This is a genomic window from Roseovarius salis (assembly GCF_044472985.1).
GTDB classification, from domain to species: domain Bacteria; phylum Pseudomonadota; class Alphaproteobacteria; order Rhodobacterales; family Rhodobacteraceae; genus Roseovarius; species Roseovarius salis.
Window position 1 is genome coordinate 1 of record NZ_JBISDG010000032.1, and the last position, 44034, is coordinate 44034.

Here is a 44034-nt window from a genome sequence, read left to right on the forward strand (position 1 = left end):
GGACCCAGCCGCCCCACCGGGCGCCCCGCCAGCCGGATCGCGTCGGGGGCGCTGCCCAGCTCGCCCGACAGCGCGGCGAGCAGCTCGTCCTGCCCGTTGCCGGCAACCCCGCCGATGCCGAGGATCTCGCCACGGTGAACCGTCAGGTGGATGTTGCGCAGGCTGGTGCCGAAGGCGGCCGGGGAGGTGACCGACAGCCCGGTGATGTCCAGCACCACCTCGCCGCGGGCGCGTTGACTGCGTGCCGGCGCGGCGAAGCTGTTGCCCACCATCTTCTCGGCCATGGTCCGCGCCGACGTCTCGGCCGGGACACAGGTCCCCACGTTGCGGCCCTGCCGCAGGATCGTGGCGGCATCGCAGAGCGCGCGGATCTCCTCGAGCTTGTGGGATATGTAGAGGATCGCCACGCCGCTCGCGGTGAGCTTGCGCAGCGTCCGGAAAAGGATCTCGACCTCCTGCGGGGTCAGCACCGAGGTGGGTTCGTCCATGATCAGCAGGCGCGGGTCCTGCAGCAGGCAGCGCACGATCTCGACCCTCTGGCGTTCCCCCGCCGACAGGTCGCCCACGGTGCGCCCCGGGTCGAGCGGCAGGCCGTAGGTTTCCGACACGTCGCGGATGCGCGCGGCCAGGTCGCGCAGGCGCGGCGGTGTCTCCATCCCCAGCGCCACGTTCTCGGCCACGTTCATGGCATCAAACAGCGAGAAGTGCTGGAACACCATCGCCACGCCGGCGGCGCGCGCCGCCCGCGGCTCTGCCGGGGCGAAAGGCGCGCCGCGCAGGGTCATGCTGCCGGCGTCGGGCCGGACCAGCCCGTAGATCATCTTGACGAGCGTCGACTTGCCGGCCCCGTTCTCGCCCAGCAGCGCGTGAACCTCGCCCTGTCGGACCTCGAACGACACGTCGTCGCAGGCCGTGACGCCGGGGTAGCGCTTGGTCAGCCCGGAAACGGAGAGCAATGTCTGGGTCACGCGTTCCTTCCCTCTTGGTCGCGCCCGGGGCGCGCGCCCCTCAGTAGCCCAGCCCCGCCGCCGACGGCAATGCCCTGCGGCCACGGGCCGGGGATGATGACCGCGGTCGCGGCGCCGCTGCCCGGGAATTCATCCGCCGGGCCGCGTATTCGCGCCTTTCCAGCATCGCGGCCCATGGCATAGACTGCCCCCATGAGCAGTGCCCCCCGATTCATCCATCTGCGCGTTCACACCGAGTACTCCCTGCTGGAAGGCGCCGTGCGGCTCAAGAAGCTGCCGGGGCTGTGCGAGGCTGCGGAGATGCCCGCCGTGGCGGTGACCGACACGAACAACATGTTCGCCGCGCTCGAATTCTCGGTGACGGCCGGCGATGCGGGCATCCAGCCGATCATGGGGTGCCAGCTGGACCTGCAATACGTCACCCCTGCACCGGGCGAACGTCCACGCCCACCCGCGCCCGTGGTGCTGCTGGCACAGGACGAGGCAGGGTACGAAAACCTCATGAAGCTCAATTCATGCCTCTACCTGCGCGGGGACGGGCAGGTGCCGCATGTCACGATTGACGAACTCGCGCGGCATTCGGCGTCGGTCATCTGCCTGACCGGCGGACCGGACGGGCCGGCGGGGCGGCTGTTGCAGGCGGGCCAGCGGCCGGCGGCGGAAACGCTGATGCGCGCGCTGCACGACGCGTTCGGCGACCGTCTTTACGTCGAGCTGCAGCGCCACCCGGGCGAGGCGGGCCAGCCCGAGGCCGAGCGCCTGACGGAGCGGGGGTTCGTCGAGATGGCTTATGCCATGCGCCTGCCGCTCGTGGCGACCAATGACGTCTATTTTCCCGATGCCGGGATGTACGAGGCCCACGACGCCATGCTCTGCGTGGCAGAGGGGGCGTATGTGGACCAGTCCGCACCGCGCCGCCGCCTGACCAGCCAGCACTATTTCAAGTCGCAGAGCGAGATGGCGACGCTTTTCGCCGACCTGCCCGAGGCGGTGGAGAATACCGTCGAGATCGCGCGGCGCTGCGCCTTCGGGGCCTACCGGCGCGACCCGATCCTGCCGCGCTTCGCCGACGACGAGGTTGACGAGCTGCGCCGGCAGGCGCGGGAGGGGCTGGCCGCGCGGTTGGCCGTCATTCCCCATGCCGCGCCGGTGGAGGATTACGAGGCCCGGCTGGAATACGAGCTGGGCATCATCGAGGGGATGGGGTTCCCGGGCTATTTCCTGATCGTGGCGGACTTCATCAAGTGGGCCAAGAGCCGCGATATCCCCGTCGGGCCGGGGCGCGGCTCGGGCGCGGGCAGCCTCGTGGCCTACGCGCTGACCATCACGGACCTCGACCCGCTGCGCTACTCGCTGCTGTTCGAGCGGTTCCTCAACCCAGAGCGCGTCTCGATGCCGGATTTCGACATCGATTTCTGCATGGACCGGCGCGAGGAGGTGATCGAGTACGTGCAGAACGCCTATGGCCGCGACAAGGTGGCGCAGATCATCACCTTCGGCGCGCTTCTGTCCAAGGCTGCCGTGCGCGACATCGGCCGGGTGCTGCAGATGCCCTATGGCCAGGTGGACCGGCTGAGCAAGATGATTCCCGTGGAGGGGGTGAAGCCGGTGTCGATCGAGAAGGCGCTGGAGCAGGAGGACCGCCTGCGCGAGGAGGCGCGCAGCGAGGAGGTTGTCGACAGGCTGCTGAATTACGGCATGAAAGTCGAGGGGCTGTTGCGCAATGCCTCGACCCATGCCGCCGGCGTGGTGATCGGCGACCGCCCGCTCGACGCGCTGGTGCCGCTCTACCAGGACCCGCGGTCGGAAATGCCGGCCACCCAGTTCAACATGAAATGGGTGGAACAGGCGGGGCTGGTGAAATTCGATTTCCTCGGCCTCAAGACGCTGACCGTGATCCAGAACGCCATCGAACAGATCCACGCCTCGGGCCGCGATCTGCATGTCGCCGCCGATGGCAGCACCATCTATCGACCCTTCGAGGGGGCCGAGAACGATATCGGTCAGATCCCGCTCGACGACGCGAAGACCTACGAGCTTTACGCCAAGGCCCGCACGGTGGCGGTATTCCAGGTGGAAAGCTCGGGCATGATGGACGCGCTCAAGCGGATGAAACCCACCTGCATCGAGGACATCGTGGCGCTGGTGGCGCTCTACCGCCCCGGCCCGATGGAGAACATCCCGAAATACTGCGAGGTGAAGAACGGGCTGTCGGAGCGCGAATCGATCCATCCGCTGATCGACCACATCCTCGACGAGACGCAGGGCATCATCGTCTACCAGGAACAGGTGATGCAGATCGCCCAGGAAATGGCGGGATACTCGCTGGGCGGTGCCGACCTGTTGCGGCGGGCGATGGGCAAGAAGATCCAGGAAGCGATGGATGCCGAAAGGCCCAAGTTCATCGAGGGCGCCAAGGCCAACGGGGTGGACGACGCCAAGGCGCTGGAAGTTTGGAACCTGCTCGACAAGTTCGCCAATTACGGCTTCAACAAGTCCCACGCCGCAGCCTACGCGGTGGTCAGTTACCAGACCGCGTGGCTCAAGGCCAACCATCCGGTGGAGTTCATGGCCGGCGTCATGAACTGCGACATCCACCTCACGGACAAGCTGGCCATCTATTTCGAAGAGGTCAAGCACGCCCTCGGCCTGCCCTACGTGCCGCCCTGTGTGAACCGGTCGGACGCCACTTTCGCGGTGCGCGACGGGGCGCTGGTCTACGCGCTTGGGGCGCTGAAGAACGTGGGCGTCGAGGCGATGCGGCTCATCGTGGAGGGGCGCGCGGAAAAGCCCTTCGTCAACCTGTTCGATTTCGCCCGCCGGGTGGACCTGAAGCGGATCGGCAAGCGGCCGCTGGAGATGTTGGCGCGGGCCGGCGCCTTCGACGAGCTGGACCGCAACCGGCGGCGGGTCTTTGACAACATCGAGCGGCTCATGACCTATTCCGCGGCGATCCATGACCAGAAGAATTCCAGCCAGGTCTCTCTTTTCGGCGAGGCCGGCGAGGACCTGCCCGAGCCTCGGCTGTCGCCTGTGGAGGACTGGCTGCCCGCCGAGCGGCTGACCGAGGAGTTCCAGGCCGTGGGGTTCTATCTCTCCGGCCATCCGCTCGACGATTACGCGGCCCCGCTTGCGCGCAAGGAGGTGCGCACCCTGCACGAGGTCGCGGATCTCGCCCGGCGCAAGGGCGCGGCGGTGGTCAAGATCGCCGGTGTCGTCGCGGCGCGGCAGGAGCGGCGTTCGGCCCGCGGCAACCGTTTTGCATTCGTCCAGTTATCGGACACGACCGGCAGCTACGAGGTCACGGTGTTCTCGGACACGCTGGAGGTCCACCGTGACCAGCTGGACCCCGGCGCCATGGTCGTGCTCACCGTCGAGGCCTCGATGGAGGAGGATCAGCTAAAGCTGCTGGCGCGCGGCGCGCAGCCGGCAGACACGGTGGTTGCCGATGCCGGGGCGACGGGGCTGCGGGTCTTCGTCGAGGCGCCGGAGGCGGTATCGTCGGTCGCGTCGGTGTTGCAGGGCGTGGAGGACGCGCGCGGCGGGCGCGGGCCGGTCCGGTTCTGCCTGATGGACCCGGCACTGCCCGGCGAGGTCGAGATCGCCGCCGGGCGCGACTACCCGGTGTCGCCCCAGATCAAGGGCGCGCTCAAGAGCCTGCCGGGCGTGGCCATGGTCGAGGAGATCTGAGCGCCTACCAGTGCGGCGGACGCGCGTCGCCGAAGGCCGCGGTGCCGCCCTCGGCGGTTTCGCGCTCGGCCTCGCGCTGCAACAGCAGGTCGATCCGGCGTTTCAGAACGCCGATCTCCGTTTCCTGCCGTGCCACGATCTCTGACAGCTCGTCCACGGCGCGGCAGAGATGGGCGAGTTTTTCCTCGAGCGCGTTCGTCACCTGCCTGTCTCCTCCAGTCGCGGGGCGGGGCCGACTACGCAGTTAGGCTGTGCCGGGCGGGGCGGTCAAGCGCCCCGTGCTTGCCCCTGACTGCCCCTTGGGCTAGACCGCGCCGCGAACGGCAGCGGCAGGGACCCGTCACATGGCCAAACAGAAAAAGCAGCCCCGCCCAAGGGCGGAAACGCCCAAGGGATTCCGCGACTATTTCGGCGCCGAGGTGACCGAGCGCGCCGAGATGCTGCGCAAGATTGCCGCCGTCTATCACCGCTATGGCTTCGACGCGCTGGAAAGCAGCGCGGTGGAGACGGTCGAGGCGCTGGGCAAGTTCCTGCCCGACGTCGACAGGCCCAATGACGGCGTCTTCGCGTGGCAGGAGACGGGCGAGGACGACAAGGGCGACTGGCTGGCGCTGCGTTACGACCTGACGGCGCCGCTGGCCCGCGTCTACGCACAGCACCGCAACGAGTTGCCCACCCCCTACAGGCGCTATGCCATGGGCCCCGTCTGGCGCAACGAGAAGCCGGGGCCGGGCCGCTACCGCCAGTTCTATCAATGCGACGCGGATACGGTGGGCAGCGCGTCGATGGCCGCCGACGCCGAGATCTGCGCGATGCTGGCCGACACGCTGGAAGAGGTCGGCATCCCGCGCGGCGATTACATCATCCGGGTGAACAACCGGAAGGTGCTGAACGGCGTGCTGGAGGCGATGGGGCTGTCCGACGACGAAGAGCGAAGCGCCGCCGTGATGCGCACCATCGACAAGTTCGACAAGGTCGGCGAGGAGGGTGTGCGCCAGCTGCTGACCACCGGGCGCAGGGACGTCTCCGGCGCGTTCATCGAGGGGGTGGGGCTGAGTGATGATCAGGCCGGTCCGGTTATCGCGTTTCTCACTTCCAAGGCGGAAGAGGCCGGCGACACCCTGACCAACCTGCGGGCCGCCGTGGGCGCATCGGTGTCCGGGCAAGAGGGGGTGGACGAGCTTGAACGGATTGCGACGCTTCTCGCCGCGCAAGGCTACGGCCCCGACCGTATCGTCATCGACCCGTCGGTCGTGCGCGGGCTGGGGTATTACACCGGCCCCGTCTACGAGGCAGAGCTGACCTTTGACATCCTCGACGACAAGGGCCGCAAGCGGCAGTTCGGCTCGGTCGCCGGCGGCGGGCGATACGATGACCTCGTCAAGCGTTTCACCGGGCAGGCCGTGCCGGCCACCGGCATCTCCATCGGCGTCGACCGGCTGCTGGCCGCGCTGCGCGAAAAGGGCCGGATCAGCGGCGCGGCGCAGGGGCCGGTCGTCGTCACCGTGATGGATCGCGACCGCATGGCCGACTACCAGGCGATGGTGGGAGAGCTGCGGCAGGCGGGCATCCGCGCCGAGGTCTATCTCGGCAATCCGAAGAATTTCGGCAACCAGATGAAATACGCCGACAAGCGTGGCGCGCCGCTGGCCGTGATCGAGGGCGCGGACGAGAAGGCGCGCGGCGTCGTCCAGATCAAGGACCTCGTCCTTGGCGCGCAGATTGCCGAGAGCGCCACGCTGGAGGAATGGAAGGAACGCCCCAGCCAGGTCGAGGTGCCGCGCGGGGAACTCGTGGCCCGGGTCCGGGACATGCTGGATGGGCAGGGCTGATGCCGGAGCGGGCGGCGATCCGGGCCGAGGCGATGCGCCTGCGCGCCCGTTTCGAACAGGCGGGCGCGACGCCGGTCGAAACGGCCATCCTGCAGCCGGCCGAGGTGCTGCTGGACCTTTACGGCGAGGATATCCGTGCGCGCGCCTATGTCACCTCGGACGCGCTGCGGGGCGAGCAGATGCTGCGCCCCGACTTTACCGTGCCGGTGGTGCAGATGCACATGGAACACGGGGCCGAGCCGGCGTGCTACACCTATGCCGGAGAGGTGTTCCGGCGCCAGGAGGACGACCCCGACCGCGCCAACGAGTACTACCAGTCCGGTTTCGAGGTGTTCGACCGCACCGACCCTGTGGCGGCGGATGCGCGCGTCTTCGCGCTGTTTCACGAGGTTCTGGCGCCGCTGGGCCTGCGCGCGGCAACCGGCGATATCGGCATCCTCATGGCCGCGGTCGACGGGTTGCGCACCACCGCGCGGCGCAAGGCGGCGCTGCGGCGGCACGTATGGCGGCCAAGACGCTTTCGCGCCCTGATCGACCGGTTCGCGGGCCGCGCGCCGGTGCCCGAAACCCGCGCGGCGCTGCTGGCCGCGGCAGACCCGATGGCCGGGGCGGGGCCCATGATCGGCCTGCGCAGCGAGAACGAGATCCGCGCCCGCATCGAGGTGCTGCGCGAGGATGCCGCCGCGCCCCCGATCGCGGCGCACGAGGTCGAGCTGCTGGAGGCCATCCTCAAGGTGCGCGAGACCTCGCGCAACGCGCTGGAGCATCTGCGCAACATCGCCGTGGACATGCCGGCGATATCCGCCGCCGTGGAGCGGCTGGAGCATCGGCTGGACGCGCTGGAGGCGCGGGGCATCGCCATCGACCAACTGGATTTCGAGGCCAGCTACGGGCGCACCCAGATGGAATATTACGACGGGTTCGTGTTCGGGTTCTACGCCGAACAGCGCCCGGACCTGCCGCCCGTCGCGACGGGCGGACGTTACGACGCGCTGACCCGGCAACTGGGGCGCGGCGCGGAAATCCCGGCCGTGGGCGGTGTGATCCGGCCCGGTCTGGTGCTGGGCCTGCGAGGTGAGCCATGAGCGTCAAGCTGGGCGTGCCGTCCAAGGGGCGGTTGATGGAAAAGACCTTCGAGTGGTTCGGCGCCCGCGGGATCGGGCTTGGCCGCGCCGGTTCCGAGAGAGAGTATGCCGGGTTCGTGGACGGGATCGACAATGTCGAGCTGGTGCTGCTGTCGGCAGGGGAAATCCCGCGCGAACTGGCTGCCGGGCGCATCCACCTGGGCGTGACGGGCACCGATCTCGTGCGCGAGAAGCTGGGGCAGTGGGAACAGCGGGTGGAGGAAATGGCCCGGCTGGGATTCGGCCACGCCGACCTCGTGCTCGCGGTGCCAACGGCATGGGTGGACGTCAACACCCTTGACGATCTCGACGCCGCGGCGGCCGCGTTTCGCGCCGCGCACGGGTTCCGCCTGCGCATTGCGACCAAGTATCACCGCCTCGTCCGCGATTTCCTGCGGGAAAACGGTGTTGCCGACTATCAACTCGTCGACAGTCAGGGTGCGACGGAAGGCACCGTCAAGAACGAGACGGCCGAGGCCATCGCCGATATCACGTCGACCGGCGACACGCTCAGGGCCAACCATCTCAAGACGCTGGCCGACGGCCTGATGCTGCGCAGCGAGGCCACGCTCTACCGCGCGCGCCGCGCCGACCTGGGCGATGCCGACCGCGCGACGCTGAAAACGCTGATCGCCCGGCTCGGGGCAGACTGATCGCCGGTGTCCCGCGGGGCGCCGCGGGACACCCGCCGGATCAGAAGCGGATCATGGTCCGGAACATGTAGCTCATGGCTTCGACATCGACCGGCGTGCCGTTGAAGTTGTCGAAGTCATGATACAGCACCTCGGCACCGAAGGAGAGGCGCCTGTTGATGCGCCAGTCATAGCCCGCGCCGATGAAATAACCGCTGTCGTCACCCAGTGTATCGGTCTCGGCATGCGCGTAGCCGCCCGTGGCGTAGACAAGGCTGTCGCTGCCCACCTCGACACCGCCGCGCATCTTGGCGCGGAAAACGTTCTCGACGGCAAGGCCCGGCGTGAGCTGTGCATCGGCCCAGTCGTAATCCAGTGCGCCGCCGACGACATACCGCCCGAGGTCATAGTCGTAGCCGGCGGTGAATCCGGCACCCACGGTCCGGTCATCGACGGTCGGCACGTTCGTGTCGATGTCCAGCGCGCCCACCTGCGAGCCGACATAGAAGCCGGTCCAGTCGGGCTCGGGGGCTGTCGGTGCCGGCTGCTGCGGGGTCGGCGGCGGATCGTAGCTTCCGGCAAGGGCGGGTCCGGTAATGCACAGGCATGCTGTGGCAAGCATGTGGATGGCGCGTTTCATTCATTCATCCTTTTGTACGTAGGGCGACAGGGCATTTACCGGCGCCCGGTCCATTCGCTCGATCTCACGATCTGCACCGTTTGTCTCTCGTGGCGCGGCATCGCTGCGCGGTGTCGTCTGGTCGCGTCGATCCGGGGAAAGGGATGCACGAACGATCCAGCCCCGCATCATCGGTGCACGAAACTAGCCCAGAATTCACGCGGTTGATACCCGTTCGGCGGTTAATTGCCCATAGGATGCCCGCCCTTTGTCTGCGGGGGAACAGGTGGGCCCGGGCGCACAAGGCGTCCGGGCCGGGTGACCGGGCGATCAGAAACGGAAGGTCGCCCTGACCTGCGCCGTCGTCGCGTCGACGTCGGCCGCGGTGCCGGCAAAGGAATCGACCTCGTGATAGAGCACCTCGCCGCCGACCGACACGCGGTCGGTGACCATGTGCTCGTACCCGGCCCCGATGAAATAGCCATCGTCGTCGCCAAGCGTGCTTGCGTCGATATTGGTGTAACCGCCCGTGGCGTAGGCCAGGCCGTTGCCGATCTTGTAGCCTCCCCGCAGCTTGGCGCGGAACACATTCTCGACATCCACCGCCGGGGCGATGTTCACGTCGGTCCAGTCGTAATCGAGCCCGGCGCCGACGACCCAGTTGCCAAGGTCATAGTCGTAGCCGAAAGTAAGGCCGCCGATGGCGCCGTCGCCGCTCACGCCGGGCAGGTTGCTGTCGACGTCGGCAAAGCCGAGCTGGCCACCGCCATATAGCCCGGTCCAGTCCGGACCGGTGGAAACCTGCTGCACCGGTTGCTCGACGACCGGTTGCTCGGCAGGGGCTTCCATGCTGCCAGCCAGCGCCGGGCCGGCCACCAGTGCCGGTGTGGCTGCAAGTAGGGTAAGCGTGCGTTTCATGATCATGTTTTCCTTTTCTGGCAAGCTCTGCCTTCGTTTTCCGTGTGTCGGCCACGTGCACGGCACATCCCGCGCCCACGCGGCCGCGTTTCTGGACGTGTTCATTCCCGCGTGACTGACAAGGGCGGGCGCCCCGGCCTCGACATATCGTGATCGGGGCCGGGGCACGGAACATGCTCAAACGGCGGAAAGCCGCTCTTCAGCGCTCAGAGCACGCCGATTTCCGCCAGCGCGGCGGACATCTCGGCCGGGAGCGCATCGTCGTCACGGCGCGAACGGGGCAAGTCCGCGGGCGCGTCCGCCGGATCGAGGTAGCGCCACCCCTGAAACGGTTTGCGCCGCGCGGCGGTCGTGCGCACGATCTCGGGGTCCAGCACGAAAGCGCACCGGCGCACGCCGTCCTGCCCCGTCACCTCGTCGAAGCGCAGGACGCGCTGGCGGCACTGGACGAAGCCCGAGACGACCCAGTAGATCGACCCCCCGTCGAGCACTTCGCCGGCGCGGCGCGGCCACATGCGGGTCACGTGCCGCGGCAGGCCGTCGGCCGACCGCGCGCGCTGTCCGTCCTGCCAGTCCACAAGACTTTCGACCGAGTCGGAGCCGACGCTGAGCTTTATGAGGTGCAGTTTTGCCAAATCGTGGAATCGCCCGCCTTCCAGCATATATCGTAGAGGGGTATGAACCCGGATCAAGAGGTGGTATCGTTATCTGCTCACCGCCTTGGCAAACGCAACAGTACCGGACCGCGCGCACATGACCCGTTTCGCCGCCCCCATCGCCGAGTCCATCTGGGACATGAAATACCGCTTCAAGGCGACGGACGGCACGCCTTTCGACCGCTCCGTCGAGGACAGCTGGCGGCGCGTGGCACGGTCGCTCTCGGCGCCGGAGGCCGAGCCGGAGGTGTGGGAGGACCGGTTCTACCATGCGCTCGAGGATTTCCGCTTCCTGCCCGCGGGCCGTATCCTCGCCGGGGCGGGCACGGCGCGGCAGGTGACGCTTTTCAACTGTTTCGTCATGGGAACGATCCCCGACAATCTGGACGGTATCTTCAACGCCCTGCGCGAGGCCGCGCTTACCATGCAGCAGGGCGGCGGGATCGGTTACGATTTCAGCACCCTGCGGCCCAAGGGGGCCGAGGTGAAAGGCGTGGGCGCCGATGCCAGCGGGCCGCTGAGCTTCATGGATGTATGGGATGCCATGTGCCGCACCATCATGTCGGCCGGCAGCCGCCGGGGCGCGATGATGGCGACCATGCGCTGCGACCATCCCGACATCGAGGACTTCGTCGCCGTAAAGGCCGATCCGTCCCGCCTGCGCATGTTCAACCTGTCGGTGCTGGTCACGGATGCGTTCATGGAGGCGGTCAAGACCGACGGCCCTTGGGAGCTCACCCATGCCGGCAAGGTCTACCACACGATCCGGGCGCGGGACCTGTGGAACCGGATCATGCAGGCGACCTATGATTTCGCCGAGCCGGGGGTGATCTTCATCGACCGTATCAATGCGATGAACAACCTCGCCTATTGCGAGACGATCTCGGCAACCAATCCCTGCGGCGAGCAGCCCTTGCCGCCCTACGGCGCGTGCTTGCTGGGCTCGGTCAACCTCGCGCGGCTGGTTCGCGCGCCGTTCGAGAACGACGCCCGCATGGACGAGGACGAGCTCGACACGCTGGTGGCCACCGCGGTGCGGATGATGGACAACGTGGTGGACGTGTCCAACTTTCCGCTGGAGGAACAGGCGCGCGAGGCACAGGCCAAGCGGCGGATCGGGCTGGGTGTGACCGGGCTGGCCGACACGCTGCTTATGATGGGGCTGCGCTACGGCTCGCGCGAGGCCGCGCAGCAGACCGAACGCTGGATGAAACGGATCGCGCGGGCTGCTTACCTGGCTTCGGTCGAACTGGCCCGGGAAAAGGGGCCTTTCCCGCTCTTCGACGCGGACGCCTTTCTCGCAAGCGGCACGATGCAGCTGATGGACGCGGATGTGCGGCAGGCCGTGGCCCGCCACGGTATCCGCAACGCGCTGCTGACCTCGATCGCGCCCACCGGCACGATCAGCCTCTATGCCGGCAACGTTTCGTCGGGGATAGAGCCGGTTTTTGCCTATTCCTACAACCGCAAGGTGCTGCAGCGGGACGGCTCGCGCACCGAGGAAGAAGTCGTCGATTATGCCGTGAGCGTCTGGCGCGAGAAGTTCGGCGATGCCGAGCTGCCCGACCATTTCGTCAACGCCCAGACGCTTTCGCCGGAGGATCACGTGGCGATGCAGGCGGCGGCGCAGAAATGGGTGGATTCCAGCATCTCCAAGACGATCAACGTGCCCGAGGATATCTCCTTCGAGGCGTTCAAGGACGTCTACATGCAGGCCTTTGAGTCCGGCTGCAAGGGTTGCACGACGTACCGCCCGAACGATGTGACGGGCAGCGTGCTGAGTGTGAGCGATGCCGACGACAAGGTGCCGGGCGAAAGCCCGGCAGAGGATGGCGGCCTGCCGCGTGACGGTGGCGACGTTGTCTACATGTCCGAACCGCTCGACCGCCCGGCGGAGCTGGAGGGCGCGACCTACAAGCTCAAATGGCCCGACAGCAACCACGCCATCTACGTCACCGTGAACGACATCGTCCTGAATGGCCGCCGCCGCCCCTTCGAAGTGTTCATCAACTCCAAGAACATGGAGCATTTCGCCTGGACCGTCGCGCTCACGCGGATGATCTCGGCCGTGTTCCGGCGGGGGGGCGATGTCTCTTTCGTGGTGGAAGAGCTGAAGGCGGTGTTCGACCCGCGCGGCGGGGCGTGGATGAACGGCAAGTACGTCCCCTCCATCCTCGCGGCCATCGGCGGTGTGCTGGAACGGCACATGATCGCGATCGGGTTCCTCGAGGGCGAGGGGCTGGGCCTAAAGGGCGATCCCACCGCGCAGGTCGTCAACCTGGAAGCGCCCCGGGGGCCCGCATGCCCCGCCTGCGGACAGTACGACATGCGCATGATCGAAGGCTGCATGACCTGCGCCAGCTGCGGTCATTCCAAGTGCGGTTGACAGCCGCGCCCTGAAAATTCTCGCGTGATCGGTGGGGCGGCGGCGCCGTAGGGTGGAGAAATCTACACAAGACTCGACATAACTAGAATAATGGGTATGATTGCACCATGAGCCTTTCCAGCCCTCACGCACGCGCGCTGGCCGCGCTAGGCCACGATGCCCGCCTGTCCATCTTTCGCCTGCTGGTGAAGGCGGGGGCGGAGGGGCTGCGCGTGGGCGACATCGGCGCGCATCTCGGGATGCCCGCGTCGACACTGGCGCATCACTTGTCCGCCCTCGTCGAGGCCGGGCTCGTGGTGCAGGAAAAGCGGGGGCGCGAGGTATTCAACAGGGTCGATTACGCGGCGATGCATCGGGTGCTTTCTTTTCTGACATCCGAATGCTGTGCCGGCGTCAGCCTCGTGAGCGCGGAAACAGCCGGGTGACACGCCGGCCTTCACCGGCCGGAATCACGGCAAAAGGAACCAAAATACCGGGAGTTTGGACATGACGGAGACCAACCTTGCCCCGACCGGCCCCGCGGCGCTGGCCCGGACGCTTTGGCGCGACCATCGTGTCTGGCTGGCCTCGGCATTCTTGGTGGCGGCGGTGGCGGGCCTCGACGCGGGCCAGGCACGCGCCTCGGTTTCGTTCACGGTCACGTCGCTGCTCCAGACGGCGCCCTACCTGGTGCTGTCGATCCTCGTGGCGGCCTGGGCCATGGCAACGGGCGCCGACAACCTGATCGCGCGCGCGTTCACCGGCGCACCCGCCGTGATGATCGGGCTTGCCGCGCTCGCGGGGGGCGTGTCGCCCTTCTGTTCCTGTGGTGTGATCCCGCTCATCGCCGCGTTGCTGGCGATGGGCGTGCCGCTGTCGGCAGTGATGGCGTTCTGGCTGGCTTCGCCGGTCATGGACCCGTCGATGTTCGTGCTGACCACCGGTGTACTGGGACTGGAATTCGCCGTGGCCAAGACGCTGGCCGCGGTGGGTCTGGGCGTGTTCGGCGGATGGGCCGTGCATCTGGTGGGCCGCGCGGGCGGGCTGGCCGACCCGTTGCGTCCGGGGATTGGCAACGGGGGCTGCGGCGGCGGCAAGGTCCGTGACCCCAAGCCGGTGGCCTGGCGGTTCTGGCGGGATCCCGAGCGGCGCGCGAAGTTCGGCCGCGAGGCGCTGAGCGTGACGCTCTTCCTGCTCAAGTGGCTGACGCTGGCCTTCCTGCTGGAGAGCCTGATGCTGGCCTTTGTCCCGGCCGAGAGCGTGACATCGCTGCTGGGGGGCGGGGGGCTGGCCCCGATCGCGCTGGGCACGCTCGTCGGCGTGCCGGCCTATCTCAACGGTTATGCCGCCCTGCCGCTGGTGGGCGGGCTGGTCGGGCAGGGCATGGCGCCCGGGGCGGGGCTGGCCTTTCTCGTGGCCGGTGGCGTGACCTCGCTGCCCGCGGCCATTGCCGTCTGGGCGCTGGTCAGGCCGCGGGTGTTCCTGCTTTACCTCGCGCTGTCGTTGTCGGGCGCTTTCTCTGCCGGGCTGCTGTTCCAGTTGTGGGGGCTGCTATAGCCCCAAGGCGACGGCAGGGATGCCTGCCGCGCGGGCATGCGGTGTTCCCGACCGGGCCGACAGCGGGGGGCTTGGTGAAAACCTCGTTCCGACCGCTTTCCAAGCGCCCGGATAGCGGTCTATCCTGCGCAGGGCCGGGGCCCGGCACGGACCCGGCCGCCCTCCCGTCAGCGACCGCAAAGGATGACAGCCCGTGTTCGAAGTGATCACCATCAGCTTCGCCTTCTTCTTCGGCCTTGCCGTGCGGCAGGTCGGCCTGCCGCCGCTGGTCGGCTTCCTCGCGGCGGGATTTGCCATCAATCTTACCGGTCCGGCGCTGGGGCTGCCCGAATACAGCGGCAAAACGCTGGAACACGTGGCGCATCTGGGTGTGCTGATGCTGCTCTTTACCGTCGGACTCAAGCTCAAGCTCAACCAGATCGCGCAACCGCAGGTCGTGGGCGGCGCGCTGCTGCACTTCGCGTTGTCGGTGGCGCTGTTCCTGCCGGGGTTGAAATACCTGCTGGGGCTGGACTGGAACACCGCGCTGCTGCTGGCGATCGCCCTGTCCTTCTCTTCCACCGTTCTCGCGGCCAAGCTGCTGGAGACCAAGCGCGAACTTGGCGCGTTTCACGGGCGCACCACCATCGGCATCCTGATCGTGCAGGATATCATCGCATTGGTGGTTCTGGCGGTGTGGTCCGGCCAGACGCCCACCATCTGGGCGCTGCTCGTGCTGGGGCTGCCGTTGTTGCGGCCCGTGCTCTACTGGCTGCTCGATTTTGCCGGGCACGACGAGCTGCTGGTGTTGATCGGCATGCTGCTGTCGCTCGTTATCGGCGGCATGGGGTTCCAGGCGGTCGGCCTGTCATCCGAGATCGGCGCGCTGGCGATCGGGGTGCTTCTGTCCAACCATCCCCGCGCGAAGGAGCTGAGCCGCTCGCTCTGGTCACTCAAGGAGGTCTTTCTTGTCGGTTTCTTCCTCCAGATCGGGCTGACCGGTCTGCCGGATTTCGGCGATCTGGCCTTTGCCGCGTCTGTCGCCCTGGTGCTGGTGCTCAAGGGGGGGCTGTTCTTCGCCTTGCTGATCGCGTTCAAGCTGCGGGCGCGCAGCGCCTCGCTCAGCGCGCTGAGCCTGACCGCCTATTCCGAGTTCGGGTTGATCGTCGCAGCCGGGGTGTTGCCGGAATTCCTCGTGCCGCTGGCGCTGGCGGTGGCTCTCTCCTTTGTCATCTCGGCGCCGCTGAACCGGTACGCGCATCCGCTCTACGAGCGGTTCGCGCCATGGCTGCGCCGGTTCGAGCGTGACACCCTGCATCCCGACGAGCAGCCAAAGGACATGGGCGACGCGGACGTGCTCGTTCTCGGCATGGGCCGCACGGGCAGCGCCGCCTATGCCCAACTGGAGGCGCAGGGGCTCAAGCCGCTGGGGCTGGACGCCGACCCCTACAAGGCCGAGGCCCACCGGCAAGCGGGCCGCAACGTCGTGTTTGCCGATGCCGAGGACAGCAATTTCTGGAACAATTGCCGGCTGGGCCGCGTCAGGGCGGCGGTGCTGGCGATGGACGACCTCGAGGCCAAGCTGACCGCGGCGCGCGCGCTCCGTCGACTGGGCTTCGAGGGGCCGATCGTGGCGCATGCGCTGCACGAGTCGCACAAGGAATGGATTGCCGAGGCGGGCGCGGACCATACCCACCTGACCATGACGCAGGCCGGCGTGAGCCTGGCCGACCAGACCACAAAGGTAATGCAGGCCGGCTGAGCCGGCCGGTTTGAAGTCGCGCCCGCGTCATGTTCCGGGTCCCGCCGAGGGGCAGGCCGAACACATCGTACGGGATAACGATTGACGCGCGGCCGATTTGGCGTGCGCGACGCCGGTTGCCGGGTCTGTTGCCGGCATCCGGAAACGTGGTGCAGATCGAGGGCCCGCGCGGGTACTCTGTTAACCTGGGTCACTCGTCTTGGCCGTCTCGGACATTGTCACCCGGCAGAAGCGAAAATAAGGCGGCATGCAGGCGATTAGGTGCAGGCCCGCATAATTTTCACGCGACAGGCAGGCGCGGTCGGCAGCCAGACAGGCAAACGGGGCGCCACGCATGGCGCCCCGTGACCCGTCAGGCGGAGTGTCCGCTCATTCCTTGATGAGTTCGGGGTTCTCCGCCAGGACCTTGGCCTCGCGCACTTTCAGCGTCGGGCGCACCGGTTCGGAATAGGCGTTGACGTTTTCCCGCAGCGCCGGGAACAGGTGCAGGATTTCCTCGCGGGTGTCCCGGGCGAAGCTGCCCAGCCCGATATGGCCCGGGTGGAAGCTCTCGGAGGGGATGCCCTCGGAATACACCAGCTCGTGCTGGTCGAACATGATGTGGAAATACTCCACGCTGCCGCCTTCGAGCTGGAACACCGTCTCGTCGTTGATCAGCGCCTTGGCCGGCACCAGTGCCTCCTGCTTGCCGAACATCAGCTCGACATGCCAGCCCCGGACCAGCATCCGGTGCTGTGGCGACACGCGCAGGTCGCGCTCGTTGCCCATGGCGCCGCGGCGGAACACGACCGGCGCGACCTTGCCTTCGGCCTTCACGGTGGTCGAGCCGATCCAGCGCACCTGCTGGAAGCCGTGATCCATGGTGATGACCTCGTCCCCCACCGCGAGTTCCTCGACCGGGATCGCTCCGCGCCGCGTGGCGATCAGGGTGCCGCGCACGAAGCAGGGAACATTGGTGTTGTCCGTGGTCAGGTTCTCGCCGGTAACGGCGTTGCCGTCGCCATCCTCGAGCGTGAGGTCGACATCGCCGATCTCGTCGGAGTAGTCGTTGCCGTCGATCACGCCGTCGATCCGGCCATCGGCAGCGTCGGCGCGCAGCATTTCGAGGGCGGAGTCGTATTCGCCGCCGGCCGAGTTCACCGCGTCCAGCGTGGAGGCGTTGTAGAACTGGCTGAGATCGACGAAGTCGTTGTTGCTCTGGTCGCCGTCATTGATCGAGCCGCTATTGCCGACGTTGAAGTCGGTGATGGTGTCGGCGCCGTCGCCGCCCGCCTCCTCGAAGATGTCGTCGCCGTCGCCGCCCGACATCTCGTCGTCGCCATGGCCGCCGATGATGTCGTCATTGCCAGCCCCGCCCTCGATGGTGTCCTGGTCGATACCGCCGTCGAGCGTGTCGTCGCCGGTCCCGCCGCGGATCAGGTCGGAATCGTCCTCGCCGTAGATCACGTCGTTGCCGGCGCCGCCGTCGAGGGTGTCGTCGCCATTGTCGGGCTCCGGGTCGGGGCCGTAGGCGGCGCCGTCGCCATCGTCGGTGATGTTGAGCTGGTCCGGAACACCCGGCCCAAGCCCCCCGTAGATGGTGTCGTTCCCGTCGCCGCCATGGACGAGGTCGCTGCCTTCGCCCGTGGTGATCAGGTCGTCGCCTGCCCCGCCGTCAACGATGTCGTCATCGACGCCGGAGTCGATCGTGTCGTCCCCCGCGCCCGAATGGATCGTGTCGGCATCGTCGCCCGTGGTGATGTCGTCGTTGCCGTCGCCGGTGGTGACGCTGTCGCGGTCGTCATCGGGGTCGGGGTCGGCGGGCACCTCGGGGAACGGGCCGTAGGCGGGAAAGCCGCGGTCGGGCAGGGAAGGCCCATCGGACGAGGTGTCGATGACATTGTTGCCTTCCATGTCGGTGACTTCGTCGCTGCCGTCGCCGCCATGGATGGTGTCGTCGCCCCCGGCGCCGTCGATCGTGTCGTCGCCGCCATTGCCCTCGATCACGTCGGCGTCGTTGGTGATGCGGTCGCCGCCGCCGTCCGTCGGCGCGTTGGAATCGTCATAGCCCAGCTCCATGAGCTCGCCGGACTCCTCGCCATCCACCACGCCGTCGGGCTGTCGTCCGCCCTCTTGTCCTTCCTCGTAGATGGCCACGTAGTCCATCTTGCCGTTGAAGTAGCCGTCGTACTTGCCGTCGTCGTATTCACGGGCGCCGAAGGTGAAGTTCTCGTCGTCGTTGTCGCCGATATCCATCGTCAGCCCGGTCGTGTCGTCGGAAAGCGTTTCGGTCTCGCCGGTGGTATGGTTGGTCACTTCCAGCTGCACGCCGTTCTCGGCGTCCCAGCTGTACTTCACCGTCACGTCGTCGCCCTCGTTGACGAAATCGTCGGATGTCTTGACGGTCGCCTCGTTGCCGTCGGCGTTGTGCAGGACCTCGATGGCCCCCTCGTCGGTGACCGAGATCCTCAGATGGCCCTCTTCGTCCTTGTCGGCTGCCTCGCCGCGGTTGACGAGCGTCTGGCCGGGGTTGCCGGGGGGCGGGCCGCTGTTGAGCGATGACAGGTCCGAGCCGCTGTCCCCGCCCATGGTAAAGCGCAGCTCGATCGTCCCCTTGTCGAGATCGAACGGGTCATCCTGCCCGGCGACTTCGAAATAGTCGCCGTTGCCGTCGAAGACGGCGCTGTCGTTGGAGGCAAAGGAATCGCCCTCGAACCTGCCATCCTGCGCGACGCCGTCGTCGAGCCCGGTGTCCTTGTTGGTCTGGCCCTCAGAGAAGTCCCACAGGCCCACGAGGCCATTGACGGGGGTTGGATCGAAAGTCGACATGACATGTTCCTCGTTCGTTGCACGCGACGCGGCCGATGGCCCGTGTCGGTCGGATTGCGATGGCAAAATCGATAGCCCAGGGATCGCGTGCTGGCAAACGCGCTATTCCGTATGTTGAAACGATACGTCAGTTATGCCGGTTTCTGGAAACATTCCCGGCGCGATGTCGGAAATTGCCTCCACAGTTTCGACACAATCGCGCTGCCGGAGCCGGGCGCCCCCCCGCGTGAACAGGCGCAGGGCGACCGCGTGCTCCGAATCGCTGCGAAGCCGGATGCAGAATGTCCCGAGCTCCGCGTTCCAGAGGAACCCCTGGTACTGGGCGAGCCGGTAACGGTCGAGGAACTCGGGCTCCACCCGCGGGCCCGCGCCGCGTTCGCGCAGGACGCGCGCGGTGATCCGCGTCACGTCAACCGGATCGAAATGCGACAGCAGGACCGAGACGAGATCGCTCTCGAAATAGTCCGGCTCCGTCTCCGGCCCCGGGGCGGTGGTCTCCACGATGCGCACATCGCCCGTCATCGGCAGCACGGCGATATCGCATTGCAGCCTGCGGTGCTTCAGCGCCGCGTCCACCGCCCGCGAAATCTCGTCGATTCCCGGCGGGCTGAAGAACGCTCCCTCGAACCGGTCGCGAAGTCCGGCGGTGACGATGACATGCATCTTGCCCAGCTGATAGCGGATGAAGCCCTGCGCGATCAGCGCATGGATGGCCCGGTGCACGGCGGTGCGGCTCAGCCCGCTCAGCTCGGTCAGCCGCGCGGGGGAAACGGGGCCGTGGTCGAGCACCAGCCCAAGCACCAGCAGCGCCCGCGCGGCCGCGCCGGAGGCGGGGCCATTCCCGGCTGGCCCGCTCATGACCGCCCCCGCCTCATGGCTGCGTGGCCGCGGCAGGCGCCAGCCCCGCCGCCCGCACGTCGCCATAGGTTCGCTCGGCAAAGGGGCGCGCCGCGATCTGGGACTTGAGCGCGGCGAGAAACCGGCTCTCGGCGCGTGTCAGCCTGCTGGTGGGATTCGTCACCACGAAGATGTCGATCGCCGGCGGATCGTCGTAGGGCGGCAGGCGCCAGAGCGTGCCCTGCTCGATATCCTGGCGCATGACATGGATCGGCAGCGGCCCGATGCCCAGCCCACAGGCGATCAGCCGGCGCACCTCCTCGAGGTGGGTGGACCGGCCGACGATGTTGTGGTCGAGTCCGTGGTCGCGCCGGAATACCGCCACCGGGCGCAGCGCGTCGTCCACGCTGTCGGTCTCGAAGGACACGCCCGCGCAGCCGCGCAGATCGCTGATGTCGAGATCCCCCCGCCCGTAGAGCGGGTGCGACGGGCCGCAGAAGAACCCGAAATATTCCCGGTATATCATCTCGTAATCCAGCCGCGCGATCCGCCGGCTGACCAGGCAGATGCCAAGCGGCGCGGATTTTTCAAGCACGCGCTGCTGAACGGCCCGGCTGGTGTCCACCGTGATTTCAAAGGTGACCTCGGGGTAGGTGCGGTGGAACTCGGCAAGCGTCTGGTCGAGGATGGGGGTGACGACATGGCTCGCCACCGGCAACTCGACATGGCCCGTCAGCTCCTTGGTGGCGTCCTGCGCCAGGTCCCCCAGCCGCGACACCGCGCCGTAGATCTCGCTGCACTCGCGATAGAGCGCGCGGCCCGCGGCGGTCAGGCGAAATGCGCCGCCTCCCCGCTCGATCAGGCGGCTGCCGATCTGCGCCTCCAGCCGCCCGAGCGCGGCCGACACCGTGGGCTGGCGCCGCAGCAGCCGCGTGGCGGCGGCGGTGATCCCGCCTTCCTCGACGATCACCACGAAGGTGCGCAGCAGGTTCCAGTCGAGGTTGGTGACGAACTTGTCCGAGGCGCCCAAGTTACCCCCATTGATAAGGTCTATGAACAGAATAGGCATTATCAATTTGAGGGATTTCCTCGCGCGCTGCAATAGTCGCGCACGGGCCGCGGCCGGATACCGGCGGCAAATCCTTGGTGCGTCGCGCCGGGCACGCCGGGACAGCGGGAGGACGTTATGGACGGACAGGACAAGAGCCACCTTTTCTACCAGTCCCGCCAGCGGCGGCCGCGACTCAAGCGCGCCGAGGGGGTGTATATTTGGGATGTCGAGGGCAAGCGCTACCTCGACGGCTCGTCCGGCGCGATGGTGTGCAATATCGGCCACTCCAACCCGCGCGTGCTCGACGCGATGCGCAGGCAGATGGACATTGCCACCTTCGGCTACCGGCTCCATTTCGAGACCGAACCGGGCGAGGCGCTGGCCGCAAGGGTTGCGGCGCTCGCCCCGGAAGGGCTGGAGCGGGTGTTTTTCGTCTCCGGCGGATCCGAGGCGGTGGAGAGCGGGGTCAAGCTGGCCCGCCAGTACAAGGTCGCCGCCGGCGAGGGGCAGCGCTACAAGGTGATCTCGCGCTATCCCTCCTATCACGGCTGCACGCTGGGCGCGCTGGCGCTCACCGGCTACGCGCCGATGACCGAGGCCTTCGACCCCATGATGCAGCGCATGCCCAAGATCCCCGCGCCGCGCGCCTATCTCGACGGGCTGGACCCCGACGACCCTGCGACGGGGCGCCACTACGCCGACATGCTGGAGGAACGGATCCTGCAGGAAGGGCCCGACACGGTGCTGGCCTTCATCGTCGAGCCGGTGGGCGGCGCCTCAACCGGGGCGCTGATGCCGCCCGCGGGCTACATGACCCGCATCCGCGAGATCTGCGATACCCACGGCATCCTGCTCATCCATGACGAGGTGATCTCGGGCGGCGGGCGCACGGGCACGTTCTTTGCCGCCGACAATTGGGGCGTCGTCCCGGATATCGCGGTGCTGTCCAAGGGGTTCGGCGCGGGCTACATGCCGCTCGGCGCCGTGGTCGCGCATGAGCGGGTGGTCGAGGCCGTCCTCGCCGCCGGCGGGTTTCCCCATGGATTCACCTACGCCGGCAACCCGCTTGCCTGCGCCGCCGGTCTCGCCGTTCTCGACGAGATCGAGCGCCAGGGCATGATGGACAACGCCGTCACGGTGGGCACGCGTCTTGGCGCCCGGCTGCGCGCGCTCATGAACCGCTACCCCTTCATCGGGGATGTGCGCGGAACCGGCATGCTGCAGGCCTTCGAGCTGGTCTCCGACCGGGCCACCATGGCGCCGCTGCCGAGCGAGATGAACGCCCACGAATCGCTGGTGGAGGCGGCATATGACGAGGGGCTCATCATCTATTCCCGCCGGACGCGGGGGGGCTATTCGGGCGACCATTTCCTCGTCGCACCGCCGATGATCACCACCGACGCGCAGGTGGACGAGATCATCGAGAAACTCACCCGCGCCCTCGACCGGTTCGCGCAAGATACGGGGCTCTAGAATGGGCGCCCGGTCCCTGTCCCTGCAGTCCCGCGCGTCTTCTTCTTCTTGGCCGAAATACCCCGGGGGAGTCGCCGCTTGCGGCGACGGGGGCAGCGCCCCCGCTTCGCGGAGGATTTGACCAGCCATGTCGCCGATCATCATCACCTGCGCCGTTACCGGCTCCATCCATACCCCGAGCCTGTCGCCACACCTGCCCTTTGCCCCGCGCGATATCGAGGACCAGGCGGTCGCGGCGGCGCAGGCCGGTGCGGCGATCCTGCATCTTCACGCCCGCGACCCCCGCACCGGCCGTCCCTCCGCGCGGGCGGAGGACTACATGGCCTTCCTGCCCGGTATCGGCGCGCGCAGCGACGCGGTGGTCAACATCACCACCGGCGGCAGCGCGGTCATGTCGCTCGAGGAACGCCTTCAGGGTGCGATGCGCGCCTGTCCCGAGATGTGTTCGCTCAACATGGGCAGCATGAACTTCGCGCTCTACCCGCTCGCCGCGCGCGAGCGCGCGTGGCGCTTCGAGTGGGAAAAGCCGTTTCTTGAATCCACCGACGACCTCGTTTTCAAGAATACCCCGCGCGACATTGCCCACATCCTGCACGCGATGGGGCGCGAGCGCGGCGCGCGGTTCGAGTTCGAGTGTTACGACATGGGCCACCTCGCGATGTTGCGCCATTTCGTCGAACGGGGGCTGGTCGAGACACCGATCTTCATCCAGTTCGTTTTCGGCGTTCTGGGCGGGATGGCGGCCGAACCGGAGAACCTGCACCACATGAAGCGCCTCGCCGACAGCTATTTCGGTGACGACTACATGTTCTCGGCGCTGGCGGCGGGCCGGGCGCAGATGCCCATGGCCGCGCTCGCGGCGGAACTGGGCGGGCATGTCCGGGTGGGGCTGGAGGACAACCTCTATATCGACAAGGGGGTGCTGGCCCCCTCGAACGCCGCGCAGGTCGAGAAGGTGCGCGCGCTCGTGGAGGCGCGGGGCCGCACGGTGGCCGCTCCCGACGAGGCGCGCGCCATGCTGGGGCTCAAGGGGGCGGCGCATGTCGCGTTCTGAGGTGGTGATCCGGGCGGCCGGGCCCGGGGACATGGGCCGGCTGGCGGACGCGCTGCACGCCTTGTCGCGGGACATCGGCGACACCCATAGTGCGACCGGCGACGCGCTTGCCGCCGCCTGCACGGGCGCGGTTCCGGCGTGTCACGGCCTGCTGGCCGAAGGGGAGGGCGGGCTGGCCGGGGCGGCGCTGGTCTCGCCGGTGTTCTCGACCACGCAGGGCGCGGCGGGCGCCTACGTGTCGGACCTGTGGGTGGCGGCGCCGTGGCGCGGTACCGGGCTGGGCCGGCGGATCCTGGGCGCGGCGGCGGATCTCGGGCGCGAGCGCTGGCAGGCGCGGTTTCTCAAGCTCACGGTCTATGCCGATAACGCGGCGGCCCGGGCCTTCTACGATCGCTTGGGCTTCGCGGTTGCAGAGCGCGACCGGTCGTGTCTTCTGTCCCCCGCCGGGTTCGACCGGCTTCTGGAGGAGGTGGCATGAAAGCATTTCTCGACGACCGCCAGCGGGCGCATGATCCAAGGCATTTCATGGCCAATGGCGCGCAGCTGCCGAACCCCGAGGTGCCGCGCCGCGTGGACATCCTCAAGGCCGGGGCCGAGGCGGCCGGCTGCAGCTTCGAAGCGCCGCGGGATGCCGGCACGGGGCCGATCGCCGCCGTCCATACGGCCGAGTACGTGACCTTCCTGCGGACCATACACACCCGCTGGCGCCGGATCGAGGGCGCCTCCGACGAGGTGATCCCCAACATTCACCCCGCCAACCGCACCGACGGCTATCCGAAATCCGCCGTGGGGCAGGCGGGCTATCATCAGGCCGATACCGCCTGCCCGATCTCGGCCGAGACGTGGGATGCCGCCTACTGGTCGGCCCAGACCGCCGTCAGCGGCGCCGATTGCGTGGCGACTGGCACACGCGCGGCCTACGCGCTCTGCCGACCGCCGGGGCATCACGCCTTCGCCGATCTCGCGGGGGGATTCTGCTTTCTCAACAATGCCGGCATCGCGGCGCAGCGGCTGCTGGCCCACGGGCTGCGGCCGGCCATCCTCGATATCGACGTGCATCACGGCAACGGCACGCAGGGCATGTTCTATGCCCGCGGCGACGTTCTGACCGTGTCGATCCATGCCGACCCGGCGCGCTTCTATCCCTTTTTCTGGGGCCACGCGCAGGAGCGCGGATCAGGTCCGGGGCTTGGCGCCAACCTCAACCTGCCGCTGGCGCGCGGCACGGGAGACGCGGATTACCTGGCCACGCTCGACCGGGCGCTGGCGCGTATCGCCGATTTCGGGGCGGACGTGATCGTGGTGGCGCTGGGGCTGGATGCGCATGTCGATGACCCGTTCCAGGGCCTTGCGGTGACGACCGGGGGATTCACGCGCATCGGGCAGGCCATCGCCGCCAGCGGGCTGCCCTGCCTGTGCGTGCAGGAGGGGGGCTATGTCTCCGACGCGCTCGGCGGCAATCTGACGGCGTTCCTCGACGGCGTGCAGGGGGGCTGAGATGGCACGGGTCGCGTTCAGGAGGCTCTACCTCAAGAAGCGTTTCCCGCTGGCGATCAGCCGCGGGGTGATCGAGGGGGCGGAAAACCTCTTTGTCAGCGTCACCGCGGGCGGGCTGACAGGCTGGGGCGAGGTGGCCCCTGGCCCGAGCGAGGGGGCCGCCAGCCCGGCCGAGGCCGAGGCGATGCTGCGCGATTTCTGCGCGGGCGGGATCGAGGCCGATGCGATCCATGACGCGTGGGGCCGTGCCCGCGCCGCGGGGGTCGCACCCTGCGCGCTGGCCGGTCTCGACATGGCGCTGTGGGATCTCAAGGCCAAGCAGGCAGGCATGCCGCTGCACCGCCTGCTTGGGCTGGCGCGGCGGGGCGTGCCCACCTCGCTTACGGTTGGCATCAATCCCCCCGAGGTGGTGCGCGAGCGCGTCCCGCTGCTGCTGGCGCAAGGGGCGCGGGCGCTCAAGATCAAGCTGGGCAGCCCCGGGGGCATCGAGGCCGACAAGGCGATGTATGCCGCCGTTCTGGAGGCGACGGGCGAGGCCGACGTCGTGCTGCGCGTCGACGCCAACGGGGGTTGGTCGCTTGACGATGCCCGGCACATGATGCGCTGGCTGGCCGACCGGCGGGCGGAGTATGTCGAGCAGCCGCTGGTGGAGGGCGCCGAGGACCAGTTGCCGCACCTGTTCCGGGACAGGCCCCTGCCGATCTTCGTCGACGAGAGCTGCCGGCTGTCGGGCGACATTCCGGGTTTCGCAGACCGGGTGGACGGCGTGAACCTCAAGCTTATGAAATGTGGCGGCATAACCGAGGCGCTGCGCATCGTGGCCACCGCCCGGGCCCACGGGCTGGGCACGATGATCGGATGCATGGGCGAAAGCGCCGTCTCGATCGCCGCGGGCGCCTCCATCGGGGCGTTGTTCGACTACATCGACCTTGATTCCCATCTCAACCTGGACCCGGACCCGGCCGATGGCGCGCCGCTGGTGGCGGGCGTCACCCTGCCGGAGAACCGGCCCGGACACGGAGGGCAGCTGCGCGATGCTTGAACCAACACAGAAGATCGCGATCTACGCCGAGGCGACGATGGGCCTCATCAACGCCAAGATGGCCGAGGGGATCATCCGCTACGGCGAGAATCCGGTCGTGGCGGTCATCGACAGCCACGCCGCCGGCCGGCGCGTGGGCGAGTTGTGCCGCATGGACAGCGACGTGCCGATCGTGGCCACGCTGGACGAGGCCATCGCCAAGGGCGCAGAGGTGCTGGTGCTGGGAACGGCGCCGTCGGGCGGGCGTGTGCCGCCGGAATGGATGTCGGTGCTGTGGCACGCGGTGGGCGAGGGCTTGTCCATCGTCAACGGCCTGCACGACCCGCTCGACGAGATCCTCGGCGGTGACCTGAAGCCGGGGCAGTGGATATGGGACATCCGCACGCCGGTTGGCGATCCGCCCCCTATTGCCACCGCGCGCGCAGCGTCGCTGGACAACACACGCGTGCTGATGGTGGGCACCGACATGGCGGTGGGCAAGATGACCGCCGGGCTGGAGCTGTGGCGCGCGCTGCGGGGGCAGGGCGCCGACGCGGCCTTTCTGGCCACGGGCCAGATCGGGATTTCCATCACCGGCGGGGGCATTCCGCTGGATGCCTTCCGCGTGGACCACGCCAGCGGCGCGGTGGAGCGGATGGTGATGGAGGCCGGTCACCACGACGTGCTGATCGTCGAGGGGCAGGGCTCGCTTTTGCATCCGGGCAGCACCGCGACCCTGCCGCTCATGCGCGGCAGCTGTGCAAACGCCATGATCCTTTGCCACCGCGCGCGGATGGAGAAGCTGGACACCGACGGCGACATCCCGGTGCCCCCGCTGCGGGACGTGATCGCGCTCAACGAGGCCGTGGCCGGCGCCGCCGGTGCGCTGACCCCGGCGCGGGTGGTGGGCATCGCGCTCAACACCCGCGATCTCGACGCGGCGGAAGCGCGGGACGAGGTGGCGCGGACGGCCGAGGAGACCGGGCTGCCGGTGGCCGACATGGTACGCTTCGGCGCCGCGCCGCTGGCCGAGGCGGTGCTGGCGGCGCGCGCCTGAGCCACGGGGGCGCCCATCAGCTCTCGCGGGCTTCTTCGCGTTGCGTGTCCGGGCGGGCAAGGCGCATCTGGTCAAGTCCCGCCGCGCCTTGCTAAGACAATGGCATGACACGCTTGCTTCGCACCCGCTGGCTCGTTGTCGCGCTGTTCCTGGTCGGGGTGGCCGCGTGCGCCGCGGGTATCTGGCGGTACGGCTACGTCCAGGCGCTGGCGCAGCTGGACAAACAGGGCCGGGCCGACCTCGCGCTTGCGGCCGACCGTTTCACCGGCGAGCTGCGGCGCTTCCGTGAACTGGCCGTGTTCATGGCCGATCACCCCGCCTTCGATGCACTTGAAACCGATGCGCAGGTCGCCCGCGCTCACCGCGTCCTGCAGGAGGCGGCCGACAAGAGCGGCGCGCTGTCGCTTCTGTACGTCGATGCCGGAGGAGAGGTTCGCGCGCGCGTGGGCGCGGTGTCGCTGGAGCCTCGGGGCAGCCGGTATTTCCGCCGCGCGATGCAGGGGGCGCTTGGCACGTTCTTCGGCCGTCTGGGGCCGGGCGGCCGCCGCGTCTATGCCTTTGCCGCCCCGGCCTTCGCGCAGGATGGGGACGTCCGTGGCAGCGTCGTCGCCCTTGTGGATGTCGCCGAGCTCGAATGGGACTGGATCGGTGGCCAGCCCCCCGTTTTCTTCACCGACCGGGAGGGGCGTATCTTTCTGTCGAACCGCGCCGAGTTGCTGGGCTGGGTCCAGCGCGAGCCGGGCGCGGCGCTGGCCCCGCGGGATGGCCCGGCCCCCGAATTCCGGTCGCTGCAGCGTGGCGGGCACGAGATCTGGGCGATGGACTGGGGGGATTATCTGCCGCGCACGGCGCTGCACCTCGCCCGGCCCGAGCCCGTGATCGGCATGACCGGCCACGCGCTGATGGACACATGGCCGGCGCGGCGCATCGCCTGGCTGCAAACGCTGGTGTTCACCGTGATCTGTCTGGCCTTCGGCGTCGTCCTGCTGCAACTGGCCGAGCGGCGGCGCACGCTTGCCCGCGCGAACGCCCAGCTGGAAACGCGGGTCGCCGCACGCACCGCGGAGCTTTCGGCGGCCAACACTGCCCTGCGCCGCGAGGTGGCCGAACGGCAGGAGGCCGAGGCGGCGCTCAAGCGGGCGCAGGACGACCTCGTGCAGGCGGGCAAGCTGTCCGCGCTCGGCCAGATGAGCGCCGGGATCAGCCACGAGCTCAACCAGCCCCTGATGGCCATCCAGCAGTTCGCCGACAACGGCGCCGCCTTTCTCGCAAAGGGCCGCGCCGACGCGGCGGGCGAGAATTTCACGCGGATTTCCGAACTGGCCGGGCGGGCGGCCCGGATCATCCGCAACCTGCGTGCCTTCGCCCGCAACGAGAACGAGCCGATGGGCAAGGTGGACCTTGTGCAGGTGATCGAAACCGCCATGGAACTGACGCAGTCGCGCCTGCTCAAGGACGGCGTGACACTGGACTGGCAGCCGCCCGGCGCCCCCGTTCACGCGCTCGGCGGCGAGGTTCGGCTGGGGCAGGTTTTCGTCAATCTCATCAACAACGCTGCCGATGCGATGGCGGGACGGGCCGACAAATGCATCGCCATCCGGCTCGATACCGGCCCGCCGCTCTCCGTGACGGTGCGCGACACCGGGCCCGGCATCAGCGACCCCGATCGCATGTTCGAGCCTTTCTACTCGACCAAGGAGACCGGCGAGGACGGGATGGGGCTGGGCCTGTCGATTTCCTACGGGCTCGTGCAGAGCTTCGGCGGCAGGATCCGCGGTGCCAACGCGCCCGGCGGCGGCGCCGTCATGACGGTCGAACTGGAACCCTGGGCCGAGGAGGCGGCGGCATGAGCGTGGACGTTCTCGTCGTGGATGACGACCCCGCGGTGCGCGAGGCACTCGTGCAGTCGCTGGAGCTTGCCGATCTTGTGGCGCAGCCGGCCGGCTCCTTCATAGAGGCCAAGGACCATATCGCCACCGGGTTCTCCGGCGTTGTGCTGTCCGACATCAGGATGCCGGGGCGGGACGGGTTTCACCTGCTTGCCTACACCACCGAGGTGGACCCGGAGCTGCCGGTCATCCTGCTCACCGGCGAGGGCGACATACCCATGGCGGTGGAGGCGATGGGCCAGGGCGCGTTCGACTTCCTCGAGAAGCCCTGCGCGCCGGACGACCTCGTGCCGGTTCTCCAGCGGGCGCTCTCGACCCGCCGGCTGGTGCTGGAAAACCGCCGGCTCAAGGCGCAGTTGGAAACCGGCGACCCGGCGGCGCGGATGCTGTTTGGCACCTCGCAGCCGGCCGAGGACCTGCGCGCGCGGGTGCGCACCGTGGCGCGCATGGGGGCCGAGGTGCTGGTGACCGGCCCGCCCGGTGCCGGCGTTTCCAAGGTGGCCGAGGTGATCCACTTGATGTCACCCGCCGCCGCTGGCCCTTTTGTCAAGCGTCACGCGGCCGGTATGGACGCCACGGCCCTCGCAGGTGCGTTCCGGGCCGGGGCGGGCGGCAGTCTCTTCCTGGAGGATTTCGGCGCGCTGCCGGACGTGACGCAATATGCGCTTCTGGAGTGGCTGGAACACGGACCCGATGCCCGCCTGATCGCCGGCAGCACCGCCGACCTTGCCGCCGAGGTCGCGGCCGGCAGCATCAATGCCGAGCTTTATTATCGGCTCGACGTGACACCGGTGCGTATCCCGGCGCTGTCGGAACGGCCCGAGGACATCCCCGTTCTTTTCAGCCATTACGTTGCGCAGGCGGCCGAACAGGCCGGGCTGCCCGTCCCCGAGGTGACCACCGATCACATGTCACGCCTGATGGCGCAGGACTGGCCGGGAAACGCGCGCTCGCTGATGTCGGCGGCGATGCGCTTCGTTCTGGGCATGCCCGAGGAGACGGCCGAGACTTGTGAACTCGGGCTTGCCGATCAGATGGCGCGGGTGGAGCGTTCGCTGCTGATCGCGGCGCTGTCGCGGCAGAACGGCCGCGCCTCGGAGGCCGCCCGAACACTGAAGCTGCCGCGCAAGACTTTCTATGACAAGCTGGCGCGCTACGGGATTCGGCCGGAGGATTACCGCCGCTGAGGCTGTGCGGATTCCCGCACAGCCGTTGCGCGGCAACGTGCGGTTTTTCGCACAGAACGGCCCCGGTAACCGGCGCCCTGTCAAGGCGTGGTAGTGAAAATATAACAAAAACAAGTTTCTGGATCTGGTCAGCCAGCGCGTGCAATCAGCCCTTGAGCCACCGCGCGGCATGGCGGAGTGTCCCGGCACCGCGCCGAACGGCGCTGAGTGAAATGTCTCGAGAATGGGAGGAGACCAATGAAATTCCTGACTGCTGCTGCAACCGCGCTGGCGCTGAGCGTATCGGCCACCGCCGTGTCCGCGGCCTGCGACGACGGCGAGATCGTCGTCAAGTTCAGCCACGTCACCAATACCGACAAGCACCCCAAGGGAATCGCCGCCGAGCTGCTCAAGGAGCGCGTGAACGCCGAGATGGACGGCGACATGTGCATGGAGGTATTCCCCAACTCCACGCTGTACAACGACAACAAGGTGCTCGAGGCGCTGCTTCAGGGCGATGTGCAGCTGGCCGCGCCCAGCCTGTCCAAGTTCGAGAAGTTCACCAAGAAGTTCCGCCTTTTCGACCTTCCGTTCATGTTCAAGGACATCAACGCCGTGGACGCGTTCCAGGCGTCCGAGAACGGGCAGGCGCTGCTCGACTCCATGCAGCGCCGGGGGCTTCAGGGGCTGGCCTACTGGCACAACGGCATGAAGCAGATGTCGGCCAACGTGCCGCTGGTCGAGCCCGAGGATGCCGAGGGGCTGAAGTTCCGCGTGCAGCAGTCCGACGTGTTGGTGGCGCAGTTCGAGCAACTGGGCGCCAACCCGCAGAAGATGGCCTTCTCCGAGGTCTACGGCGCGCTGCAGCAGGGCGTTGTCGACGGGCAGGAAAACACCTGGTCCAACATCTACGGCAAGAAGTTCTTCGAGGTGCAGGACGGCGTGACCGAGACCAATCACGGCATCATCGACTACCTTGTCGTGACCGGCGTCGACTGGCTCGACAGTCTTGAACCGGATGTGCGCGAGCAGTTCCTGACCATCCTTGGCGAGGTGACCGAGACCCGCAACAAGAAGTCCTACGAGGTCAACCAGGAGGCCAAGCAGGCGATCATGGACGCCGGCGGCACCGTGCGCCAGCTGACGCCCGAACAGCGCGCCGACTGGGTCGAAGCGATGAAGCCCGTCTGGGACCAGTTCACCGACGATGTCGGGCAGGAAAACATCGACGCCGCGCAGGACATCAACGCCAGCATGTAACCGCGCAGGGTGCGCATTGACGGCGCACCGTCCGGGCGGGCCCCGCGCACGGGCCCGCCCGTTTCGCAAGAAAGCTTGCGGGAGGAGGGGGAGATATGAAACCGGGCCAGACCATGACCGACCGGTTCGAGGAGACGGTGATCGCCCTGCTCCTCGGGCTGATGACGCTCGTGACGTTCGCCAATGTCGTTGCGCGCTACGTGTTCAATTCCAACATTCTCTGGGCGCTCGAGGCGACCGTGTTCATGTTCGCATGGCTGGTTCTTCTGGGCGCCTCTTACGCCGTCAAGAAGCACAGCCACTTGGGCGTGGACGCGATCATCAACATCGTCTCGCAACCCGTGCGCCGCGCCATGGCGCTGTTCTCGGTCGCCTGCTGCCTCGTCTTTTCCCTGCTGCTGCTCAAGGGGGCGTGGGATTACTGGGCCGTCTTCGCGGAACTGCCGCCCACCACCGGGCGCTGGTTCCCCACGGGGCTGGATTTCGACGCCCGCGGGCAGGGCTGGTACGAGGTCGAGAGCGTGCCAATGCCCGAGATCCTGCGATTCCTCGAGGGCTGGATCAACTACGGCGAAGAATACGAGAAGATGCCGAGGGTGATCCCCTACCTCGTTCTGCCGCTGTCCATGCTGCTGCTGACGCTGCGTTTCGCGCAGGCAGCGGTGCAGATCTGGCGCGGCGAGGTCGACCGGCTGGTTGCCAGCCACGAGGTCGAGGAGGAAATGGACGAAGTCCGCGCGCAGCAGGGGGAGCATGACTGATGGAAGTTGTTCTGCTTTTCGTCATGGTCATCGGCCTGCTGCTCGTCGGCGTGCCGATCGCCGTTTCCCTCGGCCTCAGCTCGACCCTTTTCCTGCTGTGGTTCTCGCAATCCTCGCTCGCCTCAATCGCGCAGACCCTGTTCGAGGCGTTCCAGGGGCATTTCACGCTCCTGGCCATACCGTTCTTCATTCTCGCCTCCAGCTTCATGACCACCGGCGGCGTGGCGCAGCGGATCATCCGTTTTTCCATCGCCTGCGTGGGGCACCTGCATGGCGGGCTGGCCATCGCGGGCGTTTTTGCCTGCATGCTCTTCGCGGCCCTCTCGGGCAGCTCGCCCGCCACGGTGGTGGCCATCGGCACCATCGTCATCGCTGGGATGCGGCAGGTGGGTTACACCCGCGACTTCGCCGCCGGCGTCATCGCCAATGCCGGCACGCTGGGCATCCTGATCCCTCCCTCGATCGTCATGGTGGTCTATGCCGCCGCCGTCGAGGTGTCGGTCGGGCGCATGTTCCTTGCCGGCGTGATCCCCGGCCTTCTGGCTGGCGTCATGCTGATGACGGCGATCTACGTCATCGCCCGGCTCCGGGGCATGCCCAAGGGCGAGTGGAAGGGCTGGTGCGAGATCTGGGCCTCGGGCCGCGACGCGGCGTGGGGGCTGTTCCTGATCGTCATCATCCTCGGCGGCATCTACGGCGGTATCTTCACCCCGACTGAGGCCGCGGCGGTGGCCGCCGTCTATGCCTTCTTCATCGCCAGCTTCGTCTACAAGGACATGGGGCCGCTGGCCGTGGGCACCGAGCGCGGCGGCAACATGAGCTTGCTGAAGAAACCGCAGGCGCTGATCACCGCGTTCTTCCATCCCGACACGCGGCACACGCTGTTCGAGGCGGGCAAGCTGACGGTGACGCTGCTTTTCGTCATCGCCAACGCGCTCATCCTCAAGCACGTGCTGACCGACGAGCAGATCCCCCAGCAGATCGCCGGCGCCATGCTGGAGGCGGGGCTGGGGCCGGTGATGTTCCTCGTGGTGGTGAACATCATCCTGCTGATCGGTGGCCAGTTCATGGAGCCTTCGGGCCTGCTGGTCATCGTCGCGCCGCTGGTGTTTCCCATCGCCATCGAGCTGGGGATCGACCCGATCCATCTCGGCATCATCATGGTGGTGAACATGGAGATCGGGATGATCACGCCGCCGGTGGGGCTCAACCTGTTCGTCACCTCCGGCGTGGCGGGGATGCCGATGATGCACGTGGTCCGTGCCGCGCTGCCCTTCCTCGCGGTGCTGTTCGTGTTCCTCATCATGGTGACGTACATCCCGTGGATATCCACGGTGCTGCCCAACACCTTCATGGGGCCCGAGATCATAACCCAGTAGGGACGGGCGCACACCGCGCCATGGACAAGTTCCGCCGCCCGGCCGATAGTCGGCCGGGCAACGAGCGGAGCATGACCGATGGAATGGAACGCAGAGGCCGAGCCGGGCACCCCCTACTGGTGGGACGTGCTGGAGGACGACCATGGCGAGGATGCGCCGCCGCCCGACTGCGACGTGCTGGTGGTCGGCGCGGGCTATGCCGGCCTTTCGGCGGCCATCGCCGCGCATGACGGCGGGGCGCGCGTGGCCGTGGTGGACAAGGATGCCCCCGGCCGGGGCGCTTCAACCCGCAACGGCGGCATGTTCGGCGCGCATCCCAGGCTGGGCTGGGACGATCTCGCCGCACGCTTCGGGGCGAGTGTGGCCGACGGTCTGTTCGCCGAGGCGGGTCCGGCGCTGGACTGGGCGAAGGCGCTCATCTCGCGAGAGGAGATCGAGTGCGATCTTCAGGAAACCGGGCGCATCCAGCTCGCCTGGACGCGGGCGCATTTCGAGGGACAGCGGAGCATGGCCCGCCGCGTGGCGGAAAAAAGCGACGTGGAGGCCCGGATCGTGGAGCGCGCCGATCTGGGGCAGGAGATCGAGACGGGCCGATATTTCGGCGGGCTGCTCTTTCCTGGCCATTGCGGCCTGCATCCGGCGAAATACCACCAGGGCCTGCTGCGCGCGGCGCGGCGCCGCGGCATTCCCGTCTGCGGGCAGGCCGAGGTGACGGCGCTGGAACGGACCGGCCCGCGTTTTCTTGCACGCACGCGGAAGGGGGACGTGCGCGCCGACAAGGTGATCCTGTGCACCAATGGCTACACCACCGCGAATTTCCGTTGGCATGTCGCGCGGGTGTTCCCGTTGCCGTCCTACCTTATCGCGACCGAGGAGCTGCCTGCGAACCTGATCGGTCATCTCGCGCCGGGACGGCGGATGATGGTCGAGACGCGGGCGCGCCACAGCTATTTCCGTATCTCGCCTGACGGCAGGCGTGTGCTGTGGGGCGGGCGCGCGTCTATGCGCGCCCTGCCGGTGCGCGAGGCCGCCCGCCGCCTGCGCGACACGATGGTGGGGGTCTGGCCGGAACTTGCCGATGCCCGGATCAGCCACGCATGGTGGGGCAACACCGGCTTCACCTTCAATCAAATGCCGCATGTGGGCGAGGATCGCGGGCTTCACTATGCCTTGGGTTTCTCCGGTTCGGGCACGGTGATGGCGCCCTATCTGGGGGCCAAGGCAGCCTACCGCGCCCTTGGCGACGCGCGTGGCGCCACCGCCTATGCCGATACCCATCCGCGCCGTCACATCCTGCACCCGACGCCAACGCCTCATTTTCTCAAGATTGCGGATCTCTGGTACCGGCAGGTGGTGGACCGGGCGGAGAATGCCCGCGCACGCTGAGCGCCCGTGGAGCCGGCGGGAAACCGGCGCCGCTGCTACTGTCCCGCGCGGATATCGCGGGAATCCAGCACGGGCGAGGCGTCGATGTCGGCGGCGTTCAGCATCGCCGCCACCCGTTCAAGAGAGGCCACGATCATCGACTGTTCCCAGTCCTCCAGCGCCTCGAATTTCTTCACGAATTGCTGCTGCAGGGGATCGGGCGCGTTGTCGACCGTGGCGCGGCCCTGCTCGGTCAGGGTGATGTTTGTCTGGCGCCGGTCGGTGCGGGATTTTTCCCGCGTCACCATCCCCTTGCGGACCAGCTTGTCCACCAGTGCCGTCACCGTCGCCTGGCTTACGAGCATGCGCTGAGAAATCTCGGTGGCCGTACAGTGGCCCCGTTCGGCGATCAGCTGGAGGGCGCGGAACTGGACCGCCGTCAGCCCGGCCGACTGGGCCAGGTCGCGGGCATAGCTGTCGGTCGCGCGCAGGATCCTGCGCAGGGCGATCAGGCAGGTGTCGATCCGTTCCATGGAAGTCTCCGCGACGTTTTTTGTTAACTTTTGCATAATAGTTGCATCGCGGCAATCTGATAAAAATTTCAAAAAACGAAGGAAAGGTCGCGTGTTTGTTGGTCGAATAGCGATATTAAAGCGTCCAATTGCGACATATGGACCGGATTTACTTTGCATCTTGAAGTTTGTGCGCAGTTGAATTACTTTAGCTTTCGAAACAACGAGGAGACAGCCCACGTTATGCGACACACGCTCGAACTGATCGACGAAGCGACCCCATCCCTGCGAAAGCCCGTCCCGGAGGACGGCGCCGACATCTGGGCGCTCATCAGGGCGTGCAAGCCGCTCGACGAGAACTCGATGTACTGCAACCTCATCCAGTGCGACCATTTCCGCGACACCTGCGTTCTTGCGCAGCTCGGCGGCAAGCCGGCGGGCTGGGTCTCGGCCTATGTCATGCCGAACGATCCCGAGACGCTGTTCGTCTGGCAGGTGGCCGTCTCGGAGGAGGCGCGCGGCACCGGGCTCGGCGCGCTGATGCTCAAGCATCTGCTCGGGCGCGAAGAGTGCGCCGGCGTCACCCGCATACAAACGACCATCACCCGGTCCAACTCCGCCTCCTGGGCGCTTTTCAAGAAGTTTGCCAAGCACCAGCAGGCCGGGTTTTCCGCGCAGGCCTATTTCGGTGAAGCCCTGCATTTCCGCGGACATCATGACACCGAATACATGGTCACGATCGACCTCGCGGCGGAGATGAAGCAGGCGGCCTGACGACCGGCCGCGCCCTCCGCCCCCCAACCTCAGCAACCCAAGGAACATACCATGCCGACTGACACGTCAGCCGACAAATCCGTTTTCGACCGCCGCGAGTCGGAGGTCCGTAGCTATTGCCGCGGCATCGACCGCGTGTTCACCCGCGCCAAGGGCTCGGAGATGACCGACGCCAAGGGGCGCAGCTACATCGACTTCCTCGCCGGCTGCTCGTCGCTCAACTACGGGCACAACGACCCCGACATGAAGGAAGCGCTGGTGGAGCATATCGCCGGCGACGGCGTGGCTCACGGGCTCGACCTGCACACCAACGTCAAGGCCGAGTTCCTCGAGGCGTTCGAGCGCAACATTCTCGAGCCCCGTGACATGGACCACCGCGTGATGTTCATCGGCCCGACCGGCGCCAATGCCGTCGAGGCGGCGATGAAGGTGGCGCGCAAGGTCACGGGCCGCGAGAACATCATCGCCTTCACCAACGGCTTTCACGGCGTCACGCTGGGCGCGCTGGCCGCGACCGCGAACTCGTATCACCGCGGCGGCGCGGGCACGACGCTCGACGGCGTGACGCGCATGCCCTTCGACGGCTACATGGGCAACCGCTTCGACACCGCGGACCTGCTCGACGCGATGCTGAGCGACAAGTCCGGCGGCATCGACGCCCCGGCGGCAATCCTGCTGGAAACCGTGCAGGGCGAGGGCGGTCTGAACGCCGCCAGCCCCGAATGGATCCGCCGCGTTGCCGAGCTTGCGAAAAAGCACGGTGCGCTGCTCATCGTCGACGACATCCAGGCGGGGTGCGGCCGCGCCGGCACGTTCTTTTCCTTCGAGGAGATGGGCGTGACCCCCGACATCGTCACCATGGCGAAATCGGTTTCGGGCTATGGCCTGCCGATGGCGCTGGTGCTGGTGCGCCCCGAATACGACATCTTCGGCCCGGCCGAGCACAACGGCACCTTCCGCGGCAACACGCATGCCTTCGTGACCGCGCGCGTCGCGATCGAGAAGTTCTGGTCCGACGACCGCTTCCAGAAGGATATTGCGGCCAAGGGCGAGATGCTTACCCGCGCCCTGCAGGACGTGGCCGAACTGATCCCCGGCGCACGTCTCAAGGGCCGCGGCATGATGCAGGGCGTCGACGTGGGCTCGGGCGAATTGGCCGAGGAGATCTGTGCGCGCGCTTTCGAGAAGGGTCTCATCATCGAGACGTCCGGCCCCGAAGACGAGGTCGTGAAGGTGCTGGCGCCGCTGACCACCCCCGAGGCGACGTTCCGCAAGGGGCTCAACATCCTGCTGGATTCCGCCCGCGACGTGACCGCGTCCACCAAGATGGCAGCGGAGTGATCCCATGATCGTGCGCGACTTCAACGAGATCGTCGAGAACGAAAAGGATCGCGTGGTCAGCGATGCCCAGTGGTCATCGGTCAGGATGCTCCTGGCCGGTGACGGGATGGGCTTTTCCTTCCACGTCACTTTTCTCAACGCGGGTTCGGAGCACACCTTCGAGTACAAGAACCATTTCGAGAGCGTTTATTGCATGTCCGGCAAGGGCTCGATCACGGATCTCGCCACCGGCGAGACGCACGAGATCCGGCCCGGCGTGATGTACGCTCTGGACCAGCACGACCGCCATACCCTGCGCGCGGAGGAAGAGCTGGTCATGGCCTGCGTCTTCAACCCGCCCGTCACGGGCAAGGAAGTACACCAGGAGGACGGGTCCTACGCGCTGGCCGACAGCTGACGGGACCGCCCCGGAAAGGCGATTCAGATGAACTTTCCCAACCACACCGTCGAGAAGATCGGCGGCACATCCATGAGCCGCGTGGACGAGCTGCTCGGCACGCTGCTGATCGGCGGCCGCGAGGGCGCGGACCTCTACCACCGCATCTTCGTGGTCTCGGCCTTCGGCGGCATCACCGACCTCTTGCTGGAGCACAAGAAATCCGGCCGGCCCGGGGTCTACGGGCTGTTCGCGAACGACGACGATGATCACGGATGGCTCGACGCGCTGTCCGAGGTCTCCGAGGCGATGTGCGCCGCGCACCGCGAGGTGCTGGACCATCCCGGCGACCTGACGATGGCCGACGAGTTCGTGCGCGAGCGCATCGAGGGCGCGCGATCGTGCCTGTTCGACCTGCAGAGGCTGTGCTCTTTCGGGCATTTCCGGCTGTCCAGCCACATGCTGGTGATCCGCGAGCTGCTGTCGGGTCTGGGCGAGGCGCATTCCGCCTTCGTCACCGCCATGCTGCTGCAGCGTAACGGCGTGAACGCGCGCTTCGTCGATCTCAGCGGCTGGCGCGACGAGGCCGAGTACACGCTGGAGGAGCGGATAAAATCGGGGCTGTCGGACATCGACCTGGCCACCGAACTGCCCATCGTCACGGGCTATGCCCAGTGCAGCGAGGGGCTGATGCGCGAATATGACCGCGGCTATTCCGAGGTGACGTTCTCCAACATCGCGGCGCTGACCGGCGCCGTTGAGGCGATCATCCACAAGGAATTCCACCTGTCCTCGGCCGATCCCGGGCTGGTGGGCGTCGACAACGCGCGCAAGCTGGGCCACACCAACTACGACGTGGCCGACCAGCTGGCCAACATGGGGATGGAGGCGATCCACCCCAACGCCGCCAAGATCCTGCGCCGGGCGGGCGTGCCCCTGCGGGTGACCAACGCGTTCGAACCGGGTGATCCCGGCACGCGCATTGACGAGGCGCCGGCCGACACCCCCGGTGTCGAAATCGTCACCGGCCTTGGCGTGGTGGCCCTTGAGCTTTTCGAACCCGATATGGTGGGCGTCAAGGGCTACGACGCGACGGCGCTCGAGGCCCTCAAGCGGCACAATGTCTGGATCGTTTCCAAGACGTCCAACGCCAACACGATCACGCACTACGTCAAGGCATCGCTCAAGACCGCGCGGCGGGTGATCCGCGAGATCGAGCAGGTCTATCCGCAGGCCGAGGTCACGGCGCGCTCTGTCGCGCTGGTCGCGGTGATCGGGCGCGACCTGACCGGGCAGCGCGTGCTCGGCCGCGGTCTTCAGGCGCTGCACGAGGGCGAGATCGAGGTTGTTGCCGCGCAACAGACGCCGCGCAACGTGGACGCCCAGTTCGTCGTGCCGCGGGATGCCGGCGACGCCGCGGTGAAATGCCTGCACGAGGCCTTCGTGTCAGCCCGCGAGAACAAGCCCGTGGCGCGCGCTGCCTGAGCCCGGGCGGCTCATCGATATCAAAAGGCGCCGGTCCGGCTGGGCCGGCGCCTGCCGTTCCGGAGGGGCTGTCGCAATTGCGGCTTGCGCTCCGGGCGCACGACGGGTTTACCGGTGGCCAAGGCCGGTCACCGGCCTGCTCAGGCGAGGCGTACGGGAAAGATGCGATGAAGGCGATCTGGCAGAACTACATCGACGGGGCGTGGACGGATGGCGGCGCGGGCCGGGCGGAAATCATCAACCCCGGCACCGGCGCGGCACTGGCCGAACAGGAAATGGCCGACGCGGCCGATGTCGCCCGGGCGGTCGAGGCCGCGCGACGCGCGCATGACAGCGGCGTGCTGACCGCCATGCGCCCGGTGGAGCGCGGGCGGATGGTCCAGGCGATGGGCCGCTACCTGCTGGAGAACGTCGATGATGTCGCACGGACGCTGACGCTGGAACAGGGCAAGCCGCTCTGGGAGGCGCGCGGCGAGATCGCGGGTGCCGCCCGCTACTTCGAGTATTACGGCAACCAGGCCGAGACGCTGGAGGGCCGTTCCATCCCGCTCGGCGCGGGGTATTTCGATTTCACCCATCACGAGCCCTACGGCGTTTCCGCCCAGATCATTCCGTGGAACTTCCCCGTGGAGATTGCCGCGCGATCGATTGCTGCGGGGCTGGCCACAGGCAATGCCTGCGTCGTCAAGACGTCCGAGATGACGCCGCTTTCCAGCGCGGTGTTCGCCCACGCGGCCGAGGCCGCCGGCCTGCCCGCAGGCGCGGTCAACATCCTTTGCGGGTGGGGGCACGAGGCCGGCGCCGCGCTTGCCGGGCATCCGGGCGTCAACCAGGTGGTGTTCACCGGCTCGGTCGCGACCGGCCGTGCCATCGCCGGTGCGGCGGCGCAGAACATCGTGCCGTGCGTGCTGGAGCTGGGGGGCAAATCGGCGGCCATCGTGCATGACGACGCCGATCTCGACGCCTTCGAGACCGACATCCGCCGCGGCATTTTCGTTAATGCGGGGCAGGTCTGTTCCGCGATGAGCCGGGTGCTCGTGCATGAAAGCCGCCATGACGAGGTGATCGAGCGCGCCACGGGCGTGGCCAGATCGCTGTCGGTCGGCCCCGGCATCGAGCGCACCGAGCCGGGCCCGACCATGGGCGCCATGGCCAGCGAGGCGCAGCGCGACCGCGCCGCGGCCATGATCACCCGCGCCGAGGAACAGGGCGCCCGCGTGGTCACCGGCGGGCGCAAGATGAACATCCCCGGCGCGTTCCTCGAACCCACCGTGATGGCCGGGGTCACCCCCGACATGGAGATCGCGCAGGAAGAGGTGTTCGGCCCCGTGCTGTCGGTCATCCCCTTCCGCGACGAGGCAGAGGCCGTCGAGATCGCCAACGGCACCCAGTACGGTCTGGTGGGCGGCGTGTTTACCCGGGATATCGACCGCGCCACCCGCGCCGCCGGGCTCATGCGCGCCGGTCAGATCTTCGTCAACGAATGGTTCGCGGGCGGGGTGGAAACCCCCTTCGGCGGCTACGGCAAGTCGGGATATGGCCGCGAGAAGGGGCGCGAGGCGCTGATGAACTACGTCCAGACCAAGAATGTCGCGATCCGTATCCGCTGACGGGAGGGGACATGGCAGATTACACGCTTTACTACTGGCCGCTGCCCTTCCGCGGGCAATTCGTCCGCGCCGTGCTGGCCCATGCCGGGGCGAGCTGGGACGAACCGGCCATGGACGATGTCATCGAGATGAAGGACCGTCCCGTCGCGGACCAGCCGGTGCCGTTCATGGCGCCGCCCATGCTGGTCGATCACGACGCCGGGGTGAGCATCGCGCAGCTGCCCGCCGTCCTTGCCTATCTGGGTGGGAAATTCGCGCTGATGCCTGACGATCCGGGCAAGGCTGCGCTCACCCACAAGGTCGTGTCCGACGCCAATGACGTGCTGGACGAGATCACGCGTTTCGGCGGCCGGTCCATGTGGACGCCCGGCGAATGGGACACCTTCGCCGGGGAGCGGCTGCCGCGCTGGATGGACATTTTCGAGGCCACCGGCCGGGCGCACGGTCTGACCCCGCAGGGCGGATACCTGCTGGGCAGCGATGCGCCGGGGCTGGCCGATCTGGTGACCTCGACGCTCTGGGTCACCATCGCGCAGAAGCTGCCGGGGCTGGACCGGATGCTGGAGGACCGGGCGCCGGCCACCGCCGCGCTGGCCCGTCGCATTGCCGACCTGCCGGCGCTCGCGGCCATGCGCGACGATACCGACACCCGGTTCGGCCATGCATGGTGCGGCGGGCTGATCGAGGCGTCGATCCGCGAGATGCTGGATGACCGTTGAGGCCCGCCAGCCTGCCACCTTGTGCGAAGTGATGGAACCCGGGCCGTGCATCGGTTGCGGCCCGCGTCGCGTGCCCGGCGCTTGCGCCCGGTCCCCCGAATAGTGTTCACTCGGGCAAATCCGGGCCCCCGGATGCGACAGTCACGAAGACACAGCGATGACCAAAACAGCAGCTGACGCCGGCAGACGCGATCCCGCCAGGATTTCCAGGAAGGCCTATCGCCGGGCGATGCACGATCTTCAGGTCGAACTCGTCAAGCTGCAGGAATGGGTCCGGCGCGAGGGGGCGCAAATCCTTGTCATTTTCGAGGGGCGCGACGCCGCGGGCAAGGGCGGCACGATAAAGCGGCTGACCGAACCGCTCAGCCCGCGGGTGGCGCGGGTCGTGGCCCTGCCCAAGCCCACGCGGCGCGAGAAGGGGCAGTGGTATTTCCAGCGTTACGTGGAGCAACTGCCCGCCTCGGGCGAGATCGCGATCTTCGACCGGTCATGGTACAACCGTGCCGGGGTGGAGCGTGTCATGGGCTTCTGCACCGAGGAGGAATACTGGGAATTCTTCACCTCGGCCTGCGATCTGGAGCGGATGCTCGTCCGGTCGGGTATGATCGTGTTCAAGTACTGGTTCTCGATCAGCGACGAGGAACAGGAACGGCGCTTTCGCGACCGCGTCAACGACCCGCTCAAGCGGTGGAAGCTGTCGCCGATGGACCTGGAATCGCGCGAGCGGTGGGTGGAATATTCCCGCGCCAAGGACGAGATGATGCGCCACACCGACATCCCCGAGGCGCCGTGGCACGTCGTGGACGCCGACGTGAAACGGCATGCGCGGCTGAACTGCATCGCGCATTTCCTTGACAACGTGCCGTATCACGATGTGCTGCCGGAGCCGCCGGAGCTTGGCCCGCGTCCGGCCCCGCCCGATCACGACCGGCCGCCGTTCCGGTCGCAGAACTTCATACCGGAACCCTACACACCCCGCGGCGACTGACGTCCCGCGCAAGCAGCGAGGAAAATGATGGCGGACCCGTTCGACGAGAACCTTTTCCTGAAGGGGCTGGAGCAGCGCAAGGCGACGCTCGGTGCCGACTACGTGGAAAAGAACCTCGCCGCAGCCGACGATTTCACCCGCCCATTCCAGGAGGCGATGACCGCCTGGTGCTGGGGCTTCGGCTGGGGTGACGACGTCATCGACGCCAAGACGCGGTCGATGATGAACCTTGCCATGATCGGCGCCCTGGGCAAGATGCATGAATGGGAAATCCACTGCCGCGGCGCACTCAACAATGGCGTCGGCAAGGAAGAGATCCGCGCCATCATCCATGTCGTCGCGATATATTGCGGCGTGCCCCAGGGGCTGGAATGCTTTCGCGTGGCCCGCAAGGTGCTGGAGGAGCGCGGGCTCTGACGCCGCATCGCGTGCCACGTTCCGCGGCCGGGCCAGCGGCCCGAGGTTGCGGCAATGCGCGTTTGCTGCGACCTTGCGCGGAAAAGAAGAGGACCCCATGAGCAAGCCCTGCATCGTCTGCGTGGCGATCACCGGCTCCGTGCCGCAGAAATCCGACAACCCGGCAGTGCCGATCACCGTGGAGGAGCAGATCGAGTCGACGCACGAGGCGTTCGAGGCCGGGGCGACCATTGCCCATTGCCATGTCCGGCGCGACGACGGTGCGCCCTGTTCCGATCCCGAGCGTTTCGCCCGGCTGAAAGAGGGAATCGAGACGCATTGTCCCGGCATGATCGTGCAGTTTTCCACCGGCGGACGCGCCGGCGCAGGCCGCGAGCGGGGCGGAATGCTGCCTCTGCGCCCCGACATGGCCTCGCTCTCGGTGGGGTCGAACAACTTTCCCACCCGCGTCTACGAAAATCCCCCGGACCTGGTTGACTGGCTGGCCCGGCAGATGCAGGCGCACGAGATCGTGCCCGAGATAGAGGCCTTCGATCTCAGCCACATCCTGCAGGCGATCCGCCGGCACGCGGCCGGCGGGCTGCACGGACCGCTTTACGTGCAGTTCGTGATGGGGGTGCGCAACGCGATGCCCGTGGACCGGGATGTATTTGACTTTTATGTGAAAACCATGGCCGAGCGGGCCCCGGGCGCGAACTGGTGCGCGGCCGGGATCGGGGCCGGGCAGCTGACGGTCAACGAGTGGGCCATTGCGGCGGGCGGGCACACCCGTACCGGGCTGGAGGACAATATCCGCCTCGACCGCAACACTCTGGCCCCCTCCAATGCGGCCCTTGTGAATCGGGTGGTCGCCCTTTGCGAACGCTACGGCCGCCCCGTCGCCACCCCGTCGCAGGCGCGTGCCCTGCTCGGGCTGAGGTCGGCGGCATGACCGGGCCGGCCGGCTGGCTTGAGGCCGCGTGCGGCGATCCCGACACGCGCGACCGGCTGGGCGAGGCCAGCCAGATCGAGGACATGCTGCGGGTCGAGGCCGCCTATGCGCGCGCGCTCGGCGCGGCGGGGCAGGTGCCCGCGGCTCTGGCAGAGGCCGCC

Annotated in this window: 38 protein-coding genes; 29 read left to right on the plus strand and 9 right to left on the minus strand. The window is 67.6% G+C overall.

Annotation, left to right across the window (positions count from 1 at the left end; genetic code table 11):
* Window positions 1-968 (minus strand): ATP-binding cassette domain-containing protein (locus tag ACH13J_RS13270; RefSeq protein ID WP_397543820.1); only part of this gene is annotated, 968 nt, incomplete at its 3' end.
* A gap of 192 nt (window positions 969-1160) precedes the next feature.
* On the opposite strand from ACH13J_RS13270, the gene dnaE reads away from it, so the two are divergent.
* Window positions 1161-4658, plus strand: coding sequence for a DNA polymerase III subunit alpha (gene dnaE / locus ACH13J_RS13275; RefSeq protein ID WP_397543821.1), 3498 nt, complete (start codon window positions 1161-1163; stop codon window positions 4656-4658).
* Between the two features lie 4 nt (window positions 4659-4662).
* On the opposite strand, the gene ACH13J_RS13280 is transcribed toward dnaE, so the two are convergent.
* Window positions 4663-4860 carry a SlyX family protein gene (locus tag ACH13J_RS13280; protein ID WP_397543822.1) on the minus strand — a complete coding sequence of 66 codons (198 nt, stop codon included), beginning with the start codon at window positions 4858-4860 and terminating at the stop codon, window positions 4663-4665.
* A 142-nt stretch (window positions 4861-5002) separates the two neighbouring features.
* On the opposite strand from ACH13J_RS13280, the gene hisS reads away from it, so the two are divergent.
* From hisS to hisG, 3 genes are read left to right on the plus strand one after another with little or no spacing between them, the layout of a single operon-like run.
* Window positions 5003-6490: a histidine--tRNA ligase gene (hisS, locus tag ACH13J_RS13285; RefSeq protein ID WP_397543823.1), complete on the plus strand. Its 1488-nt coding sequence runs from the start codon at window positions 5003-5005 to the stop codon at window positions 6488-6490.
* Window positions 6490-7575 carry an ATP phosphoribosyltransferase regulatory subunit gene (locus ACH13J_RS13290; RefSeq protein WP_397543824.1) on the plus strand — a complete coding sequence of 362 codons (1086 nt, stop codon included), beginning with the start codon at window positions 6490-6492 and terminating at the stop codon, window positions 7573-7575. The genes hisS and ACH13J_RS13290 overlap by 1 nt, the downstream gene beginning before the upstream one ends.
* Window positions 7572-8267 carry an ATP phosphoribosyltransferase gene (hisG, locus tag ACH13J_RS13295; RefSeq protein ID WP_397543825.1) on the plus strand — a complete coding sequence of 232 codons (696 nt, stop codon included), beginning with the start codon at window positions 7572-7574 and terminating at the stop codon, window positions 8265-8267. The genes ACH13J_RS13290 and hisG overlap by 4 nt, the downstream gene beginning before the upstream one ends.
* A gap of 40 nt (window positions 8268-8307) precedes the next feature.
* On the opposite strand, the gene ACH13J_RS13300 is transcribed toward hisG, so the two are convergent.
* From ACH13J_RS13300 to ACH13J_RS13310, 3 genes are all read right to left on the minus strand, one after another.
* The gene (locus ACH13J_RS13300; RefSeq protein ID WP_397543826.1) at window positions 8308-8886 is read right to left on the minus strand and encodes an outer membrane beta-barrel protein; all 579 of its coding nucleotides are present in this window, start codon (window positions 8884-8886) and stop codon (window positions 8308-8310) included.
* Between the two features lie 309 nt (window positions 8887-9195).
* Window positions 9196-9783 (minus strand): outer membrane beta-barrel protein, encoded by a 588-nt coding sequence (locus ACH13J_RS13305; RefSeq protein WP_397543827.1) that lies wholly within the window; start codon window positions 9781-9783, stop codon window positions 9196-9198.
* Between the two features lie 206 nt (window positions 9784-9989).
* Complete coding sequence (locus ACH13J_RS13310; protein WP_397543828.1) at window positions 9990-10418, minus strand: DUF1489 family protein; 429 nt, start codon at window positions 10416-10418, stop codon at window positions 9990-9992.
* 118 nt (window positions 10419-10536) lie between these two features.
* Between ACH13J_RS13310 and ACH13J_RS13315 the strand changes: the two genes are divergently transcribed.
* The 4 genes from ACH13J_RS13315 to ACH13J_RS13330 all read left to right on the plus strand — a co-directional run bounded on the left by ACH13J_RS13315 (window position 10537) and on the right by ACH13J_RS13330 (window position 16102).
* Window positions 10537-12825 (plus strand): adenosylcobalamin-dependent ribonucleoside-diphosphate reductase, encoded by a 2289-nt coding sequence (locus ACH13J_RS13315; protein ID WP_397543829.1) that lies wholly within the window; start codon window positions 10537-10539, stop codon window positions 12823-12825.
* Window positions 12826-12932: 107 nt separating this feature from the next.
* A complete protein-coding gene (locus ACH13J_RS13320) occupies window positions 12933-13250 on the plus strand; it encodes a metalloregulator ArsR/SmtB family transcription factor (RefSeq protein ID WP_397543830.1) in 318 nt (105 codons plus the stop codon).
* 61 nt (window positions 13251-13311) lie between these two features.
* Entirely contained in the window at window positions 13312-14361 is a 1050-nt protein-coding gene (locus tag ACH13J_RS13325; RefSeq protein ID WP_397543831.1) for a permease, read from the plus strand.
* A 193-nt stretch (window positions 14362-14554) separates the two neighbouring features.
* Window positions 14555-16102 (plus strand): cation:proton antiporter domain-containing protein, encoded by a 1548-nt coding sequence (locus ACH13J_RS13330; RefSeq protein ID WP_397543832.1) that lies wholly within the window; start codon window positions 14555-14557, stop codon window positions 16100-16102.
* Window positions 16103-16471: 369 nt separating this feature from the next.
* Here ACH13J_RS13330 and ACH13J_RS13335 read toward each other — a convergent pair whose 3' ends face one another.
* The 3 genes from ACH13J_RS13335 to ACH13J_RS13345 form a co-directional block, all read right to left on the minus strand.
* Window positions 16472-18910, minus strand: a complete 2439-nt coding sequence (locus ACH13J_RS13335) for a Hint domain-containing protein (RefSeq protein WP_397543833.1) — start codon at window positions 18908-18910, stop codon at window positions 16472-16474.
* A gap of 102 nt (window positions 18911-19012) precedes the next feature.
* Window positions 19013-19768, minus strand: coding sequence for a MarR family transcriptional regulator (locus tag ACH13J_RS13340; protein ID WP_397543834.1), 756 nt, complete (start codon window positions 19766-19768; stop codon window positions 19013-19015).
* A 13-nt stretch (window positions 19769-19781) separates the two neighbouring features.
* Entirely contained in the window at window positions 19782-20777 is a 996-nt protein-coding gene (locus tag ACH13J_RS13345) for a LysR substrate-binding domain-containing protein (RefSeq protein WP_397543835.1), read from the minus strand.
* A gap of 156 nt (window positions 20778-20933) precedes the next feature.
* Here ACH13J_RS13345 and ACH13J_RS13350 point away from each other — a divergent pair, with 156 nt between their 5' ends.
* The 12 genes from ACH13J_RS13350 to ACH13J_RS13405 all read left to right on the plus strand — a co-directional run bounded on the left by ACH13J_RS13350 (window position 20934) and on the right by ACH13J_RS13405 (window position 34741).
* Window positions 20934-22271 (plus strand): aminotransferase class III-fold pyridoxal phosphate-dependent enzyme, encoded by a 1338-nt coding sequence (locus tag ACH13J_RS13350; RefSeq protein WP_397543836.1) that lies wholly within the window; start codon window positions 20934-20936, stop codon window positions 22269-22271.
* A gap of 127 nt (window positions 22272-22398) precedes the next feature.
* Window positions 22399-23325: a 3-keto-5-aminohexanoate cleavage protein gene (locus ACH13J_RS13355; RefSeq protein WP_397543837.1), complete on the plus strand. Its 927-nt coding sequence runs from the start codon at window positions 22399-22401 to the stop codon at window positions 23323-23325.
* Window positions 23312-23803 carry a GNAT family N-acetyltransferase gene (locus ACH13J_RS13360; protein ID WP_397543838.1) on the plus strand — a complete coding sequence of 164 codons (492 nt, stop codon included), beginning with the start codon at window positions 23312-23314 and terminating at the stop codon, window positions 23801-23803. Before ACH13J_RS13355 ends, ACH13J_RS13360 begins: the two co-directional genes overlap by 14 nt.
* Window positions 23800-24822, plus strand: coding sequence for a histone deacetylase family protein (locus ACH13J_RS13365; protein ID WP_397543839.1), 1023 nt, complete (start codon window positions 23800-23802; stop codon window positions 24820-24822). Before ACH13J_RS13360 ends, ACH13J_RS13365 begins: the two co-directional genes overlap by 4 nt.
* A gap of 1 nt (window position 24823) precedes the next feature.
* A complete protein-coding gene (locus ACH13J_RS13370; RefSeq protein ID WP_397543840.1) occupies window positions 24824-25864 on the plus strand; it encodes an enolase C-terminal domain-like protein in 1041 nt (346 codons plus the stop codon).
* Window positions 25857-26900, plus strand: coding sequence for a DUF1611 domain-containing protein (locus ACH13J_RS13375; protein WP_397543841.1), 1044 nt, complete (start codon window positions 25857-25859; stop codon window positions 26898-26900). The genes ACH13J_RS13370 and ACH13J_RS13375 overlap by 8 nt, the downstream gene beginning before the upstream one ends.
* A gap of 104 nt (window positions 26901-27004) precedes the next feature.
* Window positions 27005-28750 carry an ATP-binding protein gene (locus ACH13J_RS13380; protein WP_397543842.1) on the plus strand — a complete coding sequence of 582 codons (1746 nt, stop codon included), beginning with the start codon at window positions 27005-27007 and terminating at the stop codon, window positions 28748-28750.
* Window positions 28747-29976, plus strand: coding sequence for a response regulator (locus ACH13J_RS13385; protein ID WP_397543843.1), 1230 nt, complete (start codon window positions 28747-28749; stop codon window positions 29974-29976). Before ACH13J_RS13380 ends, ACH13J_RS13385 begins: the two co-directional genes overlap by 4 nt.
* Before the next feature lie 237 nt (window positions 29977-30213).
* Window positions 30214-31215 (plus strand): DctP family TRAP transporter solute-binding subunit, encoded by a 1002-nt coding sequence (locus ACH13J_RS13390; protein WP_397543844.1) that lies wholly within the window; start codon window positions 30214-30216, stop codon window positions 31213-31215.
* Between the two features lie 95 nt (window positions 31216-31310).
* On the plus strand, window positions 31311-31976 hold the full coding sequence (locus ACH13J_RS13395) for a TRAP transporter small permease subunit (RefSeq protein ID WP_397543845.1): 666 nt from the start codon (window positions 31311-31313) through the stop codon (window positions 31974-31976).
* Complete coding sequence (locus ACH13J_RS13400; RefSeq protein ID WP_397543846.1) at window positions 31976-33355, plus strand: TRAP transporter large permease subunit; 1380 nt, start codon at window positions 31976-31978, stop codon at window positions 33353-33355. The genes ACH13J_RS13395 and ACH13J_RS13400 overlap by 1 nt, the downstream gene beginning before the upstream one ends.
* A 78-nt stretch (window positions 33356-33433) precedes the next feature.
* Complete coding sequence (locus tag ACH13J_RS13405) at window positions 33434-34741, plus strand: FAD-dependent oxidoreductase (protein WP_397543847.1); 1308 nt, start codon at window positions 33434-33436, stop codon at window positions 34739-34741.
* 35 nt (window positions 34742-34776) lie between these two features.
* Here the strand turns inward: ACH13J_RS13405 and ACH13J_RS13410 are convergent, their stop codons facing one another.
* Entirely contained in the window at window positions 34777-35253 is a 477-nt protein-coding gene (locus tag ACH13J_RS13410) for a MarR family transcriptional regulator (RefSeq protein ID WP_397543848.1), read from the minus strand.
* A 222-nt stretch (window positions 35254-35475) separates the two neighbouring features.
* Here ACH13J_RS13410 and ectA point away from each other — a divergent pair, with 222 nt between their 5' ends.
* From ectA to ACH13J_RS13455, 9 genes are all read left to right on the plus strand, one after another.
* Window positions 35476-36006, plus strand: coding sequence for a diaminobutyrate acetyltransferase (ectA, locus tag ACH13J_RS13415; protein ID WP_397543849.1), 531 nt, complete (start codon window positions 35476-35478; stop codon window positions 36004-36006).
* 51 nt (window positions 36007-36057) lie between these two features.
* Complete coding sequence (ectB, locus tag ACH13J_RS13420; RefSeq protein ID WP_397543850.1) at window positions 36058-37347, plus strand: diaminobutyrate--2-oxoglutarate transaminase; 1290 nt, start codon at window positions 36058-36060, stop codon at window positions 37345-37347.
* Window positions 37348-37351: 4 nt separating this feature from the next.
* On the plus strand, window positions 37352-37744 hold the full coding sequence (locus tag ACH13J_RS13425) for an ectoine synthase (protein WP_397543851.1): 393 nt from the start codon (window positions 37352-37354) through the stop codon (window positions 37742-37744).
* Between the two features lie 27 nt (window positions 37745-37771).
* On the plus strand, window positions 37772-39208 hold the full coding sequence (locus ACH13J_RS13430; protein WP_397543852.1) for an aspartate kinase: 1437 nt from the start codon (window positions 37772-37774) through the stop codon (window positions 39206-39208).
* A 167-nt stretch (window positions 39209-39375) separates the two neighbouring features.
* Window positions 39376-40818 (plus strand): aldehyde dehydrogenase family protein, encoded by a 1443-nt coding sequence (locus ACH13J_RS13435; RefSeq protein WP_397543853.1) that lies wholly within the window; start codon window positions 39376-39378, stop codon window positions 40816-40818.
* Window positions 40819-40829: 11 nt separating this feature from the next.
* Window positions 40830-41537 (plus strand): glutathione S-transferase, encoded by a 708-nt coding sequence (locus tag ACH13J_RS13440; RefSeq protein WP_397543854.1) that lies wholly within the window; start codon window positions 40830-40832, stop codon window positions 41535-41537.
* A gap of 157 nt (window positions 41538-41694) precedes the next feature.
* Window positions 41695-42525 (plus strand): polyphosphate kinase 2, encoded by an 831-nt coding sequence (gene ppk2 / locus ACH13J_RS13445; protein ID WP_397543855.1) that lies wholly within the window; start codon window positions 41695-41697, stop codon window positions 42523-42525.
* Window positions 42526-42552: 27 nt separating this feature from the next.
* The gene (locus ACH13J_RS13450) at window positions 42553-42942 is read left to right on the plus strand and encodes a carboxymuconolactone decarboxylase family protein (RefSeq protein WP_397543857.1); all 390 of its coding nucleotides are present in this window, start codon (window positions 42553-42555) and stop codon (window positions 42940-42942) included.
* Window positions 42943-43039: 97 nt separating this feature from the next.
* The gene (locus ACH13J_RS13455; protein ID WP_397543856.1) at window positions 43040-43873 is read left to right on the plus strand and encodes a 3-keto-5-aminohexanoate cleavage protein; all 834 of its coding nucleotides are present in this window, start codon (window positions 43040-43042) and stop codon (window positions 43871-43873) included.
* Window positions 43874-44034 lie beyond the last annotated feature (161 nt).

Coding starts and splice junctions, on each gene's coding strand:
- dnaE (WP_397543821.1), top strand. CDS start 1,161: ATGAGCAGTGCCCCCCGATTCATCCATCTGCGCGTTCACACCGAGTAC.
- hisS (WP_397543823.1), top strand. CDS start 5,003: ATGGCCAAACAGAAAAAGCAGCCCCGCCCAAGGGCGGAAACGCCCAAG.
- ACH13J_RS13290 (WP_397543824.1), top strand. CDS start 6,490: ATGCCGGAGCGGGCGGCGATCCGGGCCGAGGCGATGCGCCTGCGCGCC.
- hisG (WP_397543825.1), top strand. CDS start 7,572: ATGAGCGTCAAGCTGGGCGTGCCGTCCAAGGGGCGGTTGATGGAAAAG.
- ACH13J_RS13300 (WP_397543826.1), bottom strand. CDS start 8,886: ATGAAACGCGCCATCCACATGCTTGCCACAGCATGCCTGTGCATTACC.
- ACH13J_RS13305 (WP_397543827.1), bottom strand. CDS start 9,783: ATGAAACGCACGCTTACCCTACTTGCAGCCACACCGGCACTGGTGGCC.
- ACH13J_RS13315 (WP_397543829.1), top strand. CDS start 10,537: ATGACCCGTTTCGCCGCCCCCATCGCCGAGTCCATCTGGGACATGAAA.
- ACH13J_RS13320 (WP_397543830.1), top strand. CDS start 12,933: ATGAGCCTTTCCAGCCCTCACGCACGCGCGCTGGCCGCGCTAGGCCAC.
- ACH13J_RS13325 (WP_397543831.1), top strand. CDS start 13,312: ATGACGGAGACCAACCTTGCCCCGACCGGCCCCGCGGCGCTGGCCCGG.
- ACH13J_RS13335 (WP_397543833.1), bottom strand. CDS start 18,910: ATGTCGACTTTCGATCCAACCCCCGTCAATGGCCTCGTGGGCCTGTGG.
- ACH13J_RS13340 (WP_397543834.1), bottom strand. CDS start 19,768: ATGAGCGGGCCAGCCGGGAATGGCCCCGCCTCCGGCGCGGCCGCGCGG.
- ACH13J_RS13350 (WP_397543836.1), top strand. CDS start 20,934: ATGGACGGACAGGACAAGAGCCACCTTTTCTACCAGTCCCGCCAGCGG.
- ACH13J_RS13355 (WP_397543837.1), top strand. CDS start 22,399: ATGTCGCCGATCATCATCACCTGCGCCGTTACCGGCTCCATCCATACC.
- ACH13J_RS13360 (WP_397543838.1), top strand. CDS start 23,312: ATGTCGCGTTCTGAGGTGGTGATCCGGGCGGCCGGGCCCGGGGACATG.
- ACH13J_RS13365 (WP_397543839.1), top strand. CDS start 23,800: ATGAAAGCATTTCTCGACGACCGCCAGCGGGCGCATGATCCAAGGCAT.
- ACH13J_RS13370 (WP_397543840.1), top strand. CDS start 24,824: ATGGCACGGGTCGCGTTCAGGAGGCTCTACCTCAAGAAGCGTTTCCCG.
- ACH13J_RS13375 (WP_397543841.1), top strand. CDS start 25,857: ATGCTTGAACCAACACAGAAGATCGCGATCTACGCCGAGGCGACGATG.
- ACH13J_RS13380 (WP_397543842.1), top strand. CDS start 27,005: ATGACACGCTTGCTTCGCACCCGCTGGCTCGTTGTCGCGCTGTTCCTG.
- ACH13J_RS13385 (WP_397543843.1), top strand. CDS start 28,747: ATGAGCGTGGACGTTCTCGTCGTGGATGACGACCCCGCGGTGCGCGAG.
- ACH13J_RS13390 (WP_397543844.1), top strand. CDS start 30,214: ATGAAATTCCTGACTGCTGCTGCAACCGCGCTGGCGCTGAGCGTATCG.
- ACH13J_RS13395 (WP_397543845.1), top strand. CDS start 31,311: ATGAAACCGGGCCAGACCATGACCGACCGGTTCGAGGAGACGGTGATC.
- ACH13J_RS13400 (WP_397543846.1), top strand. CDS start 31,976: ATGGAAGTTGTTCTGCTTTTCGTCATGGTCATCGGCCTGCTGCTCGTC.
- ACH13J_RS13405 (WP_397543847.1), top strand. CDS start 33,434: ATGGAATGGAACGCAGAGGCCGAGCCGGGCACCCCCTACTGGTGGGAC.
- ACH13J_RS13410 (WP_397543848.1), bottom strand. CDS start 35,253: ATGGAACGGATCGACACCTGCCTGATCGCCCTGCGCAGGATCCTGCGC.
- ectA (WP_397543849.1), top strand. CDS start 35,476: ATGCGACACACGCTCGAACTGATCGACGAAGCGACCCCATCCCTGCGA.
- ectB (WP_397543850.1), top strand. CDS start 36,058: ATGCCGACTGACACGTCAGCCGACAAATCCGTTTTCGACCGCCGCGAG.
- ACH13J_RS13425 (WP_397543851.1), top strand. CDS start 37,352: ATGATCGTGCGCGACTTCAACGAGATCGTCGAGAACGAAAAGGATCGC.
- ACH13J_RS13430 (WP_397543852.1), top strand. CDS start 37,772: ATGAACTTTCCCAACCACACCGTCGAGAAGATCGGCGGCACATCCATG.
- ACH13J_RS13435 (WP_397543853.1), top strand. CDS start 39,376: ATGAAGGCGATCTGGCAGAACTACATCGACGGGGCGTGGACGGATGGC.
- ACH13J_RS13440 (WP_397543854.1), top strand. CDS start 40,830: ATGGCAGATTACACGCTTTACTACTGGCCGCTGCCCTTCCGCGGGCAA.
- ppk2 (WP_397543855.1), top strand. CDS start 41,695: ATGACCAAAACAGCAGCTGACGCCGGCAGACGCGATCCCGCCAGGATT.
- ACH13J_RS13450 (WP_397543857.1), top strand. CDS start 42,553: ATGGCGGACCCGTTCGACGAGAACCTTTTCCTGAAGGGGCTGGAGCAG.
- ACH13J_RS13455 (WP_397543856.1), top strand. CDS start 43,040: ATGAGCAAGCCCTGCATCGTCTGCGTGGCGATCACCGGCTCCGTGCCG.